Source organism: Mesorhizobium sp. M0659 (assembly GCF_040320605.1).
In the GTDB taxonomy this organism is placed as follows: Bacteria; Pseudomonadota; Alphaproteobacteria; order Rhizobiales; family Rhizobiaceae; genus Mesorhizobium.
In genome coordinates this window covers 1-57,195 of record NZ_JAMYPY010000009.1, presented here as the reverse complement: position 1 = coordinate 57,195, position 57,195 = coordinate 1, and the positions used below count along the sequence as shown (strand labels likewise).

The window sequence follows — 57,195 nt, the reverse complement described above, 5'->3', positions numbered from 1 at the left end:
ATAGGCGGCATGTTGGTCAGCCCGATCAGCACAGCACCACCGGCCCTCAGCCTGGCAATGGTGAAAGCGTCCTCGTTGGCGACGAGATGCTCGAAGGCGGGCGAGCCGGCGGCCACCGTCAGGCCCTTCACCTTATAGCTGTCCTTGGCGGTGTAGGGGATGCCGTCGAGCGGCCCGAGCGCAGCACCATTGCGGCGGCGCAGGTCGGACGCCGCCGCCTCCTCGAACATTGCCGGGTTAAGCACCGGCACGGCATTGAGCGCAATGCCATGGCGGTCGTAGTGCGCGATGCGCCTGAAATACGCGCCGGCCAGCTCGACGCTGGTGACGGTACCGTCTTCCAACGCGCGCCGCAGATCGGCAATCGAGGCTTCGACGATGTGGAGGGGCATGGGATTCTCGAGATGCAGCGGCAAATGAGTCTTCGCATCGTGCGATACGAGTGTCACGCCTCAAACGGAAGGCGTGACGGCGACGCTTATGCACTCGGCTCACAGCATCTTGCTGTCGAGCTGGCCGTTTTCCTTCATCAGGTCGAGATAGGTCTTGGCGCCGGAACTGCCGTGGCCTGCCGCCTTGAAGAACCATTTGGCGGCTTCCTTGTAGTTTGGTTTCCCATCGACGCCGCGGTAGTAGAGCGAGCCCAGACTGAACTCGGCATCGACGCTGCCGGCCTTTGCGGCTTCCAGCCACCAGGACTCGGCAGCCTTGTCGTCTCTGGCAATGCCCACGCCGTTGGCCGAGGCATACGCTAAGGCTAGCTGGGCATCGACATTTCCCTGCCGCGCCGCCTTGAGCCACCAGCCCGCCGCATCCGCACTGCTTTGCGCAACGCCAACACCCTCGGAATAGGCTGTGCCGAGCGCTTTCTGCGCGAATGCATTGCTCTGGTCGGCGGCTTTGCGCCAGAGCCTTGCCGCCTGAACGGGGTCCTTCGTTACTCCTAGACCATCCCAATACAGTCCACCGAGAGCGAACTGCGCAAGGTCATTGTCCTTGTCGGCAGCCTTGCTCAGCCACTCGAATGCCTGCCTTTCATCCTTCCCGACGCCCTGCCCGTCCCGATACACGACCCCGACATTATACTGCGCTACCACATGGCCTTGGACAGCAGCCTTCATCCACCATCGGAAGGCCAGATCATTGTCTTGCGCAACGCCGCGGCCCTGGCTGTAGAGGATACCAAGCATATATTGAGCGTCGGCGTTTCGCCCGTCGGACGCCTTTTGCGCCCAAGTCGCGGCCAACGCATCGTCCCGTCCCACGCCTTCGCCCAGCGAATACGCCCGGGCCAGATTGGCACCGGCTTCGGCATTCCCCGCTTCCGCGGCCTTGCGCCACCAATAGACCGCCTGCCCGGCGCTCTTCTCGACGCCTTGGCCCATCGAATAATATCCGCCCAGATTCGACTGGGCGAACACAAAGCCCTGATTGGCGGCTTTGCTCATCCACGCAAACGCCTGGCCGTCGTCCCTAGGGGTACCTTTTCCCTGGCCATAAGCGGCCGCCACCGCGTATTGCGCTTCTGTCAGACCGGTGGTTGCGGCCTTCATCCACCACCCGAACGCAAGGCGGTCATCCTGCTCAACGCCGTGGCCCCGCGAGTACAAAGTGCCCAGCAAAGCCTGGGCATTCGGCTCACCCAGATCGGCTGCCTTTTTCACCCACACTATGGCGGCCTGATCATCCTTCTTGACGCCTTGGTTAAGATAGTAGGCGTGTCCGAGACAGAAAGCGGCCTCCAGGCTTCCTTGGTCAGCCGCCTTGCGCCACCATGAGGCAGCCTGCTCGAAGCTTTGCGCAACACCCCGACCCTGCGCATACAGGACGCCGAGGGCGTACTGAGCGTTCGCATTGCCCTTGTCGGCTGACTGCCTGGAAAACTTCAACGCCAGTTGATCGTTTCTTTCGACCCCTTGGCCATTTAAATAGACTTGGCCGAGAGAATATTCAGCCTCCCCGCTCCCCTGATCGGCCGCCTTGCGCCACCAATAGAGCGCCTGCTCATAACTTTGCGCGACCCCTTGGCCCTGCCAGTACAACACGCCGAGCTGGTACTGCCCATTCATGTTGTCTTTATCGGCGGCCTTTCGTGAGAAACTCTCGGCAAGCCGACTGTCCTTTTCAACGCCCCTGCCCATAAGGTAGGCCTGACCCAGTGCTGCTATGGCTTCCGCATTGCCGCCATCGGCGGATTTCTTCCACCAATACACCGCCTGGCTGTCGTTCTGAGCCACGCCCTCCCCGCGCCAGTACAGCGCACCAACCTGGCCTTTTGCGTCAACATTGCCAGCGTCCGCCATGATCTTCATTTGACGGAATACCTCGGCATAATCCTTTGCCTGGAGAGCCGCTGCACCCTTTTGTGCCGCTGACCACTGCACATAGTAATTTCGGCCAGGACCGAGCAGCACAAAAGCCGCCAGCAACACCAGAACGACGGTAAGGACCCCTCGGCGACGCGACGTGGGCGGGCTGTAGACAGGTGTATCCACTTTGGGCGCCCAGTCGTTGTTGCTCACCGTCCCCAATCCATTTGCAGCCACCAGTAATCCATAGCGCAAGCCAGGCTGTTCTGGAATATCCAAAGCATTTGATGTCGCTACTGCGGTGCGCCAGCGAACAGGATTTCGCCATCGCCGCCAGCCGCCGGCCAATCCCTGATGGTGCGATCGTCGCCGCCGGTGAGCAGCGTGCCGTCGGTGGCGAAGGCAACGGCGTAGATCGGGCCGGTGCGGCTGTCGAACATGGCGGTCTGGCCGCCGGTGCCGACATCCCACAGCCGCGCCGTGCCGTCGAGCGAGCCGGAGGCCAAGCGCTTGCCGTCGGCCGACAGCGCCAGCGTATAGACGGTGCCTTCGTGACCCTCGAAGCGGCGCAATTCCCTAAACGTGTCGAGGTCCCAGAGCTTGATCGTGTAGTCGCCGCTGCCGGTGACGACATGATGGCCGTCGGCGGTGAAGACGGCGCCGTAAGTGCCCTGCTCGTGGCCGTGCCAGCTGCGCAATTGCTTGGCGCTTTCGACGTCCCAGAATTTCAGCGTGCCGTCGATGGAGCCGCTCAGCGCGCGCGTGCCGTCGGGCGAGATTGCAACCGTGCTGATCGGCCAGTCATGTCCGGTCATCACATGCAGCACCGATTTGTTGACGAGATCCCAGACGATGACGTTGCCGGTGTCGTGGCCACTGACGGCGCGCTTACCGTCCGGGCTGATCGCCAGCTTACGCACGCCGCCATTCGCGCCCGACGAGAAGACATGCAGCACCGCGCCGTCGGCAAGCTTTCGCAGCACGATCTCGCCATCGTCGCCGGCGGTCAGCGCGGTTGCGCCGTCGGGCATGAACAGCGCCGTGCGCGCCATGTCCTTGTGTTCACCAAGGTTGCGGATCAGCCGCTTGCCGGCGATGTCCCAGAGCTTGATCATGTGGTCGGTGCTGGCGCTCATGACGTCGCGGCCATCGGCCGAGACGGCGAGCCAGACGACGGCGTCGCGGTGGCCGTCGGGCTCGGTCGGCAGCGCCGGCGGAGGCGGCGGCAACGGCGCGACGGTTTGCGGTGGCGGTGTCGCCGGAGCGAGTGCGACTTGTGGCGGCCGAGGGGGAGCAACTGGAGGCGTAGGCTGCGCCGGTTCCGGCGGTTTGGCAGCCTGCTCAGGCGGGGTTGGCTCGGGAGGCGTGGCGAGCGGCGGCGAACTCGGTGGAACCGCCGGCGTCGCCAGGTCCGGTGGGACGCCGGCGATATCCTGGCCCTTCGGCTCGGCTTTGGGCTCTCTCGGGGCGACGACCTCAGCGCCCGGGCCGGCGTCACGCGCCCAAGGGAAGTGGTCGGCCAGCAGCGCCAACACGGCGAGCACCGGCAACATGAGGAAGGCGCGCCGCCAGCCCGGGCGACCCTTGGATTCCATCTCGGCGTCGCGGCCAAAAAGCGGCGTTCCAGCAGGCTGGCTTCGCCGACCCGGCAGCAGTCCGGCCCAGAACAACAGGGCGCCAAGCAGGCAAAGCCCGCCGACGGTCAGGAACACCACCGGTCGCAGCGTGGCTGGGCCGTGCAGCATGTGGTCGATCCCGCTCCAGCTGAAATCTCTGTCGCCGAGCAGCAGATACGCCCGCACCAGACAAGCCAAAGCGGCCGCCAGCAGCGGAAGCGCAAACAGCCTTTCGGCCAACCTGTCCATCGGACTCCCCCTCCGGTGCCGCACCTTGCTCATCATGCGGCCGCCGCAGCGAAACAAATAGCGCAAAACTGCGCCCACGAAAGTGGGCGCGATCACGCAGCCAAATTCACTTCAATTCGACCCATACCGGCGCGTGGTCGCTGGCGCCGTCCTCACCTCTGACATCGCGGTCGATGCCGGCAGCAGTGAGGCGGCGCGCCAGTTTCTTCGACAGCAAGATGTGGTCGAGCCGCAGCCCGGCATCGCGCGGCCAGCGGTTGCGGCGGTAGTCCCAGAATGTGTAGAGCGTTTCCTTCGGATGCTGCTTGCGCAGCGCATCGGTCCAGCCCTGCTCGAGCAGACGCTGGAATGACGCCCGGCTTTCCGGCTGCACCAGCGCGTTGTCGTCATAGGAGCGGGTGGCGTAGATGTCGCGCGGCTCGGGCACGATGTTGTAGTCGCCGACCAGCGCCACCGGCAGGCCGGTGTCGAACAGTTCTGCGGCATGCGCCTCCAGCCGCGCGTGCCACGCCAGCTTGTACTGGAATTTCGGCCCCGGCTGCGGGTTACCGTTGGGCGCGTAGAGACAGGCGATGACGACGCCCGACACCGCCGCCTCGATGTAGCGGCTCTGCTTGTCGGCGGTATCGCCGGGCAGTTCGTCACGGGTCAGCACCGGCTCGGCTCCTCGCGCCAGTATGGCTACGCCGTTCCAGGTCGGCTCGCCCTTCCACACCGCGCCATAACCGGCGTCGGCCAGTGCCGTGCGCGGAAACTGCAGGTCGCGCGCCTTCAGCTCCTGCAGGCAGACGACATCGGGCTTGGCTGCCGTCAGCCACGCCAGCAGGTTTTGCAGCCGGCTGTTGACGTTGTTGATATTGAAGGTGGCGATTTTCATTTGGCGATCAGGAAACGATCCGCCCTGTCCACGCCTTCACCGTCCCGGCCAGCGTCTTCAAATGATCGGCGGTCGAAAACCCCGACACGCTCTTGCGCGGCTTCAGGTCGTGGTCGCCATCCTCCAGCCAGATCACCTCGATGGCTTTGGAAAGGCTGTAGGTCGCGACCTCTTCTTTCGTGCCGAACTCGTCGCGGGTGCCCTGGAAGATCAGCGTCGGCGTCTTGAGGTCGGCGAGATGTTTTGTCCTGAGCTGCTCGGGCTTGGCCGGCGGATGAAAGGGATAGCCGAGGCAGATGAGGCCCGAAATCTCGCCCTTGGCGAACATCTCGTCGGCGACCATCGAGGCGACGCGCCCGCCCATCGACTTGCCGCCGATGATGAGCGGACCAGCGACGCCCCTCGCCCTCAGATCGGCGATGGCCTTGATGTATTCCGGGTTGACCGTCTCGGCGCGCGGTGGCGGCTTGCGCTGGCCATAGCGGCGGGCCGCCATATAGTGAAATTCGAAGCGCGCGACCTGGAAGCCGGCGGTGGCGAGCGCCTTGGCGGTGGCGGTCATCGAAGGCGAATCCATCGACGCGCCGGCGCCATGCGCCAGCAGGATGGTGAGGGGGGCTGTGTCATAGCCGTCGAAGAGGAAGGTGGTCATGGGGTGCGCTGCCGGTAAAGGCCGAGTTCCTTCGCGCCCCCCTCTGTCCTGCTGGACATCTCCCCCTCAAGGGTGGAGATTGGCAGTTTCAGCGCCTCACGGAGCTCGCGACGATAGTGATTGGCGAAAGCGATGGCGACACCCAATCTCTCCCCTTGAGGGGGAGATGGCCGGCAGGCCAGAGGGGGGTGCTCGCGCGCCAACATCTCACCCCGCCGTCCGCGCCGTCTGCAGATCCACGAACTGTATCCCCTTTTGCGCCATCCGCGCCCACTCGGACTCAGCATCAAGTTCGAGATAGCGCATCCAGTTCCGCCGCGCCTCCAGTAGATCCCCGGCGTCGAATTCCAGCCGGGCAAGGTTGAACACCGGATCGGCGTAGCTCTTGTCGAGCGCGATGGCCTTGACCAGATGCCGGCGCGCCGAGGCGATCTTGCCTTCGTCGCTCATCAGCCCGGCGAGGTTGAACCAGGCCTCGACGAACGCCGGATCGAGCTTGATCGCTCTTGCATAATCATGCGCCGCGTCGGCCACGCGACCGGCGCCACGCAAGCAATTGGCGCGGTTGAACGCGGCGATGGCGTCGCTCGGATCGATGCTGAGGCAGCGTTGGTAGAGCGCCGCGGCATCGTCGTGCCGGCCCTCCTCTTCCGCGCTTTCAGCCTCGGCGAACAATTCTTCCAGCGTGTCGTCGCCGGCTGCGCTTGCGCTGCCGAGATCGAACAGCAGCTGGCCGTCGAGTTCGCTCTGGCCATCCTCGAGATAGATCTGATCGGGCCGGCCATGCTGCGAGCCGACATTGAGCGATTTGGCGGTGAGCGAAGCGACCGGACCGGAGCGATGCACGGAGCGCGCGATCGCGCCCCAGGATGCACCGCCGGCGACCAGCCCGGCATATTTGCGGGCAAGGATCAGATCGCGGAACGAGTAGGGTTCACAATCGTGCTCGAAGGCGTCGAACAGGCTGAGCAGGTCGAGGTCGGCACCGGACAGTCTGGACTGGTCGACGAGAGACTGCCTGGACAGCGAAGACGCCTCCGGCGCCTTCATCAGACCAAGCAGGCGCAGGAAGCCATTTTCGCTAAGGAGTGTTCGGCCAGCGGAGCCCTCGGCTGCAACCCGGCGCTCGATCTCGGCATCGCCGCCCTTCGCCGTGCCGGCCTTGGCGATCAGCGTTCGGCCGAACACAACATGGCTGGTGCGCCTGGTGACGCCGCGCCGCAACTGGCCGTGCTGACGCTCCACCTCACGGGCCGCGAGCCGCAGCGGAAATGCCGCCAGCGCGCCGATGGCGCCGAAGACGGCGCCCGGGATTATACCGGTCGGCGCCGTCACCCCTTGCTCTTGCCGACGGCCTTGAGCAGATTGGCCTTCAACGGGTTTTCCTTGGCCGCACCCGCCTTACCCTTGGCGGCAGGTTTTTCAGCGTCGTCGGCCTTGCTCTTCGACTTGGCCGGCGGCTTGGCTGATTGCGACAGGCTCGCCTTCAACGCGTCCATGAGGTTGATGACATTGCCACGCTCGGGCGCCGCCGCAATGATCGGCTTATGGCCCTTCAGTTTCTCGCGGATCATCGTCATCAGCGCGATCTCGTAGCGGTCCTCATAATTCTTCGGATCGAAGGTGGTTTCCTTCTGCTTGATTAGCGCTTCGGCCAATTGCAGCATTTCGGGATCCGGCTTGCCAGCCGGGATGTTGCCGAAATATTCAGCCGTGCCGCGCACTTCGTTCGGGTTCCTCAACGTACACACGAACATGCCGTTCTCGCGCGCGCCGATCGTCACCACGCGCTCGCGGCTGGACAGGACAAGGCGGGCAATGGCCAGCTTGCCGGATTTGCGCATGGCTTCGCGCAGCACGGCAAAAGTTTCCTCCGCCATGGCGCCATCCGGCGCCATGTAGTACGGCGCATCCTGATAAATGACGTCGACCTCGTCTTCGTCGACGAAGGCCTCGATGTTCATCGTGTGATTGGATTCGATGCGCACTGCTTCGAGGTCGGCCTCATCGATGATGATGTACTGCTTGTCCTCGTATTCGTAACCCTTGACCAAGTCCGCGCGCTCGACGAGGCCGAGTTCAGGGTCGACCGGCTTCATGTTGATGCGGTTGTGGGTCTTCTTGTGCAATTGGTTGAACGATATGCGCTCGCTGGTCGTCGTTGCCGGATAGAGCCGGACCGGACAGCTGACGAGGCTGAGCTTGAGGTAACCTTTCCAACTTGCCCTGGGCGCCATGATACTCTCCTACGCGGCCACGCACTGACATTTCAGACTGAGCATGATCTTACCGAAAACCGGTTGCCACTTTTCGGGATCATGCTTACTGCAGCGCTTCGTCCAAAGGACGAATGGTGCTGCGGAAATCCTACACCGACCGGGCACGATACAGGCAAATCCCTAGCGAAATCTTCCAGTCGCCCTGAAGGTCCAAGGCCGAGAATAATTCAAATTGTCCGAAGCGTCGATGGACTTGGGTTCCTCGCCCCCATGAAATGGGGAGAAAAACCTTATTTGAAGGCCGGCAAATCCCTCGCGAAATCCTCCATGTCCGCCCAGGGGTCGCCCGAGGTCGCCAACAACCCCGGCAGCGAGGAATAGTTCAGATCCTGCGGCGCATCGATCGTCTCAAGGTCGCTCCAGCTCACCGGCGTCGACGCCGGCAGGTTGGTGCGGGCGCGCAGCGAATAAGGCGCCGCGGAGGTGTGGCCGCGCGCGTTGCGGTGATAGTCGATGAAGATGCGGCGCTTGCGGTTTTCCTTGCCCATTGTGGTGGTGAAAGTGTCGGGCGCGGTGGCCGCCAGGTGCGTGGAGATGGCGCTGGTCGCCTGGTGCAGCTTCTTCCAGTTCTGCTTTTGCGTCACCGGCACGGTTATGTGGATGCCGCTGCCGCCGGATGTCTTGGCGAACGGCACCAGGCCGAACCGTTCCAGTTCGCCCTTGATGTGGACGGCGGCCTCGACCACCTCGCGCCAGGCGATGCCCTCACCCGGATCGAGATCGAAAACGATCTGGTCGGGCTTGTCGAGGCTCAAGCGATGCGTGCCCCAGGTGTGGAACTCGACGACGCCGAACTGCGCCAGCGCCAGATAGCCTTTTGCTCCCTCGACCGACAGATAGGATTTGGTTTCACCTTCGGAGTTGGTGGCGTCAAAAGTGACCACAGAGGGCGGCATGCCGGTGAAGGCGTGGCGCTGGAAGAAACAGTCCTTGGGCAGGCCCGTCGGGCAGCGCACCAGCGACACCGGGCGGCCCATAATGTGCGGCAGCATGAAATCGCCGACCAGCGCGTAATAGACGGCGATGTCGAGTTTGGTCGGTCCGGTCTTGCCAAACAGCCGCCGCTCCGGATTGGTCACCCAGATGGTTGCGAGATCGGCTTCGGCGATCAGCCGCTTGCGCTTCGGCGACACCGGCGTCGACAGGCCGACATCGCGCAAGCCCCGAAACACACCGTGGCGCAGCGAATTGTCCGCCGTTCGGTTGGCGTAGTGGATGCGGGCCGACAGCATCGGCCGCACCCATTTCATCTCGCGCATGATCTCGCGCGGCACACCCTCGGGGGCTGTCGCGCCGTCGCGCAGCGGCTGCAGCCGGGCCAGCAAGTCGCCCGCCGTAGCGGCATCGAAGCCGGTGCCAACCTTGCCGCGATAGTGCAGTTCGCCATCCGCGAATTCAGCCATGCCGAGTGCCGCCAGTCCTTCGGCCGCGCCGGAAACGGTGTAGCCGGCGATGATGAAATCGCCGGTCTCCAGCGCCTTGACCTTGGTCCAGGTCTTGGTGCGGCCGCACTGGTAGATGGCGTTGGCGCGCTTGGAGACGACGCCTTCCAGCCCAAGGATCGAGGCCTGATCGTAAAGCCCCTGCCCGTCGCCTTCGACATGGTCGCTCAGCTGGATGGCGGAGTTGGCGCCCTGCCCGGCTAGCAGTTCGGCGAGCAAGGCCTTGCGTCTTGCGAGCGGCGCCTTGCGGAGGTCCCAGCCGTCGAGATGCAGCAGGTCGAAGGCATAGAAATGGAGCTTGCTGCCCGCACCCGCCGACAGCGCATCCTGCAGCAGCGCGAAACGCGAGATGCCCTTCTCGTCCAGTACCATGATTTCGCCGTCGATGATCGCCTGGCTGAGGGGCAGCCGGGCGAATGCCTGCGGCAGGTCGCCGTAACGCTTCGTCCAGTCGATGCCGCCGCGGGTGATCAGCCTGACCTCGCCATCGGCGATATGCGCCATGGTACGGTAGCCGTCGAATTTTATTTCGTGCAACCAGAGTTCACCTGTGTCTTCCACTGGCCCACCCGGCGGCTTCGGCACCTGCGTGGCGAGCTGCGGCTCGATGCGCGACGGCGGATCGCCCCTGACCGCACCGGGCAACGCACCGGGTTTCAGCGCGCCGGGTTTGGGGGGCAGGCGGGCCGGCTTTTTCGGCGGCGCCACCAGCTCCTCGATGCGCTTGCCGGACTTCACGCTTTCCGGCCGCGCTTCCAGGATGTCGAGGCCGGTATCGGCGGCGAGATCGCGCTCCTTGAACAGCAGCCAGTTTTTCTTCTCGCTGTCTTCGCCGGGCTTGGGCTTCAGACGGGTCAGCATCCAGCCGCCATTCAACTTGTCGCCGGCCAGCCGGAACTTGAAGGCGCCGGTGCGCAGGCTCTTGTCGACATCGTCCATCGGCGCCCACGTGCCGGTGTCCCAGACGATCATCGGCCCGCCGCCATATTCGCCTTCAGGAATGACGCCCTCGAAGTCGATATATTCGAGCGGATGGTCCTCGGTCTCAACTGCGAGCCGCTTGTCGGCCGGGTTGAGCGAGGGCCCGCGCGGCACCGCCCAGCTTTTCAGCACGCCGCCGACCTGCAGGCGCAAATCGTAATGGTCGGCGGTGGCGTGATGCTTGTGGACGACGAAGCGGTTGCCGTCGCCTGAAATAAGCCCGCCCGCCGGTTCCGGCGTCTTCGTAAATTCGCGCTTGGCGCGATAGGCCTTGAGTGTTGGCGGGGTTGGCATGGGTCAGGCGGGAGCGGCGGCGGCGGACGAACCTTCCCGGCGCCGCGTTCCTGCACAGTGCTGTCCCGCCAACATTTCAAATTTCCCAGCGCGGTGCGAAGAATGTGGAGATCACGCTCAATCGTCTGAGGCGGGCGTCAGGTCTAGCTCGGCCGGGGACAGCCCTTGCTGGAGCTGGCTCAGCCGGAACTCGTCGACCCAGTAGGCCTCGCCGTCGACCAGCACGCGGGCCGAGTAGACGCCGCCGGAAAAGCTTTGCGCGGTGACGTAGACCTTGTGGCGGTCGAGCGCCTTGCGCACCGCGGCGCGCTTGGAATTCTGGCTGGTGACGGAACTGGCCATGGCTCACTCATACACAAGACCGCAAGACATGGCGGCGGCATAAGGATGCTGGAGATCGGCCGCTCTGTCAATTTTGACCGCCTGCTTCTGGCAGCGCTACGATCCGACGGCAGCAAAAAACCGCTGCGCCTCGGCAGCGGACTTTGCAATGGCGACGACAATATTCGGTTAGTGGTCCGAAGGAATTATGAGCGCCGTGACGCGCGAGAGCTGCTGACGCCGGTTCAGCGTCGGCTTCTCGTAGATCGTCTTCATTGGTATCCCATGGCCCCCAATGACCGCCGGCAAAGGCGCTTGCGGCTGGGTTTTGTCAAGGGAAGCGCTGTTCTTCCGCCGAACAGCTATGGAAACTGGAGGAGCGGCCGCTATAGTTTTCCTCAGCCCCAAGGAGAACGGCAATGACCCTCAGCACCCGCAAACTTGGCAGCCAGGGGCTGCAGGTCTCGGTGATCGGCCTCGGCTGCATGGGCATGAGCCAGTCCTACGGCCCTGCCGACGAGGCGGAATCGATCGCCACCCTGCACCGAGCCATCGAACTCGGCTGTACCTTCCTCGACACGGCGGAAGTCTACGGCGCCTATGCCAATGAAGAACTGCTCGGGCGGGCGCTGAAGGGCCGGCGCGATGAGGTGACCCTTGCCACCAAATTCGGCTTCCGCATCGAAAACGGCAGACAGGTCGGCACGGAGCGTGACAGCCGGCCCGACCATATCCGCGAGGCGCTGGAGGGCTCGCTGAAGCGGCTCGGCACCGACCATATCGACCTTTACTACCAGCATCGCGTCGATCCGGCGGTGCCGATGGAAGACGTCGCCGGCACGGTCGGCCGGCTGGTTGCCGATGGCAAGGTGCGCTTCTTCGGCCTCTCGGAAGCGGGCGCGGCGAATATCGGCCGTGCTCATGCCGTGCACCCTGTGTCGGCCGTGCAGAGCGAGTATTCGCTTTGGGAGCGCAATCTGGAGCCGGAGATCATCCCGCTGCTCAAAAAGCTCGGCATCGGCCTGGTGCCGTTCGCGCCGCTCGGCCGCGGTTTCCTCGCCGGCGACGTCAAGCGCGCCGAGGATTATCCGGAAGGCGATTTCCGCCGCGGCGACCCCCGCTATCAGGGCGCCAACTACGACGCCAATGTCGCGGCTGCGGCTGCGGTGCAGGAGGTGGCCGCGGCCAAAGGGGCAAAGCCCGCACAGATCGCGCTGGCCTGGGTGCTCGGCAAGGGCGACGGTTTCGGCATTGACATCGTGCCGATCCCGGGGACAAAGCGGCGCAAGTATCTCGAAGAAAATGTTGCTGCGGCCGCGATCACGCTCGACGCGGCCGAGATAGCTGCGCTCGACGCAGCCCTTGCGCCGGGCAAGGTCTCAGGGCCGCGCTACAATGAGCGGGTGATGACAACGATCGACAGGTAGAGGCGTCTAAGCTGCCAATCTCCCCCCTCGTGGGGGAGATGCCTGACAAGGCAGAGGGGGGCGCGAAGGATCGCCCGCATCAAGTATTCTGCGTAGAGGTTAGCTCAAAGATGTAAGTGAAATTGGCCAATGTCGGCGGGACAGCGCCCCCCCTCTGTCCTGCCGGACATCTCCCCCACAAGGGGGGAGATTAGCAGTTTCAGCCCCTCGCCTCACCTTGCGTAATCGATTTTCCTTGGCTAGCATCCTCGGGTCGGCGCCGTGCGGAGGAGAACGTTGCGGCGGACCGGCTGGAGCGCCTCGCGTCCCCTCGGGGCGGTCACAGGACACTCCATTTTTGAATTGACGCAAGGACCGTCCCGAGCCGCTCCCGGTTTCGGGCTCCTGCGTTCATGTGGAGGATATCTGATGAACAGACGCGAATTCCTGTTGTCGACCGTGGCGACCGGCGCCATGGCGCTGGCCGCGCCCATGGCCTTTGCCGCCGACAAATTGACCATATTGGGCTCGGTGCCCAATCTCGGCTTTCCGTTCTTTGTGCACATGCTGAACGAGATCAAGGCGGAGGCGCAGGCGCAAGGCGTCAATCTGACCGAGAGCGACGGCCAGAACTCGGCGCCGAAGCAGACCGCCGACATCGAGGCCGCACTTGTGCAGAAGGTCAACGCCATCGTGATTTCGCCGCTTGACGTCAACGCGCTGGCGCCGGCGATCGAGGAAGCGGTCAAGGCCGGCGTTCCGGTGGTGACGATCGACCGCCGCGTCGACGGCGTCGAGGGCATTCTCGCCCATGTCGGCGCCGACAACGTCAAGGGTGGCGAAGCCGAGGCGCAGGCCATGGTGGCGGCGTTCCCGAACGGCGCCAAGCTGTTCCATTTGCAGGGCCAGCCGGGTGCCGGGCCCGCGATCGACCGCAACAAAGGCGTCCACAATGTGCTCGATCCGCTCAAGGACAAATACCAGATCATCTTCGAGCAGACCGCTAATTTCGCCCGCGCCGAAGCGCTGTCGGTGACCGAGGCCGGGCTTGCCGCCAACGGCAAGCCGGACGCCATCATCTGCGCCAATGACGACATGGCGCTCGGCGCGCTCGAAGCCTGTGCCGCCCGCAACTTCACCGACGTCAAGATCTACGGCTTCGACGCACTGCCGGAAGCGCTGGTCGCCGTGCGCGACGGCAAGCTCGCCGGCACGGTCGAACAGTTCCCCGGCGAACAGTCGCGCACGGCGGTGCAGATCGCGGTCGCCTTCGCCAGGGACAAGACCGAGCCGAAGGAGAAGCTGGTGCTGTTGACGCCGATCGTCATCGGCAAGGACAATCTCGACAAGGCGGAGAGGTTGAACGAGACGAAGTGAGAGTAAGGCCCATGACGGGTGGAGGTCGCGCTCTGTCGCGCCCCCCTCGGTCCTGCCGGACATCTCCCCCACTTGGGGGGAGATTGGCCGTCACGTCTGCTTTCGCCAATCGCCAACGTTGTAGAAAAAGTGCTGCCGGCAAAACTGCTGATCTCCCCCCGTGCGGGGGAGATGTCCGGCAGGACAGAGGGGGGCGCTGTCCCGCTGCCTATCGCAATCCGGGAGCAATGCTTGTCCGCCGTTGAACCCACCGCATCATCGCCCCCGCTCCTTTCCGTCGAAGGCGTGACCAAGCATTTTTCCGGCGTCACCGCGCTCAGCGACGTTTCGCTCGAGGTGCGGCCCAGTGAGATCCTTGGCCTGCTCGGCGAGAACGGCGCCGGCAAGTCGACGCTGTTGAAAATCCTGTCCGGCGTGATGCCGCCGTCGAGCGGCCGCATCGTCTTCGACGGCGCCGACTACGCGCCGTCCAGTCCGCAGGATGCCAAGCGGCATGGGATCGTCACCATCTATCAGGAACTGAGCCTGATCCCGACGCTGACGGTTGCGGAAAACATTTTCATCGGCCGCGCGCCGCTCGGTCCGCTCGGGCTGGTCAGCTGGCGCAGGATGGAGGACGCCTCGCGCGCGATCATCGCCCGCGTCGGTCTCGACATCGATCCGGCAACGCCGGTGTCCTCGCTGTCGGTGGCCGAACAGCAGCTGGTCGAAATCGCCCGCGCTCTGTCGCTGGAAAGCCGCCTGATCATCATGGACGAGCCTACCTCGGCGCTGACCGAGACCGAAGTGCAGAAACTGATGTCGATCATGGACAGGCTACGCAAGGACGGTGTCGCCATCATGTTCGTCACCCACCGGCTGGAAGAAGCGTCCGCCATTTGCGACCGCATGACCGTGCTGCGGGACGGCAGGCTGGCCGGTCATCTCGACCGCGACGGCCGGCCGATCCAGATTCCGAAGATCATCGAGAAGATGGTCGGCCGCGCCGCCTCCGAACTCTACGCGCGGCCGACGCAGCGCGACGTCGCCGGCGAGGTCCGGCTCTCGGTGCGAGGCTTGCGAACGGTGCGCGATCCGCTGGCGCCGCACGCCATCGTGCTCGAAGGTGTCAACCTCGATCTGAAGGCCGGCGAAATCCTCGGCGTCGCCGGCCTCGTCGGCTCCGGCCGCACCGAGCTTGCCCGCGCCATTTTCGGCGCCGACCGGATCGCCGCCGGCACGATTTCACTCGACGGCAAGCCGATCGCCCCGGCCTCCCCCGCCGACGCCATCAAACTCGGCATCGGGCTGGTGCCGGAAGACCGCAAGCACCAGGCGATTTTTGCAGCACTTGGCATTCTCAACAATTTCTCCATCGCCTCGCTCGGCCGCTACAGCAATGGCGCCGGCTTCATGGCCGAACGGCGCGAGCGCGAGGCGCTGGCCGGCTATCGCAAGGCACTGTCGATCCGCATGGCTTCGCCCGAGCAGGCGATCGAGGGGCTGTCCGGCGGCAACCAGCAAAAGGTGATCCTGGCCCGCTGGCTGGCGCGCGACCCGAAAGTACTGATCGTCGACGAGCCGACGCGCGGCGTCGATGTCGGCGCCAAGGCCGAAGTGCACCAGATCCTGGTGCAGCTTGCCGCACGCGGCATCGCCATCATGATGATCTCGTCGGAGCTGCCGGAGGTGCTGGCAGTGTCGGATCGCATCGTTACGATGCGGCGCGGCCGTATCACTGGCGAAATGCCGGGCATCGAAGCGACCGAGGAAAAACTGATGGAACTGATGGCGCTCGACCGCAAGCAGGACGCAACGCAATGACCAGCACCACCGAACAGACCCAGCGCAGCGGCATCAACATCGCGCGGCTTCTGATGAGTTTTGGGCCGCTGATGTTCCTGGCGGTGTTGATCGTCATCTTCACCGTGCTGAAGCCGAGCTTCATCGATCCAATCAACCTGTTCAACATTTTGAGGCAGATCTCGATCACCGGGCTGATCGCGCTCGGCATGACTTTCGTCATCCTCACTGCCGGCATCGACCTGTCGGTCGGCTCACTGCTCGCCTTCTGCGGCATGGTGGCGGCGGTGGTGGCCAAGGGCGGCACCGCCAACACGCTGTCGCTGTCGACCACGGGCACGCAAGGCTATGGCTGGTTCGCCGCCTTGCTTGCCGCCGTCATCGTCGGGGCGCTGGCCGGCGGCGTCCAGGGCTTTGCCATCACCAGGCTGAAAGTGCCGCCCTTCGTCGTCACGCTGGGTGGTCTCACCGTGTTTCGCGGCCTGACGCTGACCATCTCCAATGGTGGACCGATCTCCGGTTTCGACGCCTCGATGCGCTGGTTCGGCACCGGGCTCATCGGACCGGTGCCGGTGCCGGCGATCATCTTCGCGGCGGCGGCCATCCTGTGCCACATCGTGCTGCGCTATACGCGCTACGGCCGCGCCGTCTATGCCGTCGGCGGCAATGCCGAGGCCGCGCGCCTTTCGGGCCTGCGCGTCGACCGCATTCTGATCTCGGTCTATGTCATCGTCGGCTTCTTCGCCGGGCTGGCGGCCTTCGTTTTGTCAGCACGGCTCAACTCCTCCGAAGCCGTAGCCGGCATCGGCTACGAACTTACGGTGATTTCCGCCGTGGTCATCGGCGGTACCTCGCTATTCGGCGGCATCGGCTCGGTCGGCGGCACGGTGGTGGGCGCAGCGCTGATCGGCGTGCTGCAGAACGGGCTGCAGTTCAACAATGTCTCGTCCTACACACAAAGCATCGTCATCGGCCTGATCCTGATCCTGGCCGTGGCCTTCGATCGTTGGCTGAAGTCGCGGGTAAGGCGGTAAGGGATCGGCCATGGTTCAGATCAGGGCGATGGCAGAGAACGATGTAGCGTCGGTATCGCGGCTGCTGGGAGAGTCTTGGCGGCGCACCTATTCGTCGATCCTGGGACCTGAAAATACCGCGCGCCTCTCGGACGACAAGCATGCGCCCGAGCGGCTGGCCGAGGAACTTGCGGACGACAACAAGATGTCTTTCGTGGCCGAACGGCCGGACGGTTCGATCGCCGGCTACGCGATGGCGGCGATGGACGACCGTGGCGATGTCCTGCTCGACCGGCTGCACATCGACAAGACAGAGTTCGGCAGCGGGCTCGCCACCGACCTGCTGCACGCGGTGCTTGTCGCGCATGCCGGCATCCCCAGCATTGCGCTGGAAGTGATCGAGGGCAACGACCGGGCGATCGCCTTCTATCGCAAGCACGGTTTCGAAGTGGTCGAGCGCCACACGGCCGCGCACGGCGTTGGCGGCCACGCCTCGCTGATCATGCGCCGGCTGCTGTCGAGGGCGTAAGGGAAGGGAATAGGCCGTAGGGAATAGGGAATAAGGTGGCGCAGACCGATACCCTACGCCTACGGCCTACTGCGCCGCCGCTTGCCGGCCGTCCTCGTCGTCCGGCATATCGAGAATTTCGATCAGCCGCGCCACCTTCGTTCCCGGCAAGGGGCGACCCTCGTTGACCAGCGCCTCGTCGGCACCGAGCCAAGCGAACGCCTCGCGCAGTTCTTCAAGGGTGGCGCCGGTCAGCGCGATGTCGGCTATGACCGCCTCGTCTACCGGCCCCAACACCGAAATGATGTCGTCGCGTGTCATGGTCACCTCCATGCTAAGTGCCGGCCGGTCGTCGAGTTGACGCCGGGATCCGGCCATCCAGTCAACGGATTGCGAGCGAAAGCCGCCGACAAAGCAGAATCTGGGTCTTCTTTTCGACTAAGCAAGGTGAACGCGCGCCTTTTGCCGTCAAGCAGCCGAGTGCGGATCGATGCTGTAGAGATGCACGGGATAGCCGGGACCGATGGCGTCGCGCACCCGGTCCGTCCAGGCGAGGACCGCCGGATAAGCCGCCAGCGCAAAGCCGCAATCTTCGGCACGGTGGCCGTAGGCATAGACAGCAATGTCGGCGATGGTGAGCGTGTCGCCGACAAGGAACGGCGTGTCGTTCAGGCTGCGCTCCAGCGCTGCCAGCGTGCGGGCGCCGGCTTCGCGCTTGGCCGGAACCATCGCCTGGTTGCGCTCCAGCCTTCCGGCCAGCGTCCAGAAGCGCAGGGAGCCGATGACCGGCTCGACATGGTACTGTTCGAACAACAGCCATTGCATAATTTTCGCGTTGACATAGCGATCCGCCGGCAGCAAGGGCGTGCCTTCGGCGAGATAAATGAGGATCGCATTCGATTCGGCGATCGCACGGCCATCCTCGAGTTCGAGCACAGGAACGGCGCCGGCCGGGTTGAGCTTCAGGAAGGCGTCGGTGTGGCTCTCGCCCTCGAAAATCGACACCAGGCGGCTTTCATAGGGAATGTTGAGCAGGCCGAGCACGACCCTCGCCTTCCAACCGTTTTGCGACGGCAAATAATCATGAAGCGTGAGCATGGCTGTCCTTTCGCTGCGGTCGACGCCTGATTTGCACGGTGCCACGATACCAGCCACCCGAATCCTGCAATGTGTACGCGCGGAAACAGATAAACTATACGCATGTAGAGTTTTATTGACTTCGCTGTATGTGCGATTTACCCGATAAACACTTGCGTCGGATAACTGCGCGGGCAAGCAATCAGTTTGCGTGTGAGAGGAATCGCAAGCATGAGCCTTTCGCGCCGAAGCGAGATCGCCGCCGAGGCCGTGGGGCCAACGATTGTCGCCGGCGAAATCCTGGTCGAGATCATGGCGACGGAACGGGGTTTCGGCTTCCTCGAGCCGCAATCGCTTGTCGGGCCATTCCCCAGCGGTGCGCCGGCGATCTTCATCGATCAGGTCGCCCGGCTGGGAGGCGGCGCCGGCATTATCGGCTGCGTCGGCCGCGACGATTTCGGCACGCTCAACCTGGACAGGCTGGAGCGCGACGGCGTCGACGTCTCAGCCGTCGATATCAGCGACCGCTTCCCGACGGGATGCGCCTTCGTGCGCTACCGGCCCGATGGTATCAGGGACTTCGTCTACAACATCGCCGAATCCGCCGCCGGGCAGATCCACCTGACCACTGCTGCGCGCCTGCTGGCGGACAGGGCCGGCCATCTGCATATCATGGGATCGACGCTGTCGGTGGCAGGGCTGAAGGAGATCGTCAGCTACGCAGTGCAGGCGGTTCGTGCCCGCGGCGGCTCGACCTCATTCGACCCGAATGTGCGCAAGGAGCTGATCGACGGCTCCGACGGCGCACTGTTTTCCGCACTCATCGACGATGCCGACCTGCTGCTGCCGTCCGGCGACGAATTGCTCGCTACGGCGGGCGTCGATGACGAGCACCGGGCGGTGGCGGCGCTGTTTGCCAGGGGCGTCGGCGAGATCGTGCTGAAGCGCGGTGCTGACGGCTCTTCCTGGTTCGGCGCCGACGGCGCCAGGATCGACTGCGCCGGTTTTCAGGTCGAGGAAGTCGACCCCACGGGCGCCGGCGATTGTTTCGGCGCCACCTACCTGACCTGCCGCCGCCAGGGGATGGAGCCCGGCAAGGCGCTGCTTTATGCCAATGCCGCCGGCGCCCGCAACGTCACCCGGCGCGGCCCGATGGAGGGCGTCACCAGCTTCGACGGACTCGATCAATTCATCAAGGGAACAGCGAGACGGACATGAGCGCCAACCCGCTTGCAGGCCTCGCCAGCGCGCGCAAAAACGGCTCGCCCTACGGCATCACCTCGATCTGCTCCGCGCATCCGCTGGTGATCCAGACGGCGATCAGGCGCGCCGTTGCCGACAGGGAGAAAAACCTGCTGATTGAGGCAACCTGCAATCAGGTCAACCAGTCCGGCGGCTATACCGGAATGACCCCGGCGCTGTTCGTCGCCTTCGTGCTGGAGATCGCCTGCCGCGAGGGGCTGGAAGCCTCGCGTATCATCTTCGGCGGCGACCATCTGGGACCGAACCCGTGGCGCGCAGAGCCGGCGGCGCAGGCGATGGACAAGGCCGAGGCCATGGTCGGCGCCTATATCGCGGCCGGCTTCACCAAGATCCATCTCGACGCATCGATGGGCTGCGCCGGCGAGCCGGCGGCGCTTGACGACGAGACCATCGCCACCCGGGCGGCGCGGCTGGCAAAGGCGGCCGAAACGGGCGCGCACGCCGCAGGCAGCACCTTGCCGGTCTACATCATCGGCACCGAAGTTCCCGCCCCCGGCGGCGTCGACCATGCGATCAGCGAGTTGAAGCCGACCGAGGCGGCGGCGGCGCGGCGCACGATCGAGGTTCACCGGGAGATCTTTGCCCGCGAAGGCCTGACCGAGGCGTTCGGCCGCGTCATGGCCGTGGTGGTGCAGCCGGGCGTGGAATTCGGCAGCCAGAATGTCGTCGCCTACGCGCCCGAAAAATCCAAGGGCCTGACCGGCTTGCTCGATGAGCAGCCGTCGCTCGTCTACGAGGCGCATTCGACCGACTACCAGACCCGTGCGGCTTTGACCGCGCTGGTCGCAAACGGCTTTCCTATCCTCAAGGTCGGCCCCGGCCTGACCTTCGCCTTGCGCGAGGCGCTTTACGGGCTCGACCTGATCGCCTCCGAAATGGCCAGGGACTATGGCGACCGGTCGCTCGCCCGCACCATGGAAAGCGCGATGCTGGCAGCACCCGGCCATTGGCACAGCCACTATCATGGCAACGAAGCAGAGCTCTATGTGCAGCGGCATTACAGCTACAGCGATCGCATCCGCTATTATTGGAGCAACCCCACCGCTGTCGCGGCGGTCGAGCGCCTGCGCAAGGCGCTGGACGACGTTGCCATTCCCGAAACGCTGATGCGGCAATTCCTGCCGGCGCTGCCGGCCGAACTCGGGCCGGCGGGCAATCCCGAGGCTATCCTTCTCGAAGCTGTCGATCAGGTGCTGGCCGACTATGACGCGGCCTGCCGTGGGACCTGAGTGCATTGCGCCGGGTTGATCTTTGCCTCAGCCCAGTGTCTCTGACGTTTCCATGAAACCAGCCATGTTCTTTCTCCTGTTCGCGGCCTCCCTGCTGGCGTCGCCGGCACGCGCCGACTGGAAGCCGGTCGAAAAGGTCGAGACCTACGCCATCGCAGGGCGGACCGGCCCGGAACTCTATGCCGCGATCGGCGAAGCCGGCCCCTTGCTCGGCAAGGGTCGGGTCATTGCGCACACCAATTTCAAGCTGACCTGGACCAGGGACTACAGGCCGCAAGGTGACGCCTGCGTGCTCAAATCGGCGCGCCCGAAACTGATCATCACCTACACCTTGCCAAAGCCGGCCGAACCGTTGCCGGCTTCCGTCCAGAAGAACTGGACGGTGTTCATCGCCGGGCTCGCCGCCCACGAGAGAGTGCATGGCGCAGCCATCGCCGAGATGGTGCGCAAGATCGAGGCGGTGAGCGTCGGCCTGACCGTTAATGATGACCCCGGCTGCAGCAAGATCAGAACCGAGCTGACGAGGCAACTCGTCCAGATCTCGCTGGCACAGCGGCAGGCGAGCCGCGACTTCGACCGGGTCGAATTCGGCCCCGGCGGAAACCTGCAAAAGCTGGTGCTGGCTTTTGTGAATGGGGGGTAGTTTGCCGGTGTGCCGGTCATAGCGCCGAGTGTTCCGAACGACAAGAGTACCGGCCGCATGGCCGCTTTACAGGCAGGCTTGGTAGCGCTACCGTCTGATTGTCGCGCGACCTGTTCGGGGAATGGGAGACGGTCGCGAGGCGGGAGAGGAGCGGTTTCCTTCGGGGCGTCGCAAGAAGCATTCGGGAGGAGATCGATGGCGTCTGTCGCGATCGGCGACGTTTACAAATCGTTCGGGACCGTCGAGGTCCTGCATGGCGTCAGTGTGGATATCGATGACGGCGAATTCGTCACGCTGGTCGGCCCGTCGGGTTGCGGAAAATCGACCCTTCTCAGGATGATCGCCGGCCTGGAAAAGATTTCTCGGGGCGAGATCGCCATCGGGGATCGGGTCGTCAACAACGTTGCCCCGAAAGAGCGCGACGTTGCCATGGTGTTCCAGAACTACGCGCTCTACCCGCACATGACGGTCGCCGAGAACATGGCGTTCTCGCTCATGCTCAAAGGTGTTTCGAAGGCCGATTGCGCTACCAGCATTCAGCGCGCCGCCGAAATCCTCGGGCTGGTGCCATTGCTGACGCGATATCCGCGCCAACTTTCCGGCGGCCAGCGCCAGCGCGTCGCCATGGGCCGGGCGATCGTGCGCGATCCACAGGTTTTCCTGTTCGACGAACCGCTCTCCAATCTCGACGCCAAGCTCAGGGTGCAGATGCGCGCCGAGATCAAGGAACTGCACCAGCGGCTCAAGACGACCACAGTCTATGTCACCCACGACCAGATCGAGGCCATGACCATGGCCGACAAGATCGTCGTCATGCATGACGGCATCGTCGAACAGATCGGACCCCCGCTGGAGCTCTACGACAGGCCAAACAATCTCTTCGTCGCCAGTTTCATCGGCTCGCCCGCCATGAACCTGATCAAGGGCGAGATCGTCACCGACGGGTCTCCGTCCTTTCGCGGCGCCGGGGGAATTTCCGTGCCGCTGGCCGGCGCGCCGGCCGTTGGCAACGGTCATCCGGTGGTGCTGGGAATACGGCCCGAGCATTTGCGGCTATCGTCAGACCAAGTCATTCCAGTCACCGTCGCGGTGGTCGAGCCGACCGGGTCGGAAGTGCAGATCATCGGCCGCACCGCCGGCGGCGACGAGATCGTCGCCAATTTCCGCGAACGCCATGCCTTCACACCGGGCGAATCCATACGGCTCTCTGCCGCGCCTGGCCTGATTCATCTCTTTGACGGCAAGACCGGAACACGATTTGAAACGCGTAACGGATGGTAAGGACCGCATAGCAAGGAAGATAAACCGGAGGAGACGACCATGAAATTCACGAGACGCGATGTAATCCGCACGACCGCAGGTGCCGCGGCGGGAGCTCTGGGAAGCCGGTTCGTCGGCTCGCCGGCTTTTGCCCAGGAGGGCTTGAAATACAAGCCCGAGGAAGGCGCAAAGCTGCGGCTGCTGCGCTGGTCGCCCTTCGTCAAGGGCGATGAGGATCAATGGCTGGCCAACACCAAGCGCTTCACCGAGGCGACAGGTGTCGAGGTTCGTGTCGACAAGGAAAGCTGGGAGGACATTCGCCCCAAGGCAGCGGTCGCCGCCAATGTCGGTTCCGGCCCGGACCTCATGTTCGTCTGGTTCGACGACCCGCATCAATATCCAGACAAGCTGCACGACGTGACCGAGCTCGGCGAGTATCTGGGCTCGAAATATGGCGGCTGGCACGACGGACCAAAGCAATATGCGACGCGGGACGGCAAGTTCGTCGGCCTGCCGCTGGCCACGATCGGCAATGCCATCGTCTATCGCGAAAGCTGGGTGAAGGAGGCCGGCTTCTCCGAATTTCCGAAGGACACGGCAGGCTTCCTCGAGCTTTGCAAGGCGTTGCAGGCGAAGGGACATCCGGCTGGCTTCACGCACGGCCACGGCGTCGGCGACGGCAACAATTACGCGCACTGGCTGCTGTGGAGCCATGGCGGCCAGATGGTCGACGAGAGCGGCAAGGTGGCGATCAACAGCCCCGAGACGCTAAAGGCGATCGGATACGCGCAGGAACTCTACAAGACCTTCATTCCCGGGACCGAAAGCTGGCTCGACGTCAATAACAACCGCGCCTTCCTGGCCGGCGAACTCGGCGTCATCGCCAACGGCATTTCCGCCTACAATACGGCCAAGATCAACAAGGACAACGATCCGAAGCTGGCTGAGATCGCCAAGGACATCCGCACCACCAACCTGCCGATCGGTCCCGTCGGGAAATCGGTCGAACTGTTCCAGGTGACCACCGCCGTCATCTTCAACTACACGCCCTACCCCAATGCGGCCAAGGCCTATCTGCAGTTCATGTTCGAGGATCCGCAGATGACCGACTGGATCACCTCCTCGGCGGGCTATTGCTGCCAGACGCTGAAGGCCTTCGACAACAATCCAGTGTGGACGGCCGACCCGAACAATGCCGCCTATGCCAAGGCCTCGGCGACGCTGCGCCCCAACGGCTATGCCGGGCCGCTCGGCTATGCCTCGGCGGCGACCATGGCCGACTATGTCCTGGTCGACATGTTCGCCAAGGCGGTGACCGGCCAGGCGACGCCGCAGGAGGCGATGGAGGAGGCGGAGAAGCGCGCCAACCGCTACTACCGCGTTTGATCACGGCACCGCCGGGCAGCGTCTAGTGCGCTGCCCGGCCCGTCGCACAATCCCATGGCGGCCGTTGACGCCGTGACCTGATTCCCCGATGAGGAGCCCTTCATGGCCGTGCCGTCCGTTGCCGCCCAGCCGCGTCCGTCGATGCTTTCGCGGATCTCCGAAAGCCGCAACGCGCTGGGCTTCGGCTTCATGCTGCCGGCGGCGGCGCTGCTGCTGGTCTTCCTGACCTATCCGCTCGGGCTGGGCGTCTGGCTCGGCTTCACCGATGCCCGTATCGGCCGCCCCGGCATCTTCATTGGCACCGAGAACTATCAGTATCTGTGGAGTGACGCCGTCTTCTGGCTGTCCGTCTTCAACACCTTGCTCTACACGGTCAGCGCCTCGATCCTGAAGTTCGTGCTCGGCCTGTGGCTGGCGCTCATTCTCAATGAAAACCTGCCGTTCAAATCGTTCTTCCGCGCGATAGTCCTGCTGCCTTGGGTGGTGCCCACCGTACTGTCAGCCATCGCCTTCTGGTGGATCTACGATTCGCAGTTCTCCATCCTGTCCTGGGCGCTGCAGCAAATGGGCCTGATCGACCACCGCATCAATTTCCTCGGCGATCCGGAGAATGCGCGCGCTTCGGTTATCGCCGCCAACGTCTGGCGCGGCATTCCTTTCGTCGCCATCACGCTGCTCGCCGGCCTGCAGACCATTCCGCAGTCGCTCTACGAGGCGGCCACGCTCGACGGCGCCAGTCGCTGGCAGTTGTTTCGTTATGTGACTCTGCCGCTGCTGACGCCGATCATCGCCATCACCATGACCTTCTCGGTGCTGTTCACTTTCACCGATTTCCAGCTGATCTACGTGCTGACCCGGGGCGGACCGGTGAATGCCACGCATCTGATGGCGACATTGTCTTTCCAGCGCGGCATTTCCGGCGGCCAGCTTGGCGAGGGCGCGGCCATCGCGGTGGCCATGATCCCGTTCCTGCTGGCGGCGATCCTGTTCAGCTATTTCGGCCTGCAACGCCGCAAATGGCAACAAGGCGGCGGAGACTGACATGGTCAAGACGGCCGCGACAAGGAAGGCGAAACGTGGGGATATCGACGAAGGCGGCATGGGCTACCTGCAGAGCCTGCCGCGCCGCGTGGTGACGGTCTATCTGCCGCTGCTGGTGTTCGTCTTCGTGCTGTTGTTTCCGTTTTACTGGATGACGATCACGGCGGTTAAGCCCAATCTCGAGATGACCGACTATGCGCAGTTCAATCCGTTCTGGGTGGTGCATCCGACATTGGAGCACATCCGCTATCTCCTGTTCGAGACCTCCTATCCGGGCTGGCTGCTCAACACGATCATCATCTCGACCGCCGCCACGTTCCTGTCGCTGCTGGCGTCGGTGTTCGCCGCCTATGCGATCGAGCGGTTGCGCTTCTCCGGGGCGCGGCAGGTCGGCCTCGGCATCTTCCTCGCCTATCTGGTGCCGCCCTCGATCCTGTTCATTCCGCTGTCGGTGATGGTGTTCAACCTCGGGCTCTACGACACGCCCTTCGCGCTCATCCTTACCTATCCGACCTTCCTGGTGCCGTTCTGCACGTGGCTGTTGATGGGTTACTTCCGCTCCATCCCGTTCGAACTGGAAGAATGCGCGCTGATAGACGGAGCGAGCCGGTGGCAGATCCTCACCAAGATCGTGCTGCCGCTGTCGGTGCCCGGCCTGATCTCCGCCGGCATATTCGCCTTCACCCTGTCATGGAACGAGTTCATCTATGCGCTGACATTCATCCAGTCCTCGGAAAACAAGACCGTGCCGGTGGGTGTGCTGACCGAGTTGGTGCGCTCCGACGTCTACGAATGGGGGGCGCTGATGGCGGGAGCGCTGATCGGCTCGCTGCCGGTGGTCGTGCTCTATTCGTTCTTCGTCGAGCACTATGTCTCGTCGATGACCGGCGCGGTGAAGGAGTGACGCGCCGGCTCACGCGAGGCGACCGGCGCGGTCAGATCGCGCCGATGATGCCGCCGTCGACGCGGATGTTCTGGCCGGTGATGTAGCCCGCACCTTCGGAAGCGAGGAAGGCGATGGTCGCGGCAATTTCCTCCGAGGTGCCGTAGCGCTGCATCGGCACGCTGTCGCGGCGCTCCTCGGTGGCCGGCAGGCTGTCGATCCAGCCGGGCAGCACATTGTTCATGCGCACATTGTCGGCGGCGTAGGTGTTGGCGAAGATCTTGGTGTAGGCGGCAAGGCCGGCGCGGAATACGGCCGAGGTCGGGAACATCGGGCTCGGCTCGACCACCCAGGCGGTCGAGATGTTGATGATGGCGCCGGCCCTCTGCTTGACCATCTGCGGCGCCACGATGCGCACCGGCCGGATGACGTTCATCAGATAGACGTCGAGACCGGTGTGCCACTGCTCGTCGGTGATTTCGAGGATCGGCGCGCGTGGCCCGTGGCCACCGCTGTTGACCAGCACGTCGATGCGGCCAAAGCGCTCGAGCGTCAGATCCGCGAGCCGCTGCAGATCGTCATTCGACTGGTTGGAGCCGGTGACGCCGAGGCCGCCAAGCTCCTTGGCCAGAGCCTCGCCCTTGCCGGAGGACGACAGGATCGCGACCTTGAACCCTTCCGCCGCCAGCCGCTTGGCCGCCGCCGCACCCATGCCGCTGCCGCCCGCGACGACGACTGCTACTTTTTCTACACTCATCTCGATTTTCCTTCGTGTGGGTTGGCGGGACTCTAAAATCCATGTTTCCGAGGTTCGACCAGTGCTATAAACGGTTTTGCCATCTGGTTCGAACCAGAAAGCCTGAAATCAAGCTGTAGAAAAACTCCTGCATGCCTGAAGCCTTCCTGAGCCTGCCACCATTGAACGCGCTGCGTGCCTTCGAAGCCGCCGCGCGTCACCTCAACTTCCGTATCGCCGCGCAGGAGCTGAACGTGACGCAAGGGGCGGTGGCGCAGCACATACGCGGGCTGGAGGCGGATCTCGGCGCAAAGCTGTTCGACCGGCTGCCGCGCGGCCTGGCGCTGACCGACGAGGGCCGCGCCTATGTGCCGAACATTCGCCGCGCCTTCGAGCTGATCTCGGAGGCCACCTTGCTGCTGCGGCCCGAACCGGCGCGGCTGACGATCAGCGTCACGCCGAGCTTTGCCACCAAATGGCTGATCCCCAAACTGCCGGAGTTCGTCGCCCACAACCCGCTGGTCGATTTGCGAATCCTGGCCAGCGAAAGCCTGTCGAGTTTTCAGGCCGACGGCGTCGACATTGCGGTCAGGCAAGGCCGCCTGCCCTTCGGCGCCGGCCTGATGGTGGATCTTTTGTTTCCACAGCAGATCGTCGCCATCTGCAGCCCTGCCCTGCTGCCGACCGGCGCGAACGAGATCGCGCCGACCGACATCCAGCACCACGTCCTGCTGCACGACGCGCACAATCTATGGCCGGAATTCATGGAAAAGGCGCTCGGCCTGAGGATGGCCGCCGAGGCCAAACGCATGCGCTTCAACCAGACAGGCCTCGCGATCGACGCCGCCATTGCCGGCCAGGGCATCGCGCTGGCCAGCCGGTTTCTCGTATCCGCCGACATTGCCGCCGGCCGGCTGGTGCAGCCGATCAACGCGGAGATGCGTGGGACGCACGATTTCTATGTCGTGATGCCGCGCAAGCAACGGCACCCAGAACCGACGCAAGCCGTGCGGCGATGGCTGCTGGATGAGGGCGATGCGGCGCGGCTGTGATGGATAGCCGATCTCCCCTTTTACCGCCGCCGCGCAATGTCGGCCGCCACCGCCTTCGCCTCCCTGCCGATTTCTCGTAGCAGACCGGTGACCGGATTGTAGAAGCCGACGAGGTAGAGGCCGAGTTGAGAGGCGCGGGCGTTGACGCCACTGCGCTCCGGCTGCAATTCCACGGGCAGAAACTTTTCGTAGCCCGGGCGATAGCCGGTGGCGAGGATGACGGCGTCGAAATTTTCCTGCCTGCCGTCGGTGAACACAGCGCCGCGCTCGGTGAAGCCCGCTATGTCGGGTGCGATCTTGATGGCGCCTTTGGTGATGGCGTCGACCGTGCCGACGTCGATGACCGGGATGCGGCCGATTTCGTCGATCTGCTGCAGGATGCCCTGCTTCGGCCTGACGATGCCGTATTTCTCGAGCTTGCCCAGCGCGAAATCGAGGATGATCGGGAACATCCAGTCGTTCAGCGCCTGCGGCATCGGCCGGCTGGCGATGCCGACCATCTGGATCGGCACGCCGAACAGCTGGCGCGGCACGATGTGGACGCCCTTGCGCACCGAAATGGTCGGACGCGCGCCACTTTCCGCCAAGTCGAGCGCGATCTCGGCGCCGGTGTTGCCCATGCCGACGATCAGCACCGAGCGGCCGGCAAAGGGCGCCGCTTGCGTATAGTCGGCGCTGTGCAGCACCTCGCCCTTGAAAGCCTCGATAGCAGGGAGCCGGGGGACGATCGGCTCGGCATTGTTACCGCTGGCGATGACGACATGGCGCGCCTTGATGTTGTCCGATCCTGTCTCGACCAGAAAACCGCCGTCCCCGAGGCGAATGGCTTTCACCGTCACGCCGAAGCGCGGGCGCAGATCGAATTTTTCCGCGTAGTCGTCGAGATAGCGGACCACCATTTCGCGCGGCACGTAGCGCGGATAATTTTTGGGAAAGGGCAGGAACGGCAGCGACGAGAACGACTTGACCGTATGCAGATGCAGCCGCCGATAGTGCCGCCGCCAGGCGGGCGCGATCTCCTGCGATTTTTCGAGCAGGATGAAATCCACTCCTGCCCGCTTCAGGCAGGCACCGACCGCAAGGCCGGCGGGCCCGGCGCCGACAATAACGACAGTGGTGTCCAAGCGATTCTCCTCCCGCTAGCTCCTTAGGCTACGCGTAGAAGCGCAGGCGGGACAAGGCGCGCCTCACCTTCTCCCCTTGTTGGAGAAGGTGGATCGGCGCGCTAGCGCCGAGACGCCTTCGCATCGCGGCGCGCACGCTGCGCATCCTGTCCGGTCTCGGCTCACCCCCGGTGACGAATGTCTATCCCGGCAATCGCCCATGCTGTCGGACGGGCTGCCTGTCGCCGGCCGCACCGCGGTCGAAGAGCTCTACGTGCATGGCGGCATGGGCCAATCGGCATGCATGCCGCCCCCGCCATCGCGCGCTGGCTGGAAGAGGCCGTGGTTCGGGCGATGGCAATCCGAAGCAGACATGGCTCCGGCCACAGCGATTTGCGGGATGGGAAGGGTGAGGCTGCGCGACGTCGTGTCGATGTAGCCCGCCATCGGCCCGACGGGAGGGCTGGCGTTGCTCCCTAGCCGATATGCTCGGCGCGCAGCTTCTTCTTTATCTGCTCCAGGCCTGCCTCGCCGCCCGTCGCCAGTTCATCGGCGATCCTTGCCAGCTTGTCATCGGCGTTGCGGTATTTGCTGCCCCAGGCGCCGAGCGTCGCCAGCACCGGCAACAGGTCGATGCCCGCCTCGGTCAGCTTATAGATCGCCTTGAGCTTGTGCGTGGGGTCGTCGCTTCTGGTGACAATGCCCTCATCCTGCAAGGTCTGCAGCCGCTCGGCCAGCGTGCGCGACGAGATGCCTTCGCCTGATAGCAGAAACTCCCGGAAGTGCCTTTTTCCCGCGAAAATCATGTCGCGGATGATCAGCAGCGTCCAGCGGTCACCGAGCAATTCGAGCGACAGGCTGATGGGGCAGCCGGATCTTTCCCTGGTCGACATTCTCAATGCTTCCATTTCTAAATCACTTTACTATTGACATCATTTTTCTCTCGTGTCAATGGTTCCGAAAGTAAAGCAATCACCAACGCCGCCTGACCTGGCGCTGGTGACACCAGAGCTCAATCAGGAGAACAACGATGAGAAAACTGATCCTGCAGATGCAGATGTCGGTCGACGGTTTTGTCGGCGCGGCCGGCGATGAGCACTGGCAGCTCTGGGAATGGGGCGCCAACTGCCCGTGGGACGACGACTTGAAGCAGGATTTCAACGCGGTGTTCGCCGGCATCGATACCATTCTGCTCAGCCGCAAGATGGCCGAAGAAGGCTATCTAACCCATTGGGGCAATGCGGCAAAAAACTATCCGCGCGATCCCTTCTACGCCTTTGCGCAGCGCATCGTCGAGGCGCGCAAGGTGGTGCTGAGCGACAAGCTCGCGGCATCGCGGTGGGAGCGCACGACGCTTGCCAGCGGCGACCTGCCGCGCGAGGTCAAGGCGCTGAAAGCTGAAGGTGAAGGCGACATGGCGGTATTCGGCGGCGCCGGCTTTGCCTCGGCGCTGATTGCAGCGGGACTGGTCGATGAGTTCCAGCTGTTCATCAATCCGGCCGCGCTGGGCGACGGCGAGCGGATTTTCGACTGTGGCGGCTTCCTGAAATTGCGCCTGCTCGGCTCTAAAGCCTATGCCTGCGGAATGGTGGTGAACCGCTACGCGCCGGCAATGTGAAGCAGTTCAGAGATTGAATCCGTGGACCGCTTCAACTCTTTGTTTTTGCGAGAACTCCGGACGGATCACCGCAACCCGCTCCTCGTGAACCTGCGCTAGAAATTGATCTCGACCGAAGCGGCACTTCGCTTTGCCGGCCCGTGAAACACCGCCTCGATGTTGTTGCCGTCGGGGTCGAGCAGGAAGGCGGCGTAGTAGCCGGGGTGGTAGGGCCGCTCACCCGGCGCGCCATTGTCGGCCCCGCCGGCATCGAGGCCAGCCTTGTAGAACGCATCGACCATGGCCTTGTCCCTGGCCTGGAAGGCCAGATGATGGCGCCCGGTCAGCTGTCCCCTCGCCGCCCGGCTGTCGAGGCTTGAGATGAACAGCTCGTCGGCCCAGAAATAGTCCTCGGCCTCGCCGCCGATCGGAATGCCGAGCACCTTGAAGACGGCTTCATAGAAGCGCCGGCTCGCCTTGAGGTCCCTGACCACCAGCTGGACGTGGTCGATGAGGCGGCCGCGATGCAGTTCCATGAGCGATATCTCCCGTCGCGAGACCACAAAGCTAGTGCCGCGGAGCGGCTCGTCAATTCGGCAGTCTATCTTGTCGGCGCGCTTGGCAGCCTTACGCCCCTGCTTTTGTCATATCCGGATGGACTTCCACGCAGACCGGATAAAAAATGCAATCGGATCGTCGGATTCGAAATCCCGCCAACGTCCTTCGGACGCAAGCGGCGCAACGGAGCTGGAGCGAGTGGCGCCGCATCGAAACCGATCTCGGGAGAAGAGCATGAACAGTTCCTACCGTTGGGTGATCGTCGCGTGCGGCGCGCTGATGACCTGTGTGGCGCTCGGCGCGATGTTTTCGCTGGCGATCTTTCTCGAGCCGATGGCGCTCGACACCAACTGGTCGCGAACCGGCATTTCCAGCGCCATGACGCTGAATTTCTTGGTGATGGGCGCAGGCGGTTTCGCCTGGGGCGCCATCTATGACCGTGTCGGCGCCCGCCCGGTGGTTTTTGCCGGCGCGGTGCTGCTCGGCCTGTCGCTGGTGGTGGCGAGCCGAGCCCAATCGCTGCTGGTCTTCCAGCTGAGCTATGGCGTCATCGTCGGGCTGGCGGCCAGCGCCTTCTTCGCGCCGATGATCGCGCTGACCACCGCCTGGTTCGAGACCCATCGCAGCCTGGCCGTGTCGCTGGTCTCGGCCGGCATGGGCGTGGCGCCGATGACCATCTCGCCCTTCGCGCGCTGGCTGATCACGGCCTATGACTGGCGGACCGCCATGTTCGACATCGGCATCATGGCCTGGGTGCTGTTGCTGCCGGCCGTCTTCCTGGTGCGCCAGCCGTCGACGGCGGTCGCGGCAGCGGATGGCAGCGCGCCCGCGCCTGCCGCGGCCCCCGGCATGTCAGTCGGCCAGGCGCTGCGCTCGCCGCAATTCCTGGTGCTGGGCATGACCTTCTTCGCCTGCTGCGCGGCGCATTCGGGGCCGATCTTCCACATGGTGAGCTATGCCATGTCGTGCGGCGTGGCGCCGATGGCAGCCGTGTCGATCTACAGCGTCGAGGGCCTTGCCGGCCTTGGCGGGCGCGTGCTCTACGGCGTGCTCGGCGACAGGCTGGGCGCCAAGCCGGTGCTGATCGTGGGCCTCGCCATCCAGGCGGTGGTGATCGCCGCCTATCTCGCCGTCGGCAATCTCGAGCAGTTCTATCTCCTGGCGATCATCTTCGGCGCCACCTATGGCGGCGTCATGCCGCTCTATGCGGTTCTGGCGCGCGACTATTTCGGGCCGCGCATCATCGGCACGATACTTGGCGCCGCGACCCTGTTGTCCAGCCTCGGCATGTCGTTCGGCCCGCTCGCCGGCGGCATGATCTTCGACGCCTATGCCAGCTATTCCTGGCTGTTCATCGGCTCGGCGCTGATCGGACTCGGTGCTGCCGGCATCGCCATCGGCTTCCCGCCGCAGCCCGGCCGAGAGAGGCTGCAGGCGGCATGAGCGAAATTTCCCCTCGAGGGGAAATACTCATCACCCTGTCCCCGTTCCCGAGCGCAGCTCTTCCCTGCCCTCGTCGTCGCGGCTGAGCCTGGCGTCCGAGATCAGCACCACCGGGCATTGGCAGCGCTGCAGCACGCCGGTGGTCGTCTCGCCAAAGAAGAGTTCCTCGCCAGGGCGCCGCGCCACGCCCATGACGATCAGCGCCGCCGCCCTGCCGGCCTGGCGGGCAATGGCATCGGCGGCGGCGGCCCGGCTGCGGATGGCCGTCTCGATCTCGACGCCATAGCGGTCGGCTAGCGCGACGGTATCCTTCAGCACCGCCTCCCTGTGGCGATGCGAGACAGTGTCGCGCGGTTCGTCGCGGCCGACGCGCGCGACATAAAGTATCTTGACCCGCGCACCCGTGACCGCTGCAATCGCCAGTGCCATTTCGGCACCCCGGCGGGCGATCGCGGTGCCGTTGACCGGAACCAGAATCTTCCCGCCTTCAGGTCCTAGCCTTGGCATTTGGCGGCCGGCGCCGGTCGCCTTCAGCACCAGGCATAGCGGACCCTCGAAGGCGCCGGCGATCTCGTTGATGCGGCGGGTAAACCCACCTTTCGAGGTGACCGCGCGGCCGAGCCCGATCAGCAGCAGCCCATAGCCTTTGCGCGCCTCCTTGGCAACCGTTTCGGCCGAAAGCTCGGCCTCGTGGCGCCGCGTGACAGGCGCCGCGCGGGCCAGCTCCTCGTCCGAACTCCTGGCGGCCTCGCGGCTGTCCTCGGCACCCTTTTCGATCGGCTCGAGCTTCGCATCCGTGCCGGGCTCGGCCTCCTCCCGCTCGCCTCGGGCATGCAGCACCGTCGTCGGCCTGCCGGCGCCCACGACTCCGGCGAGGTAAGCAGCAAAGCGGCCGACAACGCCCTCATCGGTCACCACCAGCAGTCGTTCCAGGTTGGCGATGAAGCCGCGTTGGTCGATCTCCTCGCGCTCCAGACGCTTCTTCTCGTTCTCGCCCATCGGCAAGCGGCCGAGTGCCCAACGCAAGGTCGGCGGCATGGCGAGCGTGGTGATGACGGCCATGGTCACGATCATGGTGAAAAGATCGTGCGACAGAACGCCGATCGACAGGCCAATCGAGGCGACGATGACTTCGGTCGAGCCGCGCGCGTTCATGCCGCAACCGACGGCGATGCCTTCCTTGCGGCTCATGCCGGCAAGCTCGGCGCCGATGAAGGCGCCGGCGAATTTGCCGAAGCTGGCGATCAGCACCAAAGCGGCCGTGAGTAGCGCAAGCTCGTGGTCGACAAGCACGGTGAGATCCGCCGAAAGGCCGGCGACGCCGAAGAAAACCGGCATGAACAGCGCCATGATGACGCCGCGCAATTGCCCTTCGATATGACGCGACAGGATCGGCGATTCCCCAACCAGTATGCCGGCGACGAAGGCGCCGAGCACGGTGTGGACGCCGATCAGATCGGTGATCAGCGCCATTGCGCCCATGATGGCGAGAATGACGGTGACGACGGCGTATTCGCTGCGGAACGTATCGTTGGTCCAGCGGATGGCGTCGAAGACGATGCGGCGGCCAATCGTGAAGGAAAACCCCATGAAGGCGGCAACGCCGACAATGGTGAAGGCAAGGCTGCCGAGCTCGAAGCGCCCCTTGGTGGCGATGCCGATGGTGATGGCGATGATCACCCAGCCGATCGTGTCCTCGATGATGGCCGACGAGACGATGGTCTGACCGAGATCGCGGCGCATGAAGTTCATCTCGCGCACCACCATGGCGACGATCTTGACCGAGGAGATCGACAGCGCCGTGCCGAGGAAGAGACCGGCGACAATGCGCTCGGTTCCGTCGGCCAGCAGCGAGGCCGGCATGAGCTGTGCGGCGGTGAAGCCGAGCGCGAAAGGCACGGCGACGCCCGCGGCGGAGATGGAAAAGCACGCACGGCCGACCCTGCGCACCAGCCGCAGATCCGTCTCCATCCCGGTGAGCAACAGAAGCATCAACACGCCGAGCTGTGCGATGGCGCTGATCATGCTCTTTTGGGTGGCGTCGCCTGAAAAGATCACGCGTTCTGCTTCCGGCAATAGCCAGCCGAGCAGCGATGGCCCGAGCAGGATGCCGCCGATGAGCTGACCCATCACCGCCGGCTGGCCGAGACGCTCCAGCAATTCGCCGATGCCGCGGCCGACGAGAAGCAGAAGGAGGATTTCGAGAACGAAAATGCCCTCGCTGGACATGCCGGTCTTTTCGGCTGCCAACGATGCGGCCGGCATGAATGCGAAGGCTGCCGCGGCAAGCGCGACCGACCGGCGCCGGTTGACCACGAAGGACATGCACCCCCTCATCGTGCCCGGTATAACGTTTGCGGGCGAGATCGGTTGCACGCCACGCTCCCTTGGCGCGCCGCAGGTTCCTCCTTACCTGAATCGCATAACGGGCCTATCTGACTGCGGATAAACCGCCGAGACCCGGGCCGGCGACGGAACATTTTCAACCGATTGCGCGTTGCGCGGATGGGGATGACCGGCGTCGTTTCGGCCGGCCATGGCGTTGGGAGGCGCGTGGCAAGGGATGTCCCAGGTCAAGACCGTGAAAACCGACGAAGCGGCTGCAGCGCCGCGGGCCTCTGATGCGTTCGCGCTGAAGCTCACCTCATCGGAATTCGTGGCCACCATGTCGCATTTCCACCGCGCCGAAATCGCCCGCATGGCCGGCTGGCGCGACCGGCTGGACCGTACCAGCAACTGGGCGATTACTGTCGTCGCCGCCATGCTCTCAGTCTCACTCTCGACGCCCAGCGCCCATCACGGGGTGCTGCTCTTTGCCATGCTGCTGACCACGCTGCTGCTATGGATCGAGGCGCGGCGCTATCGTTTCTTCGATGTCTACCGGGCCAGGGTGCGCCAGTTCGAGCGCTATTATTTCGCGCAGATCTTCTCGCCGCAGCCCGACTACGCCTCCAACTGGCTGGCCATCGTCGGCGAAGGCCTGCGTTCGCCGCGCTTCCTGATCTCGCAACGCGCGGCGTTGGTGCGCCGGCTGCGCCGCAACTACATTTTCATGTACACGATCCTGATGCTGGCGTGGGTGCTGAAGATCACGACGCCCAGTCTGCAGCGCGAAGGGTCGCCGATAGGCTTGGGCGCGTCATTTCTCGACGCCGCGCGCGTGGCGCAGCTCGGCCCGGTTCCAGGCATCTATGTCGTGTGCATGGTCGGGCTGTTCTATGTCGGCCTGCTCGCAGCCGCTTTCCTCATCTCAAGCGACGAGGGCGAGCTTTCGCATGGCACCGTGCATGTCTGAGAGCGGCCTCGAAAAGCGCAATCTGCCGCGGTGATCTTCAGCAGACATTGTCGACCAACAGAGCGGTCGCTTCCGACCGGCTTGCGGCTTCCTCAACCGGAAGCCGTGCGCGATGGCGCTTGTAGGCGGTGAGCGCGATGACCAGCACGCAGCATACGGCGTTCAGCCAGTTAATCGCCGCCAGAGCGGGATCGTTCAGATTGATGTGGGCGTAGAGTCCCGTCGTGGCGTTGGCGCCTGTCCACAACAGCCAGGTCGCGTAGGAAATCGCCGACGCCCCGTGCCTGTCCCGGGCCACCCGCACGATCTGCGGCAGGTAGGACACCACGCGCAAGCCATTGAAAATAGTGAAGAGATAAAAAGACAGATCTGCAAGTGTCATCCGAAACCCCTGTCATGGCCGGACGTCCCATAGCGTTCCTTGCAGTGGCGGCATGTGAGCCCGTTCACATGCCGGCTTTGATTTTCCTGTTGCGGCCCGGCACCCGGATTCTTTCGCCATGTGGGCGTTCGCCGTGAGCCAGCCCGACGAGGTCGACATGAACCAGATCCTGTTTCGGCCGACGGCGCGGGAGTACTAAACAGATCTCGTGCTTGGGCAAAGTTCGGGTTGACCGCTGCCAAGAGCGCGGCGACTATCCCTGCAACGTGCAGGAGGACATGAGAATGGACGAACCCGATCGCTGGCGGCACATGGCGAGCGCGCCCAAGGACGGCAGCCGCATCCTGGTCACGGTCAGGCCATCGGAACAGGGGCCGGCCGAGGTCGACCTCGCTTACTGGTCGCGCGCCGACCAGTTCGGCACGGAGGGCTGGCGCTCTTCCGATTCGTCGCCAGGACGGGTGATCGAATACCCCGAACCGGAGTTAAAATGCTGGATGCCGCTGCCGACGGCCAATCTGAGCCGGGCTTCAATGCCAAGTCCGTGGCAAGGCGAAGACGTCCCGCTGCTCGACGGCTCCGGGATATGATCTCGGCGGGATGACCGTAAGAAATATGCTGCCGGCCCAATACTTGACGGCCTTACTTCGGCCGACGCACTGATCGCACCATGCCGCCGGGGCCGCTGCCGCAGAAGAAGCGGTCGCCGCCGTCGGATTCGAGCCCGGAAACGCCCACCCCTGCCGGCATGTCGAGCCGTTCCAGCACCTTTCCGCTTTGCGGATCGACGCGCCGGACATCGCTCTGGTCGCCTTCCCAGGTGCCGTGCCAGAGCTCGCCATCGACCCAGGTCACTCCGGTGACGAAGCGGTTTGAGTCGATGGTCCGCAGGATTTTCCCGGTCTCGGGATCGATCTGGTGGATCTTGCGCTCCCGGTTTTGCCCCACCCAGAGCGTGCCCTCGGCCCAGGTCATGCCGGAATCGCGGCCGCCGCCGGGCGCCGGGATGGTGGAGAGCACCTTGCCGGTATCCGGGTCGATCTTCTGGATGCGGTCCCCGGCGAGCTGAAACAGATGCCGGCCGTTATAGGCGGTGCCGGCATGGGCGGCGACATCGATCGAGCGCAGCGTCTCACCGCTTGCCGGATCGAAGGCGGTCAGCCGCTCGCCCGTCGCAAACCAGACATTCTGTCCGTCGAAGCTCACGCCGTGCACGGTGTCGACATCAGGAAAGGGCCCGTATTCGCGCAGGATTTCCGCTGCTGAATGTTTCATGTCCTGGTCCTCGATCATGGTCACCTTTCCTAGCCGTTCGGCAGCGGCGACGGGAGTAACAAGGTGGTCGTGAAACCAGCGACCGGTGGCGTCATCCAGCGCCGCGCCCGGCCCTGGCCGAAGGACTGCACTTTGCCGGTCTCGGCCAACTGCTCGAGCGCCCGCTGTACGCTGCGCTGTCCAGCGCCCAGCGCCAGCGCCAACGCCGAGCTGGCCCAGGATTCACCATCGGCCAGGAAGGCCAGCAGCGCGGCGTGCCGCTCCTCGATCGGCCGCGCCAGCACCGCCACGGAGCCTGCTTCGCGCGGCGCCAGCGCAAAGCCCTGGCTGGTCGCGCCGATGCCGGCCAGCGGGCGCAATTCGGCGCGCAGGCGGCCGATCTCGACCCGCAGCCTGGCGCGATGCGATTCATCGGCATGCCGGCCGCCAAAGGCGCGGGCAATCAGCGTCGCCCTCGGCACATCCGCCGGCCAGGCTTCGGCAAGCGCGCGCGCCAGCGCAAACAGCACCGGGCGCGTTGCCAGGGATATCGTTGTTTCCTGCTTGTGCACGATATAGCGGAACGTATCGACGACCAAGGCCGGCGACGCCTGCAGTGCCTCGACCTCCTTGAGCAGCAGCGGGCGCTCCTCGCCGCCTGCGATCAGCCGCGCCGCCGGCGTCTCCAGTGCCAGGAAGGCGCTGTCGACCTCCGCCATAAGACCCGGAATGCCGGCCCGGCGGGCGGCATGGCGCGCCCACTCAAGGGCTGCGCGCGCGGCCTTCGTCTTCAGACGCCGCATGGCGATGCCGGCAACCGCGAGTTCATGCGCGGCGCGTGAGGCCGGCGGAAGCGGCGACGGTTCGAGCCCAGCCAGCACGTCTTCAGCCTCGTCGAGGCGGCCGATCAGAAGCAGGCGGCGCACTTTGAGATGCCCGGCATGCGCCGCGTTCAGCCGGTCGCCATGCTTTTCCAATGTCGACCGCGCCGCGTCGAGCGCCTTGGACGGCCAGCCGAGATCACGCGAAACAAGCGCGATCTCGGCTTCGGCGACAACGCACCTGGCGCGCGCCACCGCCTCCTTTGGACCGAAGGCACGGCCGGCCCTACGCAACAGTACTTTGGCGCGATGGAAATCGCCGAGCTGCGCCATGGCAATGCCGCGCAACGCCAGCGCCGGGGCATCCTCGCGCAAGGCGACGCGGTCGAGTGCCGCCAGCGGGTTGCCCGCCGCCAGCGCCAGCCCTGCCGCGGTGATCAGCGAGTCCATGCAAATCCCGTCACATTTGTAACTCCCACCGCTCCCCTTACCGGCCCTAACTTAAGTCACCACCGCCAAGCAGCAAGCCGCGGACGGCGACCTAGCCATCTGGACTGGTTGAAGACGCCCAGGCCTGCGTTGACGCCAATATTCGCATTCGCTAGCCTGAGCATCTCAGACAGTCTAGTTAAGCTTCTCAATAAGGAAAAACCGACCATGCCTGCTTCCGAGGACCTCGAGCCCACCGTGCGGCCTCGCCACCCCTGCTGCGGTGGCCCGCCTGCAAATGCCGTCACATTTGTAACTCCGCCCTCGCCGCCTCGCGGCCCTAGCCTGCCTCACGATCAACAGGCAACGACAAGCCACAACGGCTCAACAACTGGCAAAGGAAACAAGCAATGACCAAGCACGTGGCAATGAAGACCCCACCGGTGGTTTCAAGGCAGGAATGGGAAGCCGAGCGCGAAAAGATGCTGGTGAAGGAAAAGGCAACGATGCGCGCCAGGGACGCGCTGTCGGCCGAGCGCCGGCGCATGCCATGGATGGAAGTAGACAAGGCCTATGTGTTTGAGGGTCCCAACGGCAAAGCGAGCCTGCTCGATTTGTTCGAGGGCCGGCGGCAGTTGATCGTCTACCGCGCCTTCTACGAACCCGGCGTCCACGGCTGGCCCGAACATGCCTGCCGCGGCTGTTCGCTCGGCGCCGACCAGGTCGGCCATCTCGCCCATCTGAACGCCCGCAACACCACGCTTGCCTATGCCGCCCGCGCGCCGCAGGCCGACATTGCCAGCTTGAAGCAGCGGATGGGTTGGGAGATGCCCTGGTACACAATCACCGACAGTTTCGACAAGGATTTCGGCGTCGACGAATGGCACGGCCACAACGTGTTCATCCAGGACGGCAAGAAAGTCTATCGCACCTACTTCATCAACAACCGCGGCGACGAGCAGATGGGCACGGTCTGGAGCTACCTCGACGCAACGCCGCTCGGCCGCCAGGAAATCTGGGAGGATTCGCCCGAAGGCTATCCGCAGACCGAGCTCTACAGCTGGTGGAACTGGCACGACAATTACGACGCCGCACCCGACAAGACGTGGGAGGAAGTGTCGGCGGCCGGCGAAGCCGCGTTCCGCAACAAGGACGGCAAGTAAGGACCTGGAGCGGCCCATCCAGCTTGGTTTCCTGTCCCTCACGGGACAGGAAAGCCGGGCATTGATCATCAAGGGATTATGACCATGAGCGATATCGGCACAGGCACCGGCAGTGAGGTCCCTCAACGCTCCGATGCAGTTTCTCTCCGCACCGCCGACTGGCTGTGCCTCGCCGCGGCCCCTGTTTTCGCCGTGATGGCGCTGCTTACCTGCATTCACGCTGGCGACGGCGTTATGTCGTGCCTGGGGGCCGATGCCTCCCCGCTCACCGGCATGCCGCTGATGTATCTCTTGATGAGCGCCGTCCATCTGGCGCCTTGGCTGCGCGTGATTTCCGGCCGGCCGATCCGGCGATAGGCTGGACCGCCGCCGCCATGCTAACGCTCTTTACGTCGGAGAGAGACTATGAAGCTGGTCAGGCTGAGAGCGCCGGGCGGGTTGGACAAGCTCGACCTGGTCGAGGAGGATCAGCCCCGGCCTGGGCCGGGAGAAATGCTGGTCAGGATTCGCGCCTGCGCGCTGAACATGCGCGACGATTTCGCCGTACAAGGCAAGGTGCCGCTCGCCGACGGCCGCGTGCCGCTGTCGGATGGCGCCGGCGAGGTGATCGCGATCGGTGACGGCGTCGACACGTTCAAGCCGGGCGACAGCGTCGTCAGTGTTTTCTACCCCTGGTGGCTGGCCGGCGACATGAGATCCGATACAAGCCGCGACATTCCCGGAGACAGTTTCGACGGCTTCGCCAGCGAGTATGTGTGCATGCCGGCGCAGGCCTTCACCAAGGCGCCGGCGGGCTATACGCATCTCGAGGCGGCAACGCTGACCTGCACGGGCGTCACCGCCTGGCGCGGCCTGGTGACATGCGGCAAGGTAAAGCCCGGCGACACGGTGCTGATCCTTGGCACCGGCAGCGTGTCATTGTTTGCGCTGCAATTTGCCAAGGCCGCCGGCGCAAGGGTCATCGCCACGTCGTCCGATGAAGAGAAGCTGGAGAAGCTCAGACGACTCGGGGCCGACAGCGTCATCAACTACAAGGCGGTGCCGGAGTGGGGCGGCAGGGCCAGGGAACTGACGGACGGACGCGGCGTCGATCATGTGATCGAGGTCGGCGGACCGGCGACGCTGGCGCAGTCGATAACGGCCTGCCGGACAGGCGGGCATATCGCACTCATCGGCGTCCTGACCGGCTTTGCAGCAGAAGTTTCGATCCCGGCGCTGTTTTCGAACCAGATCCGCATCACCGGAATTTCCATCGGCAGCAAAGCCGACCAGCAGGACATGATCCGTGCCATAGAGGTCAACCGCCTGAAGCCCGTCATCGACAGCAGCTTTCCACTGCAGGACATCGCCGCCGCCTTCAGGCATTACGAAGCGCAAAAGCATTTCGGCAAGATCTGCCTCGAGCTTTAGACCCTGCGATCGGCATTCCTACCCAGCGGCCGGCGCGAGCGTCCCGCTTGCCATCAGGCCCCACAGCTGATCGGCCGTCAGCTGTCTGGCCGAGCCGTCGTAGGCCACCCGGCCGAGGCTGAGCACGACGATCCTGTCGGCCAGCGCCCGCACTGTGGACAGGTCGTGCGTGACCAGGATGACGCCGGTGCCGCTGACGGCGATCGAACGGATCAGCTTGACGACCTGCGCGGTCTGCTTGACGCCGAGCGCGGCGGTGGGCTCGTCGAGGCAGATCAGCTTGACGTGATCGGCAAGCGCGCGGGCAATGGCGATGGACTGCCGCTGGCCGCCCGACAGCGAGCGCACCAGAACGTTTTCGTCGCGAAGCGTGACGCCCAGCGCGGCAAGCCGGGCACGACACTGCTCGGCGGCCTTTCGGTCGTCGCGAACCGGGAAGACACCGAGCCAACGCCGCGTTTCCTCACGCCCGAGGATCATGTTGTGGGCGACGCTGAGGTTTGGGCAGAGCGCCAAATCCTGATAGACCGTCTCCAGGCCGGCGCCGCGTGCATCCTGCGGGCTCCTGAAGGAAATCGGCTGGCCCTCGAGGGTCATCGCGCCGGCATCGGGCTGGATGGCGCCCGAAATAATCTTCACCAGCGTCGACTTGCCGGCGCCATTGTCGCCGAGCAGACAGACGATCTCGCCTTTGCCGACCGTGAAACTCGCCTCTTCCAATGCCGTCAGCGCGCCGTAGGACTTGCGGGCGCCGGCAATCGAGAATGCCGGACCTTGCGGGGCTTCTGCATTGCCCGCCGTCACGGCAAGGCCGGCCGAGGCGACGGCACCATTGTCCGCCACCGTGAAGTTGGTCGCGGCGGCCCGAGCGCGCCGGCCGCGAAAACCGATCGCAGCCTGGTCGGCCACCAACGCCAGCAACAGCATGCTTCCCACCGAAATGGATTGCCACCATGATTGCAGGCCGACGAAGATCAATCCTGCATTTAGGATGCCGATGGTGGCAACACCGATGGCGATGCCGAGCGGCCTGCCGGAGCCGCCGGAAAACGCAACGCCGCCGAGAATTGCAGCGGTGAGCACGTCGAGCTCGAAGCGAACGCCGATGGTCGGCGTGATGCTGCCGAGACGACCGGCGATCAGAACCGAGACCAGGCCGATCAGCAAGCCATTGGCGGCGTAGAGGCCAACCACCGTGCGTCCCACAGGAATGCCGCAGAGTTCGGCCGCGCGTGGGTCGCCGCCGATGGCATAGATTCTTAGTCCCGTGACCGTGCTGGTCAGGACAAAGGCTCCGGCGACAAAGACCAGCGCGGCGATGACCACGGTGTACTGGATGCCGAAGATCTTGCCCCGCCCCAATTCGAGCAGAGCCTCGGGAAAACCATAGACCGCGGTGCTGGAGACGACGAAGGCAAGGCCGCCATAGAGCGCCAGCATCGCCAGCGTGACGATCAACGGCGAGATGCTCAGCCTGCGCACCAGCAGACCGTTGAGCAGACCGAGCAAAAGGCCCAGACCCAGGCCGACGCAGATCGCCAGCAGCGCGCTCTGCGTCGCCACTGCAACCTTGGCAGTGATGATGCCGATCAAGGCGACCATGCTGCCGATGGAGAGGTCGACATAGCCGGCGATCAGCAGCGCGGAGGTGCCGAGCACGGCAATCAGGATCGAGGTCGAGTTGACGCCGATGACGACGAAATTGTCGAGGCTGAAGAACGATTTGTTCAACAGCGAGAAGGCGACGATCAACCCCAGCGCAACCAGGGCAAGGCCGACGCGGCCCGAGGCTTCGCCGGGCGGCTTGGTGCCGGGCAGCAGGGATGAGGCTGCTTGCATGGGCAGCCGCTCGGATCGAACATTGTCTGTCATCATGCCCAACCGGACTCAAGGATAGCAACCGGCCGGCCAGCCACGGCTGGATCCGGCCGGCGCAACACATTGGGCGCTACTTTGCCTCGGATGACCAGGGGAAATTCACATACTGGTCGCGCGTATCGTAGCAGATGTTGCCGTACATCCTGAGATAGATATCGCGGCGCTTCGGGTCCTTGTAGACCGCGGCCGGGTCGGCGACATCGGCCTCGTACTGGGCCATGTAGTCGCTGGTCAGCGCCACGGGCAGGATATCCATCGCCTGCGGGATGCTCTTGCCCTCCAGCCAGTCGGCCGCGTGCTGGCCCATGGCATAAGCGAAGACCGGCGACGCCAGGCTGATGCTTGCCTTGTAGGGACCGCCGCCTTTCTTGATCGCGGCGACTGCCTCCGGTTCGCCGTCGATGCCGCCAAGGAACTGGTCCGGCCGCGCCTTGCCCGCCGCTTCCAGGGCAGCCAGCGCGCCGAGCACGACGGTGTCGGCGCCGAGCACGACATCGACGTCGGGATGGGCCTGGAGAATGGTGCTCATCGTGGCAAAGCCGCCTTCCTTGTTGACGGGATTGGGCGAGATGTCGGCGACGATGGTGACGCCTGGCATGGCCTTGAAGATGTCGCGCATGGCGGCAAAGCGCGGCGCCAGGAATTCCATGCTGTCATGCGACAGGATGACGACATTGGCCTTGCCGCCGAGCTTGTCCTTTATGTAGGCCGCGGCCGCTTCGGCCAGCACCTTGCCAGTCTCATATTGCGGCGCATTGAGCAGCGACGTGGCCGGCGGCGGCACGATGGTGCCGACATAGGCGCCCGACCAGATAAGCTCCTGCAGGCTGCGGCTCATGGAGGCCGGGTCCACGGGGGCTGCGACCAGACCGCCGATCTTGGAGGCGAGAAACAATTGCACCTGCTCGACGCCCTTGGCGGCGTCATTGTTGGCAAGCGCGCGGCGATATTCCAGGCCGCGATCCTTGGCGGCGGCGGCCAGGCCGCGGTCGACACCCTGCATAAATTCACGCTCGTTATCCTGCGCGAAGGCCAGCACCTTGTTCAGGCCGGGCGGTGGGCTGCAGGCCGGCGCCTTCGGATCGAACGGCGCAAATACCGCCGGCTTGGTGAGCCCGGCCGGGCCGTCCTGCGCGCTTGCCAGAATGGTACCGCCCGCGAGCACACCGGCAACGCCGAGCAGCGTCGCCAGCATCATGTTCCTGTCAGATCGCATTTTACTTCCTCCCTGTCGTTGATTGTTGCCGCGCATCGCAAGCCTCGCGGTCGCTACTCTTCCCAGTCTCCCCAGGTACCCACCTTCCCGCTCGCAAGTCAAAACTTTTTCCAGTGGAATTAATTAATCAGAGATAGTCGGGTGACTCGCCCACGCGATCACGCCTTGCCGATCAGCGACTGGACGACTTTGGCCAATTCCGTGCCGAGCACGCGATGCGCGTCGCTGTCGAGGTGAATGCCGTCTACCGCGCTCGATTCGACGACGTCGCCGGCGTTGAAGAAGGCGGCGCCGGCGCGCCGGGCCGCATCGCGGAACAGGCCGGCAAAGTGCATCGACTTTGAAGCGCCGCCCAGGAACATCTGGCCGAACCAGTCGACCTCCAGCATCGGCGGCGGCGCAACAATCAGGACCGCGGGCGCCACGCCTGCGGGGCCAGCTTCGCTGCGCAGCACAATTCTGGCCAAGATCTCAATAGAATCAGCGACATCATTCGGCGTTACCGAGAACCTATGCTTGAGATCGTTGGTGCCGAGCATCAGGATGACGAGGTCGAGCGGCATATGCGTTTCCAGGCACACCGGGAGCGATTTGAGCCCGTTCTTGTGGAGACCTTCGATCGGATCGTCGTGCACGGTGGTGCGCCCGCCCTGCCCTTCTTCGATCACATCCCATCCGCTGCCGAGCTGGCGGCGCATGATGCCCGGCCAGCGCCGGTCGGGCGTGAAGCGGCGCCGTCCGACGCGGGCCAGGGTGGGAATGGCGCCATAGGTATTGGAATCGCCAAAGCACATGATTGTCCGGGTCTGCGTCACGGCATTGCTCCTCCAGGCTTGCATTCTTTGAACGACAGCAGGCCGGCCGGCGTCAACTACATTTTTCCATCGGGTGGATTTAAGTGTTGCCTTGCCGTGCCCGCATTGCTACGTCAGCGCTTTGATCGGCTCGCCTTGCGGCCAACCTCCTTGCGCAGGGGAAAGCGTGACCGGCACCAGCTTCTTCAGTCTCGAAAAGATCGCCGAGGGCCGCAGCGGCGGAACCACGCAGGCCGAGAGCCGCATCTACAACGAACGCCTGATCGTCTCGCTGATCCGCCGGCACGGCCAGCTGGCCAAGACCGATTTGACGCGGCTGACGGGGCTGGCCGCGCAAACCATCACCACCATCGTCAACCGCGCCGCCGACAACAAGCTGCTGCTGCGCCTGGAGCCTTTGCGCGGACGGCTGGGGCAACCCTCGGTTCCCTATGCGTTGAACCCGAAAGCCGCCTATGCCTTCGGCCTCAAGGTCGACCATCGCAGCGCCGATGTCGCCCTGGTCAATTTCGTCGGCGACGTGATCGCGTTCGAACGCACGCTGTTCGACTATCCGACGCCCGTCGAGGTGATGAAATTCGCCAAGGGCGCCATCGCGCGCATGTGCCGCAAGCACAAATCGATAGAAAAAGACCGCATCGCCGGTCTTGGCATCGCCTCGCCATTCCATCAGTGGAACCTGAGCGAAGAGAGCGCGGTGCCGGCGGGCAGGCTGGATGCCTGGAAGGAAATCGACATTCGCGCCGAACTGGACCGGGCGTTCGACTGGCCGGTGTTCCTCTACAACGACGCCACGGTGTCGGCCGCGGCCGAACTGATGTTTGGCGCCGGCGGATCCCGCGCCGACTTTCTCTATGCCTATGTCGGGCACTTCATCGGCGGCGGCCTGGTGCTCGATCATCACTTGTTCCCCGGCCGCAACAAGCTGGCCGGGGCGCTGGGCGACATGCCGGTGCCCGCGCCGGGGCGCAAGGGCGACCGGATGACCCCGCTGCTGCGCGTCGCTTCGCTGCATTCGCTCGCCGGCAAGCTCAACGACCAGGACAATGGGGAGAAGGACGCCGGCCGCATCTGGTCGTCGCCCGACGATTGGGGCGACCTTGGAGAGCCGGTCACCGCGTGGATCGATGAGGTTTCGGACGGGCTTGCCTATGCCGCCCGCAGTGCCGTTGCCTTGCTCGACATCGACAATGTGGTGATCGATGGCGCCATACCCAATGGCGTGCGCAAGGAGATCGCCAAGGCCATGCGCAGAAAGCTGGCACGGATCCTTGTCGATCGCCCCGAGCCGTTCTCCGTCATCGAGGGGACGTTTGGCCATCTCGGCCCCGTCATCGGCGGCGCCAGCATTCCGCTGCTGGTGAAGTATTCGAACGACAAGGAATTGCTCTTCAAGGAATAGGCGCGCAGCCGCCGGCACCAGGCATTCCCCCAAAACAGCGAACTGTGAGACTTGTCACATACCTGCTCGTGAAGCGCGTGCTACTTGCACCCTGCGGTCGGTCGACGCCGAAAGAAATCGCCTGCCATGGTCTGGCGGTGACGGGCCTTTCACTTTATGCTGTGGCAGGTTGCATACTCTCAACGGACCTTGATGCCGCAAGCGGTGTTCTCGTCGGCGTCAGGCCGCGACCAGGAGTTTTGTCATGCTCCGACTTTGCGGATTCATCGCGGCCTTCATCCTTGCCGGCTTCACAAGCTTCGAGGCCTGCGCCGATCGAAGGGTCGCGCTCGTCATCGGCAATTCCGATTATCGCGACATCCCGGCGCTGAAGAACCCGGCCAAGGATGCCCAGGACGTATCGGCCACGTTCCGGCTGGCCGGCTTCGAGGTTTTCGTCGCCGAGAACCTCACCAAGCAGCAGTTCGAAGGCCAGTTCCGGGACTATCTGGCCGCCGCCGACGGCGCCGATCTCGCCGTCGTCTACTATTCCGGGCACGGCTTTCAGATCGGCGGCGAGAATTTCCTGATACCCGTCGACGCCTCGTTGAAGAAGGCGGCCGACATCGAGGTCCAGGCCATCAAGCTCAACGACGTGCTGGAGCAGCTGCGCTCGAAGTCGAAGATCCAGGTGATCATCCTCGATGCCTGCCGCAACAACCCCTTCCCGCGCAACAATTACTGGCTGCGCGACCAGCTTGTCACCGCCGGCAATACCGGGCTGGCGCAGGTGCGAAGCTCGCTCAACACGCTGATTGCCTTCGCCACCGAACCAGGCGCGGTCGCCTATGACGGCAGCGGCGACCTCAGCCCGTTTTCATCGGCCTTTTCGCGGCGCGCGCTGGCGCCGAACCAGGAGATCCGCACGGTCATGTCGGCGGTGCGCCGCGATGTCGTGCAGGCCACCAACGGCATGCAGGTGCCCTGGGAAAATTCCTCGCTGATCGATGACGTGGTGCTGGTGCGCCGCAACAACCGGCCTTCGCTGCCGCCAGTGCTGGAGAAGGTAGTGCTCTCGGGGGTCGGTCCTGTCGCTCTCGGCCTGCCGGAGCCGGTCGATGTCGATGGCGGCGCTATCAGCGTCAGCATCGAACGTCCGCCGGCAATGGGCCGTCTGGTGCTGGACGGCAAAGACGTCGCGGTGGGCGAACCGATCGCCGGCAAGGACCTGCCGCGCCTGCAAATGGATGTCCCCAAAGGCGCCGCCACGCAGGACGAGGTGGATATGCTGGCCTATGCCACGCATGACAATTGGGGCGGCGGGAGCCAGGGCATACTCGTGTTCCGCGTCAAGAGCGGCGAAGGTGCGGCGGGTCAGCAGATCATGGCTTCGCTCGAGGCCGAGCAGAAGCAGCAGGTGCTGGATCGCGGCATCCACATCACCGGCGCTGCCGAAGCGATCGAGAACCGCAAGCTTGATATTCCCGTCGGCGTCGGCCCGGTCGCGCTCAATCTGGATTTCCCCACCGACGATCCGGCGGTCAGCCTGAAGGTCACGGGGTATCCGGCAACGGGAACGCTGTCATTGCCTGATCGAACCTTGTCGCCGCAATCCAGCCTTCTGGCCGGTGAAGTCGACCATCTCCGTTACGAGCCGCAGATCGGCGCCGGCGCGCCGGTCGAGGTCGGCTTCGAAATCCGGGCCGACAGCAGCTCGGCTAAGCCCGCGACAATGAAGCTGTCGCCGACGGTCGATGCCTGCGATACCGCCGCCGGCGAGCCTCTCGACCTGCAAGGGGTGGTGCCCGGCCTGCTGCCGAACGAGATCGGCGCCGGTGCGGTGGCAGCCTGCGAGGCGGCCGTGAAAACCTATCCAGACGTCGCCCGCTTCCACTACGAGCTCGGCCGCGCCCTGCTTGCGGCAGGCAGGGTCGGCGAGGCCAGGTCAGCCATCGAGGACGCCGCCAAGAAAGGCCATGTGCGCGCCGTCTTCGAACTCGGCTATCTCAACGCAACCGGAACCGGAACGACCATAGACCGCACCCAGGCCAACGCTCTCTACAAGGCTGCCGCCGACAAGGGTGATCCTTACGGTATGACCTCGTGGGGACGCGCGCTGTTCAATGGCTATGGCGTCAACCGCGATACGGCCAAGGGCCTCGACCTGCTGCTCAAGGCGGCGGCCATGGGGCACACCTATGCCATGAACGATCTTGCCGCCATCTTCACCGAGGGCCGCAATGGCGTGCCTGCCGATCCGGCCCGCGCCGTCGCCTTCCTGCAAGCGGGGGTGCAGCGCCAAGACATGTATTCGATGAACCTGCTCGGCCGCAATTACCTCGCCGGCCAGGGCATCGACAAGGATCCGAAGACGGCGCAGGCCCTGTTCCAGCAGGCCACCGATCTTGGCCAGCCCTACGCGCCCGGCAGCCTCGCCCGCATGTACAGGGATGGCGCCGGTGTGCGCCAGGACCCGGCGGAAGCGCAAAGGCTGTTCGAACTGGCGACCACGCGCGGCGATCCGTCGAGCGCCTATGATCGCGCGGCGCTTGAAATGGCGAAAGGCGACAAGGCCGATCAGGCTGTCGCGGTGCGCTTCCTGGCATTCGCCGTCGCGCTCGATCTGCGCAAGGAGCTGCCGGACGCCAAAAAGGGCCTGGCGCAGTTCGGCACCAAGCCGAAAACGGCAGCTTTGGACGCCCTGCGTCGAGAGCTCAAGTCGAAGATTCCCGCGTCCGGTTCGCTGGACACGCAACTGGTCAATGCGGCCCGGGGGGTCTGGGAAGAAGCCAATCCGCGTCGGGATTTGTTCTGAACAATAAGGAGGCCATGGTGGGCAAGGCATTCAAGCAGACATTCGGGCAGGCATTCATCGGGATAATTCTATCCGGCGTTCTGGCCGGGCTCATGGGCTGCACCTCGGTGTCGCCGATGTTTGAGCCGGCGCCGCCGGTGAACCATCGCAAAGTGGTTCGCGTAGCACCTCAGCCAAAGGTGGTCAGATACAAGAAGGCGGCCACCGGCAAAGTGGTCAAGCCGGCCGAGGAGATCCCGCAAAAGCCGCCCGTGATTCCTTCTCTCGGCGGCAGCGGAGGCGGCGGTGGGGCTGGCGGCGGCGGCGGCGGTTGGGGATGAGATCGTCGACCAAGGGCGCTGCACTCAGCGGCCCCAAAGGGTCTTGCTAAATTCCGCATGAGCCTTGGACAACGTCAAGCCGAAATCGTCCATCCCTGTCGCGGCATCGGTTGGCCAGCGGACAATTCGGCGCAGCGCTGCACGGAAAAGGCAGCGGACGAACGCTGCCAGTGCAGAGGCCACGACCGCCGCCGGATCGAGTCTGCGAGCCGCCAATGCCCGATGGGCCTGTTGTGTTTCGAGATAGCGGGCCAGCGCAATATCGTGACGCGATGGTGCGCCAAGCTCCTGCCGGTCGCGCCCGGGGTCGTCATGCCAGATGGGCCACTCGGTCGGGCCAGGGTGATGCACGGTATCCTCCTGCGAAAAGAGATCCAGTGCGAACAATCTCCTCAAGCGCCGTGAGCAACGCGTGGGAACCTGCGTGATGGAATCGTGAAAAGCGCCTCGGCGGCGGAATAAGTGTTGAAATGGACCGAGCTTGAGCGGATCGTCGTCGCGCTGTGACCGTGGCGGATCCGATGACCGGACCTTATCTTCACCTGCTGGGTGGTTTCGACTTTGCTGGCGTCGGGGCCACGGTTCCAGCCATCAGCCGCAAGGCGCGTGCGATGGTCGCCTATCTCGCGCTGCAGTCGGGGCATTCGCAGTCGCGCGAGAAGCTGGCGACCCTGCTCTGGGGCATCAACAGCGAGGCGCAGGCGCGAATGAGCCTGCGGCAAGCGGTATCGTCTGTCAGGAAGGCCATGCAGACGTGCGGCGGCGGCCGCTTCCTCACCGATGGCAACAGCGTCGCTCTGCATCTCGACGGCCTTGATTTCGACGTCGCGCGGTTCGAGGCGCTGGTCGCCAGCCCGGCACCCGAAGACCTCGAACTGGCGCTCAATGTCTACCGCGGCGACCTGCTCGACGGCTTCGGCCTGAAGGAGGAGCCATTCGAGGACTGGCTGAGGATCGAACGCGAGCGGCTGCGGGCACTGGCCGTCGCGGCGCTCGACAGGCTCGTCGCGCATTATGCCGCGACGAACGATCCTGCCGCATGCGTGCGCGCGGCGGCGCGCCTGCTGGCCATGGACCCGTTGAGGGAGGATGTCCACCGTGCCCTGATGCGCGCCTATGCGGCGCAAGGCAGGACCAATCTCGCGCTGAAGCAATATGAGCACTGCCGCACCGCGCTTCTACGCGATCTCAAGCTGCAGCCGGAGCCGGAGACGCGGCAATTGTTCGAGACGCTGCGCACACGCCGCACAATGGCGCCGGCACGGCCACCCACGACTGATGCGGATGACGCTACCGGCTTCAGCCACGAACTCGCAGCCCCCCCGACCCACTATGTCAAATCGGCCGGGATCAACATCGCGTATCAGGTGACCGGCGACGGTCCGGTCGACCTGATCCATGTGCCGGGATGGGTCTCCAACCTCGACCACGCCTGGGGCTCGCCGCGGCTTTCGCATGTGCACCGGCGGCTCGGCACTTTCTCGCGCCTAATCCGCATGGACAAGCGCGGCACCGGGCTCTCGGACCGCAATGTCGGTCTGCCGACCCTGGAAGAGCGGATGGAAGATGTGCGGGCAGTGCTGGATGCGGTTGGCTCGAAGCGCACGGTGCTTTTCGGCAGCTCCGAGGGCGGCCCGATGTGCATGCTGTTCGCGGCGACCTATCCCGAGCGCACAGCGGCACTCGTGCTCAATGGGGCCTACGCCCGCGGCAGGTGGTCACAAGACTATCCGTGGGCGAAGACAAGCGAGCAGGTGGAAGAGGATCTGGCGATCGTCGAGAAAGAATGGGGAGCGGCGGCGGATATGAGCAACGCGGCGCCCAGTCTGATGAGCGACACGTTCGAGACAGAATGGTTCGCCGCCTATCTCAGGAATTCTGCCTCGCCCGCCGACGCGATCGCCCTGTGGCGCTGGGGAGCCGAAATCGATGTTCGCGACATTCTGCCTGCTGTCCATGTTCCGACACTGATCATGCAGACGACTGGCGACGGCTGGGTGAAGCGGGAAGAAGGACGTTACCTGGCGACGCACATCGAGGGCGCCCGATACATTGAGTTCGCCGGCCGCGACCACGTCATCTGGGGCGAGAATTCCGATCGGATCGTCGACGAGATCCAGGCTTTCGTCACCGGCGCCTTGCCGGCGGCCCCAGGCGAACGGCTGCTTGTGTCGGTGCTGTCCCTCGATATGACGGGCTCGCCTTTCGGCATCGACCCGGCCGAGCGGCACGCCGAAGCGCTCCGTGGCGAACTCCTCGCGGCCGAAGGCAGAGAGATCAGCCGATCGGACGGCAAGGTGCTCGCGGTGTTCCAGCGGCCAACGCGGTCGATCCAGTGCGCGATCGCCATCCGCGATCGCTTGCGGCAATCCGGTGTCGAGGTCCGCTCGGCGGTGCATATCGGCGAGTGCGAGCAGCGGGGCCATCAATTTTCAGGCGCGGCGATCGAACTGTCATCGCGTCTGCTTGACCATGCGCGGCCGGGCGAAATCATCGCATCAAGGACGGTGCGCGATCTCGTGGTCGGCTCCGGCCTGCGGTTCGAGGAGCGTGGCGAAATGGCGGCAAGCGGGCTGCCCGGCGCGTTTCGGTTCTATGCGGTCGATGGTTCGGCTTGAGCCGCTAGGTCACCTCTTCCCTGCCCCGAACCGCAGCCCGTCCATCAGCAGCTTGACCAGCCGGCGCGAGCGGTCGCGCCAGTCCTTGGTGTCGGGGGCCGAGTAGATGCCGCCGAGTGCGTGCAGCACATCGGAGGCGTCGACGTCGCTGCGGATCGAGCCTTCGGCCACCGCCGCCTCGACCAGTTGCCGCAAGGCCAGCGACACCCGGCCCGACATGTCGGAGAACACGGCGGAATTGGTGTTGAACAGGATGCGCAGGCTGGCCGCCAGGCCGCGCTTGGTGGCGATGTAGTCGACGAAGCGCTGCATCCACTGTTCCAGCGCCATGTCGGCCGAATGGTGGCTGGCGAGGTCATCGGCCGCCGCACAGAGCGCCTCGACTTCACGCCGGTAGACCACTTCGACCAGATGCTCGCGGGTTGGGAAATGCCGGTAGAGCGTGCCGATGCCGACGCCGGCCTGGCGCGCGATCTCCTCCAGCGAGGCATCGACACCGTGCTCGGCAAAGGCCGCTGCCGCAACCTCGACCAGCCGGTCGCGGTTGCGCTGCGCATCGGCGCGCAGCGGCCTTGGCGCTGCGGCTTCGCGCTTCTCGTCGGCAATTGCTTGCGACTGCTCGGTCAATTTTTTCTCCACTGTCGATATATGGGGGCTTGAACCCAAAGGGGTAAGTCCCCAACTAGATAAACGGAGGCGCCTCCGTTTTAGTGGAGCAGTCTTATCATATAATCAGGGGAGCCGGTATGTCACGTGTTGAGATTGTGAAGACTGAAGCATCCCTGCCCGCTGGAGAGTTGGGGCGGCAGAGCTGCCAATCTCCCCACTCGTGGGGGAGATGTCCGGCAGGACAGAGGGAGCGCTGTCCCGCCGACCAACACCCGCTTGGAAAGGTCTATTTCGACGCATGTAAATCGGGAACGTCGCATTCCTTCGCGCCCCCCTCTGCCCTGCCGGACATCTCCCCCACAAGGGGGGAGATTAGGCGCACCGTCGCCTCTTCCCTTGTCCTCTCCCACTCGAGCCCATTTCAATCCCCTAGCGTCAAGCAACTGGAGCCAGACGCCTCATGACCGACCAAACCAAATCCACCACTATCCCAATCCGTCTCACCATCAACGGACACAGTCACGAACTGCAGGTCGAGCCGCGCGTCACGCTGCTTGACGCCTTGCGTGATCGCCTCGACCTGACCGGCACCAAGAAGGGTTGCGACCAGGGCCAGTGCGGCGCCTGCACGGTGCATGTCGAGGGACAGCGCGTGCTGTCCTGCCTGACGCTTGCAGCACAGGTCGAAGGCCGCGAGATCACCACCATCGAAGGATTGGCCGGCGATGACGGCACGCTCAACGCGGTTCAGGCTGCTTTCCTCGACCAGGATGCTTTCCAGTGCGGCTACTGCACGCCGGGACAGATCATGTCGGCGGTCGCCTGCATCCGCGAGGGCCATGCCGGCTCGGATGACGAGATCCGCGAATACATGGCCGGCAATCTGTGCCGCTGCGGCGCCTATCCGCACATCGTTGCCGCCGTGCGCCAGGCGGCACTGGAGGTCGCGTCATGAGGGATTTTTCCTACGTTCGCGCCGATAGCATCGATGCGGCACGACAGGCAGCCGCCCTGCCTGGGGCCATGCTGCTTGCCGGTGGCACGACGCTGGTCGATCTCGCCAAATGCGGCGTGGCCGAACCCGACAGCCTGGTCGACATCACCCATCTCAAAGGGCTCGACGCCATCAAGGTCGACGCTGACAGTGCCATGATCGGCGCGCTGGCCAAGATGAGCCACGTCGCCGACCATGCCGAGATCAAGACCCGCTTTCCCGCGGTCTCCGAAGCGCTGTGGCAGGCGGCTTCCGCGCAACTGCGCAACATGGCGACCATCGGCGGCAATCTGATGCAGCGCACGCGCTGCCCCTATTTCCGCGATCCCGCGAATTTTTCCGCCTGCAACAAGCGCTCGCCCGGCACCGGCTGCTCGGCGATCGGCGGCGTCACCCGCGGCCATGCCGTGCTCGGCACCAGCGGCGCCTGCATCGCCATGTATCCCGGTGACCTCGCCACCGCGCTGGTCGCCTTCGATGCCGTGGTTCATCTTGGCGAACGCCAGGTTGCCGTCGACGACTTCTTTCTCCTGCCCGGCGCCACGCCCGACAGGGAACATGCCATCCAACCGGGCGAGATGATCACCGCCATCAGCATACCGGCTTCCGGCACGGCCCGGCGTTCGACCTATCTCAAGATCCGCGACCGGCAGTCGTATGAGTTCGCGGCTGCAAGTGCCGCAGTCGGCATCGACTTCGAAGCCGATGGCCGCACCATTCGCGACCTGCGCGTCGCGCTGGGCGGCGTCGCGACGAAGCCGTGGCGGGCGCACGCCGTGGAAGCGGCGTTGAAGGGCAAGGTGCTCAGCGAAGACAGGGTGCGGGCAGCCAGCTTGCTCGCCGTGGAAGGGGCCATCGGCCACGGCGCCAACCACTACAAGATCGAACTGGCGCCGCGCGTCGTCGCCCGCGCCATCCTCAAGACGGGAGCCATGGCATGACCATTCACGACCCCAGGACACGGCACGGCGACGCTTCGGACGGCACTGCCGATCAGGTTGGCGGGCGGCTGTCGCGCGTCGACGGCCCGGCCAAGATTACCGGTGCGGCAAAATATGCCGTCGAGCAGCAGCTCGACGGGCTAACCTACGGCGTCCTGGTCGAAAGCACGATCGCATCAGGCAAGGTGCGCTCGATCGACACGTCAGCCGCCGAGGCGGCACCTGGTGTGCTCAAGGTGCTGACGCCGGACACCATCATGCCGCTGAAGACTGCATCGGACTGGTTCGGCACGCCGCCGCCGGACAAGCCCTACTGCCCGCTGGCGCGCGATATCACCTTTTCGGGCCAGCATGTCGCCGCGGTCATCGCGGAGACCTTCGAGCAGGCCGTTGCGGCCGCAGCCCTGGTCAAGGTCAGCTATGACGAGACGCCGGCCATCGTCGACCTCAGCGACGCCAAGGCGGGCGACGGCATTCCGATCGCCGCCATGACCAAGGAATGGGGCGATGCGCAGGCCGCTTTCGCCGCTGCCCCGGTGCGCGTCTGCGGCGCCTACAACACGCCGCGCGAATATCAGGCGCCGATGGAGCCGCATGGCCTCATCGCCCGCTGGGAGGGCGACAAGCTGACCGTGTGGGAACCAAGCCAGTGGCTCGACGGTATGGCCCGCACCTATGCCGAATGGTTCGGCCTGCCTTTCGAGAATGTGCGGCTGGTCTCGCCCTATATCGGTGGCGGCTTCGGCTCCAAGGCGCTGGCGCTCGGCCACGGCGCGGTAGCGGCTGCCGCAGCCAAGATGCTGGGACGGCCCGTGAGGGTGGTCATGACTCGGCCGCAGACTTTTACCGGCTATGGCGGCCGCGCCGCGACCCGCCAGACGGTGACGATCGGCGCCGACCGTGACGGAAAAATCCAGTCGATCGTGCATCGCGGCGTCAATGAAACGTCGATCGACGGCATGTGGGTCGAGCCGTTGGGCGTGGTCACCTCGATCATGTATGCGACGCCCAACTTCTCCTCGAAGCAGAATGTCGTGCGGGTGAATTCGGTGGTGCCTGGCGCCATGCGCGCGCCGGGCGAAAACCCTAGCGCCTTCGGCATCGAAAGCGCCATTGACGAGCTCGCCTACGAGGTCGGCATCGATCCGCTGGAGATCCGGCTGAGGAATTACGCCGAGCAGGATCCGCACGCAAAAAAGGCTTGGTCGACGCGGCAGTTGCGCGAGGCTTTCGCGGCTGGCGCCGAACGCTTCGGCTGGCCCCAGCGCACGCCCAAACCGCGTTCTATGCGCGATGGCAACCAGCTGATCGGCTGGGGCGTCGCCGCCGGCACCTATCCGGTACGGCGCGCTTACGGCGAGGCCATCGTGCGTATCCTTGCCAACGGCTCGGTCGAGGTCGAAAGCTCCTCGATCGACATGGGCCAGGGCACCTACACGATCCTGGCGCAGACGGCGGCCGAAACGGTCGGCGTGGCGGCCGACCATGTCGTCGTGAAGCTCGGCGATTCCCGGTATCCCCGCGCCGGCGTGGCCGGCGGGTCGCGGCTGGCCGGCGTGATGACGGGCGCGGTCTACAAAGCGGCGACATCGGCGCTCGATCAGCTTGTCGGACTGGCGATCAGCGATCCGCGCTCGCCCTTCCACGCGCTCCAGGCCAACACGCTGGTCGTCGCCAATGGCCGCATGAGGTCGCCGCGCGGCGATGGTCCCGATGTCTCGATCGCCGACCTGCTGGCCAGCGTCGGCCGCGACCGCATCGAGGCCACCGGCGACACCATGCCGGCGAACTCGACCGCCGAGGATCGCTACAAGAACTACACCACCATCGCGGCGGCACTGCCGCACACCGAGGGCGACTATTCGCGCCACTCCTGGTGCGCGCATTTCATCGAGGTGCGCGTCGACGAGGATTTCGGCACCGTGCGCGTGTCGCGCGTGGTGTCGGCGCTGGATTCGGGCCGGCTCTACAACCCCAAGCTGGCCGAAAGCCAGTGGAAGGGCGGCATCATCATGGGCATCGGCCAGGCGCTGCTGGAAGAAGGCATTGTCGACCGCAGGCATGGCCGCATCGTCAACAACAATCTCGGCGACTATCTGGTGCCGACCAATGCCGACATCCCCGATATCGAGGTCATCTCGGTCGGCATTCCCGACCTGCACTCTTCGGTGCTCGGCGGCAAGGGTGTCGGCGAACTGGCCATCGTCGGCGTAGCGCCGGCGATCGCCAATGCGGTGTTCCATGCGACGGGAAAAAGAGTGCGGGACTTGCCGATCACGCTGGAGAAGTTGATCTAGGAAGCGGCGTGCGTAATCTCCCCCTCGAGGGCATAGGCGCTAAGATAGCTTTGGCATGGACTGGAATTTGCGCTTTCGCGGTGGCTCGCGCCAGCGATATCGCAAGGCATGGAGATTTTGGCGCAGGGCCGCCAAGGAAGGTTGAGTAAAGATGGTCGCGATCAGAGAGGCGACGATCTG

At 64.5% G+C, this 57,195-nt stretch carries 52 protein-coding genes (1 of these 52 only partly in view); 28 read left to right on the top strand and 24 right to left on the bottom strand.

Features of this window, described 5'->3' with window-relative positions; all coding sequences use genetic code 11:
- The 9 genes from NKI31_RS16315 to NKI31_RS16275 all read right to left on the bottom strand — a co-directional run.
- On the bottom strand, positions 1-392 hold the start of the coding sequence (locus tag NKI31_RS16315) for an amidase (protein ID WP_352652084.1). Its footprint begins 1,615 nt before the window's first position; the window shows 392 of its 2,007 coding nt (coding positions 1-392); it begins with the start codon at positions 390-392; its stop codon lies off the left edge, out of view.
- A 99-nt stretch (positions 393-491) separates the two neighbouring features.
- Complete coding sequence (locus NKI31_RS16310; protein WP_352652083.1) at positions 492-2,522, bottom strand: SEL1-like repeat protein; 2,031 nt, start codon at positions 2,520-2,522, stop codon at positions 492-494.
- 80 nt (positions 2,523-2,602) lie between these two features.
- Positions 2,603-4,174, bottom strand: coding sequence for a WD40 repeat domain-containing protein (locus NKI31_RS16305; protein WP_352652082.1), 1,572 nt, complete (start codon positions 4,172-4,174; stop codon positions 2,603-2,605).
- Positions 4,175-4,280: 106 nt separating this feature from the next.
- A complete protein-coding gene (locus NKI31_RS16300; protein ID WP_352652080.1) occupies positions 4,281-5,051 on the bottom strand; it encodes an exodeoxyribonuclease III in 771 nt (256 codons plus the stop codon).
- A 7-nt stretch (positions 5,052-5,058) separates the two neighbouring features.
- Positions 5,059-5,703 carry an alpha/beta hydrolase family protein gene (locus NKI31_RS16295; RefSeq protein ID WP_352652078.1) on the bottom strand — a complete coding sequence of 215 codons (645 nt, stop codon included), beginning with the start codon at positions 5,701-5,703 and terminating at the stop codon, positions 5,059-5,061.
- Positions 5,704-5,910: 207 nt separating this feature from the next.
- Complete coding sequence (locus NKI31_RS16290) at positions 5,911-7,038, bottom strand: tetratricopeptide repeat protein (RefSeq protein WP_352652077.1); 1,128 nt, start codon at positions 7,036-7,038, stop codon at positions 5,911-5,913.
- Complete coding sequence (gene ku, locus NKI31_RS16285; RefSeq protein ID WP_023685883.1) at positions 7,035-7,940, bottom strand: non-homologous end joining protein Ku; 906 nt, start codon at positions 7,938-7,940, stop codon at positions 7,035-7,037. Before ku ends, NKI31_RS16290 begins: the two co-directional genes overlap by 4 nt.
- A gap of 272 nt (positions 7,941-8,212) precedes the next feature.
- Positions 8,213-10,699 (bottom strand): DNA ligase D, encoded by a 2,487-nt coding sequence (gene ligD, locus NKI31_RS16280; protein WP_352652075.1) that lies wholly within the window; start codon positions 10,697-10,699, stop codon positions 8,213-8,215.
- A 117-nt stretch (positions 10,700-10,816) separates the two neighbouring features.
- A complete protein-coding gene (locus tag NKI31_RS16275) occupies positions 10,817-11,041 on the bottom strand; it encodes a hypothetical protein (protein ID WP_023673483.1) in 225 nt (74 codons plus the stop codon).
- 45 nt (positions 11,042-11,086) lie between these two features.
- Between NKI31_RS16275 and NKI31_RS16270 the strand changes: the two genes are divergently transcribed.
- The 6 genes from NKI31_RS16270 to NKI31_RS16245 all read left to right on the top strand — a co-directional run bounded on the left by NKI31_RS16270 (position 11,087) and on the right by NKI31_RS16245 (position 17,127).
- On the top strand, positions 11,087-11,443 hold the full coding sequence (locus tag NKI31_RS16270; RefSeq protein WP_352652074.1) for a hypothetical protein: 357 nt from the start codon (positions 11,087-11,089) through the stop codon (positions 11,441-11,443).
- A complete protein-coding gene (locus tag NKI31_RS16265) occupies positions 11,440-12,447 on the top strand; it encodes an aldo/keto reductase (RefSeq protein WP_352652072.1) in 1,008 nt (335 codons plus the stop codon). Before NKI31_RS16270 ends, NKI31_RS16265 begins: the two co-directional genes overlap by 4 nt.
- Before the next feature lie 408 nt (positions 12,448-12,855).
- Complete coding sequence (locus NKI31_RS16260; protein WP_023730393.1) at positions 12,856-13,803, top strand: substrate-binding domain-containing protein; 948 nt, start codon at positions 12,856-12,858, stop codon at positions 13,801-13,803.
- A gap of 171 nt (positions 13,804-13,974) precedes the next feature.
- Complete coding sequence (locus NKI31_RS16255; protein ID WP_502899144.1) at positions 13,975-15,606, top strand: sugar ABC transporter ATP-binding protein; 1,632 nt, start codon at positions 13,975-13,977, stop codon at positions 15,604-15,606.
- Positions 15,603-16,619, top strand: coding sequence for an ABC transporter permease (locus NKI31_RS16250; protein WP_023685887.1), 1,017 nt, complete (start codon positions 15,603-15,605; stop codon positions 16,617-16,619). The genes NKI31_RS16255 and NKI31_RS16250 overlap by 4 nt, the downstream gene beginning before the upstream one ends.
- Before the next feature lie 10 nt (positions 16,620-16,629).
- The gene (locus tag NKI31_RS16245; RefSeq protein WP_023699150.1) at positions 16,630-17,127 is read left to right on the top strand and encodes a GNAT family N-acetyltransferase; all 498 of its coding nucleotides are present in this window, start codon (positions 16,630-16,632) and stop codon (positions 17,125-17,127) included.
- Between the two features lie 66 nt (positions 17,128-17,193).
- On the opposite strand, the gene NKI31_RS16240 is transcribed toward NKI31_RS16245, so the two are convergent.
- Both NKI31_RS16240 and NKI31_RS16235 read right to left on the bottom strand, forming a co-directional pair.
- Positions 17,194-17,427 carry a hypothetical protein gene (locus NKI31_RS16240; protein ID WP_084624981.1) on the bottom strand — a complete coding sequence of 78 codons (234 nt, stop codon included), beginning with the start codon at positions 17,425-17,427 and terminating at the stop codon, positions 17,194-17,196.
- 147 nt (positions 17,428-17,574) lie between these two features.
- Positions 17,575-18,204, bottom strand: a complete 630-nt coding sequence (locus NKI31_RS16235) for a glutathione S-transferase family protein (RefSeq protein WP_031355794.1) — start codon at positions 18,202-18,204, stop codon at positions 17,575-17,577.
- Positions 18,205-18,414: 210 nt separating this feature from the next.
- Here NKI31_RS16235 and NKI31_RS16230 point away from each other — a divergent pair, with 210 nt between their 5' ends.
- The 7 genes from NKI31_RS16230 (at position 18,415) to NKI31_RS16200 (ending at position 25,909) form a co-directional block, all read left to right on the top strand.
- Positions 18,415-19,401: a tagatose kinase gene (locus NKI31_RS16230; RefSeq protein WP_023699147.1), complete on the top strand. Its 987-nt coding sequence runs from the start codon at positions 18,415-18,417 to the stop codon at positions 19,399-19,401.
- Entirely contained in the window at positions 19,398-20,675 is a 1,278-nt protein-coding gene (locus NKI31_RS16225; RefSeq protein WP_352652070.1) for a D-tagatose-bisphosphate aldolase, class II, non-catalytic subunit, read from the top strand. Before NKI31_RS16230 ends, NKI31_RS16225 begins: the two co-directional genes overlap by 4 nt.
- A gap of 52 nt (positions 20,676-20,727) precedes the next feature.
- Positions 20,728-21,318 carry a DUF922 domain-containing Zn-dependent protease gene (locus NKI31_RS16220; RefSeq protein ID WP_023699145.1) on the top strand — a complete coding sequence of 197 codons (591 nt, stop codon included), beginning with the start codon at positions 20,728-20,730 and terminating at the stop codon, positions 21,316-21,318.
- Between the two features lie 195 nt (positions 21,319-21,513).
- On the top strand, positions 21,514-22,599 hold the full coding sequence (locus NKI31_RS16215; protein WP_352652069.1) for an ABC transporter ATP-binding protein: 1,086 nt from the start codon (positions 21,514-21,516) through the stop codon (positions 22,597-22,599).
- Positions 22,600-22,638: 39 nt separating this feature from the next.
- Complete coding sequence (locus NKI31_RS16210) at positions 22,639-23,964, top strand: ABC transporter substrate-binding protein (protein ID WP_023693796.1); 1,326 nt, start codon at positions 22,639-22,641, stop codon at positions 23,962-23,964.
- A gap of 141 nt (positions 23,965-24,105) precedes the next feature.
- Complete coding sequence (locus NKI31_RS16205; RefSeq protein WP_444849008.1) at positions 24,106-25,005, top strand: carbohydrate ABC transporter permease; 900 nt, start codon at positions 24,106-24,108, stop codon at positions 25,003-25,005.
- Between the two features lies 1 nt (position 25,006).
- A complete protein-coding gene (locus NKI31_RS16200) occupies positions 25,007-25,909 on the top strand; it encodes a carbohydrate ABC transporter permease (protein ID WP_023673469.1) in 903 nt (300 codons plus the stop codon).
- 31 nt (positions 25,910-25,940) lie between these two features.
- Here the strand turns inward: NKI31_RS16200 and NKI31_RS16195 are convergent, their stop codons facing one another.
- Positions 25,941-26,645, bottom strand: a complete 705-nt coding sequence (locus NKI31_RS16195) for an SDR family oxidoreductase (protein ID WP_352652068.1) — start codon at positions 26,643-26,645, stop codon at positions 25,941-25,943.
- Between the two features lie 131 nt (positions 26,646-26,776).
- On the opposite strand from NKI31_RS16195, the gene gcvA reads away from it, so the two are divergent.
- Entirely contained in the window at positions 26,777-27,676 is a 900-nt protein-coding gene (gene gcvA, locus NKI31_RS16190) for a transcriptional regulator GcvA (protein ID WP_352652067.1), read from the top strand.
- A 20-nt stretch (positions 27,677-27,696) separates the two neighbouring features.
- On the opposite strand, the gene NKI31_RS16185 is transcribed toward gcvA, so the two are convergent.
- Complete coding sequence (locus NKI31_RS16185; RefSeq protein ID WP_023735436.1) at positions 27,697-28,800, bottom strand: flavin-containing monooxygenase; 1,104 nt, start codon at positions 28,798-28,800, stop codon at positions 27,697-27,699.
- Between the two features lie 455 nt (positions 28,801-29,255).
- Positions 29,256-29,672 (bottom strand): winged helix-turn-helix transcriptional regulator, encoded by a 417-nt coding sequence (locus NKI31_RS16180; RefSeq protein WP_023673465.1) that lies wholly within the window; start codon positions 29,670-29,672, stop codon positions 29,256-29,258.
- Between the two features lie 137 nt (positions 29,673-29,809).
- Here NKI31_RS16180 and NKI31_RS16175 point away from each other — a divergent pair, with 137 nt between their 5' ends.
- Positions 29,810-30,397, top strand: a complete 588-nt coding sequence (locus NKI31_RS16175) for a dihydrofolate reductase family protein (protein ID WP_023673464.1) — start codon at positions 29,810-29,812, stop codon at positions 30,395-30,397.
- A gap of 95 nt (positions 30,398-30,492) precedes the next feature.
- Here NKI31_RS16175 and NKI31_RS16170 read toward each other — a convergent pair whose 3' ends face one another.
- A complete protein-coding gene (locus tag NKI31_RS16170; RefSeq protein ID WP_155922514.1) occupies positions 30,493-30,921 on the bottom strand; it encodes a VOC family protein in 429 nt (142 codons plus the stop codon).
- Between the two features lie 247 nt (positions 30,922-31,168).
- Between NKI31_RS16170 and NKI31_RS16165 the strand changes: the two genes are divergently transcribed.
- A complete protein-coding gene (locus NKI31_RS16165; RefSeq protein WP_352652066.1) occupies positions 31,169-32,377 on the top strand; it encodes an MFS transporter in 1,209 nt (402 codons plus the stop codon).
- A gap of 30 nt (positions 32,378-32,407) precedes the next feature.
- On the opposite strand, the gene NKI31_RS16160 is transcribed toward NKI31_RS16165, so the two are convergent.
- On the bottom strand, positions 32,408-34,702 hold the full coding sequence (locus NKI31_RS16160) for a cation:proton antiporter domain-containing protein (RefSeq protein ID WP_352652064.1): 2,295 nt from the start codon (positions 34,700-34,702) through the stop codon (positions 32,408-32,410).
- Positions 34,703-34,940: 238 nt separating this feature from the next.
- Between NKI31_RS16160 and NKI31_RS16155 the strand changes: the two genes are divergently transcribed.
- Positions 34,941-35,672 (top strand): DUF2270 domain-containing protein, encoded by a 732-nt coding sequence (locus tag NKI31_RS16155; protein WP_023673885.1) that lies wholly within the window; start codon positions 34,941-34,943, stop codon positions 35,670-35,672.
- 37 nt (positions 35,673-35,709) lie between these two features.
- Here the strand turns inward: NKI31_RS16155 and NKI31_RS16150 are convergent, their stop codons facing one another.
- The gene (locus NKI31_RS16150; RefSeq protein ID WP_023685493.1) at positions 35,710-36,054 is read right to left on the bottom strand and encodes a PQ-loop domain-containing transporter; all 345 of its coding nucleotides are present in this window, start codon (positions 36,052-36,054) and stop codon (positions 35,710-35,712) included.
- Between the two features lie 284 nt (positions 36,055-36,338).
- Here NKI31_RS16150 and NKI31_RS16140 point away from each other — a divergent pair, with 284 nt between their 5' ends.
- The gene (locus NKI31_RS16140; RefSeq protein WP_023689804.1) at positions 36,339-36,644 is read left to right on the top strand and encodes a hypothetical protein; all 306 of its coding nucleotides are present in this window, start codon (positions 36,339-36,341) and stop codon (positions 36,642-36,644) included.
- Between the two features lie 52 nt (positions 36,645-36,696).
- Here NKI31_RS16140 and NKI31_RS16135 read toward each other — a convergent pair whose 3' ends face one another.
- Complete coding sequence (locus NKI31_RS16135; protein WP_023747825.1) at positions 36,697-37,329, bottom strand: Vgb family protein; 633 nt, start codon at positions 37,327-37,329, stop codon at positions 36,697-36,699.
- Between the two features lie 29 nt (positions 37,330-37,358).
- Positions 37,359-38,579 (bottom strand): helix-turn-helix domain-containing protein, encoded by a 1,221-nt coding sequence (locus NKI31_RS16130; protein ID WP_352652062.1) that lies wholly within the window; start codon positions 38,577-38,579, stop codon positions 37,359-37,361.
- 389 nt (positions 38,580-38,968) lie between these two features.
- Between NKI31_RS16130 and NKI31_RS16125 the strand changes: the two genes are divergently transcribed.
- The 3 genes from NKI31_RS16125 (at position 38,969) to NKI31_RS16115 (ending at position 41,131) form a co-directional block, all read left to right on the top strand.
- Positions 38,969-39,721, top strand: a complete 753-nt coding sequence (locus NKI31_RS16125) for a DUF899 domain-containing protein (protein ID WP_023705130.1) — start codon at positions 38,969-38,971, stop codon at positions 39,719-39,721.
- 84 nt (positions 39,722-39,805) lie between these two features.
- Entirely contained in the window at positions 39,806-40,078 is a 273-nt protein-coding gene (locus tag NKI31_RS16120; RefSeq protein ID WP_023747827.1) for a hypothetical protein, read from the top strand.
- Positions 40,079-40,126: 48 nt separating this feature from the next.
- Positions 40,127-41,131, top strand: coding sequence for a zinc-dependent alcohol dehydrogenase family protein (locus NKI31_RS16115; RefSeq protein WP_352652060.1), 1,005 nt, complete (start codon positions 40,127-40,129; stop codon positions 41,129-41,131).
- Positions 41,132-41,149: 18 nt separating this feature from the next.
- Here the strand turns inward: NKI31_RS16115 and NKI31_RS16110 are convergent, their stop codons facing one another.
- From NKI31_RS16110 to NKI31_RS16100, 3 genes are all read right to left on the bottom strand, one after another.
- On the bottom strand, positions 41,150-42,970 hold the full coding sequence (locus tag NKI31_RS16110) for an ATP-binding cassette domain-containing protein (protein ID WP_352652059.1): 1,821 nt from the start codon (positions 42,968-42,970) through the stop codon (positions 41,150-41,152).
- Between the two features lie 109 nt (positions 42,971-43,079).
- Entirely contained in the window at positions 43,080-44,225 is a 1,146-nt protein-coding gene (locus NKI31_RS16105) for a sugar ABC transporter substrate-binding protein (RefSeq protein WP_032923983.1), read from the bottom strand.
- A 158-nt stretch (positions 44,226-44,383) separates the two neighbouring features.
- On the bottom strand, positions 44,384-45,040 hold the full coding sequence (locus NKI31_RS16100; protein WP_023705133.1) for an SGNH/GDSL hydrolase family protein: 657 nt from the start codon (positions 45,038-45,040) through the stop codon (positions 44,384-44,386).
- 166 nt (positions 45,041-45,206) lie between these two features.
- Here NKI31_RS16100 and NKI31_RS16095 point away from each other — a divergent pair, with 166 nt between their 5' ends.
- The 3 genes from NKI31_RS16095 to NKI31_RS16085 all read left to right on the top strand — a co-directional run bounded on the left by NKI31_RS16095 (position 45,207) and on the right by NKI31_RS16085 (position 49,556).
- On the top strand, positions 45,207-46,442 hold the full coding sequence (locus NKI31_RS16095; protein ID WP_352652058.1) for an ROK family protein: 1,236 nt from the start codon (positions 45,207-45,209) through the stop codon (positions 46,440-46,442).
- A gap of 244 nt (positions 46,443-46,686) precedes the next feature.
- Positions 46,687-49,236 (top strand): caspase family protein, encoded by a 2,550-nt coding sequence (locus NKI31_RS16090; RefSeq protein ID WP_023705135.1) that lies wholly within the window; start codon positions 46,687-46,689, stop codon positions 49,234-49,236.
- 14 nt (positions 49,237-49,250) lie between these two features.
- Positions 49,251-49,556 (top strand): hypothetical protein, encoded by a 306-nt coding sequence (locus NKI31_RS16085; RefSeq protein WP_023705136.1) that lies wholly within the window; start codon positions 49,251-49,253, stop codon positions 49,554-49,556.
- A gap of 24 nt (positions 49,557-49,580) precedes the next feature.
- Here NKI31_RS16085 and NKI31_RS16080 read toward each other — a convergent pair whose 3' ends face one another.
- Complete coding sequence (locus tag NKI31_RS16080) at positions 49,581-49,943, bottom strand: hypothetical protein (RefSeq protein ID WP_023672522.1); 363 nt, start codon at positions 49,941-49,943, stop codon at positions 49,581-49,583.
- A gap of 134 nt (positions 49,944-50,077) precedes the next feature.
- Between NKI31_RS16080 and NKI31_RS16075 the strand changes: the two genes are divergently transcribed.
- Positions 50,078-52,174 carry an alpha/beta fold hydrolase gene (locus tag NKI31_RS16075; RefSeq protein ID WP_031195131.1) on the top strand — a complete coding sequence of 699 codons (2,097 nt, stop codon included), beginning with the start codon at positions 50,078-50,080 and terminating at the stop codon, positions 52,172-52,174.
- Between the two features lie 9 nt (positions 52,175-52,183).
- On the opposite strand, the gene NKI31_RS16070 is transcribed toward NKI31_RS16075, so the two are convergent.
- Entirely contained in the window at positions 52,184-52,801 is a 618-nt protein-coding gene (locus NKI31_RS16070; RefSeq protein ID WP_023709407.1) for a TetR/AcrR family transcriptional regulator, read from the bottom strand.
- A 442-nt stretch (positions 52,802-53,243) separates the two neighbouring features.
- Between NKI31_RS16070 and NKI31_RS16065 the strand changes: the two genes are divergently transcribed.
- From NKI31_RS16065 to NKI31_RS16055, 3 genes are read left to right on the top strand one after another with little or no spacing between them, the layout of a single operon-like run.
- On the top strand, positions 53,244-53,738 hold the full coding sequence (locus NKI31_RS16065) for a (2Fe-2S)-binding protein (protein WP_023672519.1): 495 nt from the start codon (positions 53,244-53,246) through the stop codon (positions 53,736-53,738).
- Entirely contained in the window at positions 53,735-54,718 is a 984-nt protein-coding gene (locus NKI31_RS16060) for an FAD binding domain-containing protein (RefSeq protein ID WP_352652057.1), read from the top strand. The genes NKI31_RS16065 and NKI31_RS16060 overlap by 4 nt, the downstream gene beginning before the upstream one ends.
- Positions 54,715-57,015: a xanthine dehydrogenase family protein molybdopterin-binding subunit gene (locus tag NKI31_RS16055; protein ID WP_352595832.1), complete on the top strand. Its 2,301-nt coding sequence runs from the start codon at positions 54,715-54,717 to the stop codon at positions 57,013-57,015. Before NKI31_RS16060 ends, NKI31_RS16055 begins: the two co-directional genes overlap by 4 nt.
- Positions 57,016-57,195: the final 180 nt, after the last annotated feature.

Coding starts and splice junctions, on each gene's coding strand:
- NKI31_RS16305 (WP_352652082.1), bottom strand. CDS start 4,174: ATGGACAGGTTGGCCGAAAGGCTGTTTGCGCTTCCGCTGCTGGCGGCC.
- NKI31_RS16300 (WP_352652080.1), bottom strand. CDS start 5,051: ATGAAAATCGCCACCTTCAATATCAACAACGTCAACAGCCGGCTGCAA.
- NKI31_RS16295 (WP_352652078.1), bottom strand. CDS start 5,703: ATGACCACCTTCCTCTTCGACGGCTATGACACAGCCCCCCTCACCATC.
- ku (WP_023685883.1), bottom strand. CDS start 7,940: ATGGCGCCCAGGGCAAGTTGGAAAGGTTACCTCAAGCTCAGCCTCGTC.
- ligD (WP_352652075.1), bottom strand. CDS start 10,699: ATGCCAACCCCGCCAACACTCAAGGCCTATCGCGCCAAGCGCGAATTT.
- NKI31_RS16275 (WP_023673483.1), bottom strand. CDS start 11,041: ATGGCCAGTTCCGTCACCAGCCAGAATTCCAAGCGCGCCGCGGTGCGC.
- NKI31_RS16270 (WP_352652074.1), top strand. CDS start 11,087: ATGCTGGAGATCGGCCGCTCTGTCAATTTTGACCGCCTGCTTCTGGCA.
- NKI31_RS16265 (WP_352652072.1), top strand. CDS start 11,440: ATGACCCTCAGCACCCGCAAACTTGGCAGCCAGGGGCTGCAGGTCTCG.
- NKI31_RS16260 (WP_023730393.1), top strand. CDS start 12,856: ATGAACAGACGCGAATTCCTGTTGTCGACCGTGGCGACCGGCGCCATG.
- NKI31_RS16255 (WP_502899144.1), top strand. CDS start 13,975: ATGTCCGGCAGGACAGAGGGGGGCGCTGTCCCGCTGCCTATCGCAATC.
- NKI31_RS16250 (WP_023685887.1), top strand. CDS start 15,603: ATGACCAGCACCACCGAACAGACCCAGCGCAGCGGCATCAACATCGCG.
- NKI31_RS16245 (WP_023699150.1), top strand. CDS start 16,630: ATGGTTCAGATCAGGGCGATGGCAGAGAACGATGTAGCGTCGGTATCG.
- NKI31_RS16240 (WP_084624981.1), bottom strand. CDS start 17,427: ATGACACGCGACGACATCATTTCGGTGTTGGGGCCGGTAGACGAGGCG.
- NKI31_RS16235 (WP_031355794.1), bottom strand. CDS start 18,204: ATGCTCACGCTTCATGATTATTTGCCGTCGCAAAACGGTTGGAAGGCG.
- NKI31_RS16230 (WP_023699147.1), top strand. CDS start 18,415: ATGAGCCTTTCGCGCCGAAGCGAGATCGCCGCCGAGGCCGTGGGGCCA.
- NKI31_RS16225 (WP_352652070.1), top strand. CDS start 19,398: ATGAGCGCCAACCCGCTTGCAGGCCTCGCCAGCGCGCGCAAAAACGGC.
- NKI31_RS16220 (WP_023699145.1), top strand. CDS start 20,728: ATGAAACCAGCCATGTTCTTTCTCCTGTTCGCGGCCTCCCTGCTGGCG.
- NKI31_RS16215 (WP_352652069.1), top strand. CDS start 21,514: ATGGCGTCTGTCGCGATCGGCGACGTTTACAAATCGTTCGGGACCGTC.
- NKI31_RS16210 (WP_023693796.1), top strand. CDS start 22,639: ATGAAATTCACGAGACGCGATGTAATCCGCACGACCGCAGGTGCCGCG.
- NKI31_RS16205 (WP_444849008.1), top strand. CDS start 24,106: ATGCTTTCGCGGATCTCCGAAAGCCGCAACGCGCTGGGCTTCGGCTTC.
- NKI31_RS16200 (WP_023673469.1), top strand. CDS start 25,007: ATGGTCAAGACGGCCGCGACAAGGAAGGCGAAACGTGGGGATATCGAC.
- NKI31_RS16195 (WP_352652068.1), bottom strand. CDS start 26,645: ATGAGTGTAGAAAAAGTAGCAGTCGTCGTCGCGGGCGGCAGCGGCATG.
- gcvA (WP_352652067.1), top strand. CDS start 26,777: ATGCCTGAAGCCTTCCTGAGCCTGCCACCATTGAACGCGCTGCGTGCC.
- NKI31_RS16180 (WP_023673465.1), bottom strand. CDS start 29,672: ATGTCGACCAGGGAAAGATCCGGCTGCCCCATCAGCCTGTCGCTCGAA.
- NKI31_RS16175 (WP_023673464.1), top strand. CDS start 29,810: ATGAGAAAACTGATCCTGCAGATGCAGATGTCGGTCGACGGTTTTGTC.
- NKI31_RS16165 (WP_352652066.1), top strand. CDS start 31,169: ATGAACAGTTCCTACCGTTGGGTGATCGTCGCGTGCGGCGCGCTGATG.
- NKI31_RS16160 (WP_352652064.1), bottom strand. CDS start 34,702: ATGTCCTTCGTGGTCAACCGGCGCCGGTCGGTCGCGCTTGCCGCGGCA.
- NKI31_RS16155 (WP_023673885.1), top strand. CDS start 34,941: ATGTCCCAGGTCAAGACCGTGAAAACCGACGAAGCGGCTGCAGCGCCG.
- NKI31_RS16150 (WP_023685493.1), bottom strand. CDS start 36,054: ATGACACTTGCAGATCTGTCTTTTTATCTCTTCACTATTTTCAATGGC.
- NKI31_RS16140 (WP_023689804.1), top strand. CDS start 36,339: ATGGACGAACCCGATCGCTGGCGGCACATGGCGAGCGCGCCCAAGGAC.
- NKI31_RS16135 (WP_023747825.1), bottom strand. CDS start 37,329: ATGAAACATTCAGCAGCGGAAATCCTGCGCGAATACGGGCCCTTTCCT.
- NKI31_RS16130 (WP_352652062.1), bottom strand. CDS start 38,579: ATGGACTCGCTGATCACCGCGGCAGGGCTGGCGCTGGCGGCGGGCAAC.
- NKI31_RS16125 (WP_023705130.1), top strand. CDS start 38,969: ATGACCAAGCACGTGGCAATGAAGACCCCACCGGTGGTTTCAAGGCAG.
- NKI31_RS16120 (WP_023747827.1), top strand. CDS start 39,806: ATGAGCGATATCGGCACAGGCACCGGCAGTGAGGTCCCTCAACGCTCC.
- NKI31_RS16115 (WP_352652060.1), top strand. CDS start 40,127: ATGAAGCTGGTCAGGCTGAGAGCGCCGGGCGGGTTGGACAAGCTCGAC.
- NKI31_RS16110 (WP_352652059.1), bottom strand. CDS start 42,970: ATGCAAGCAGCCTCATCCCTGCTGCCCGGCACCAAGCCGCCCGGCGAA.
- NKI31_RS16105 (WP_032923983.1), bottom strand. CDS start 44,225: ATGCGATCTGACAGGAACATGATGCTGGCGACGCTGCTCGGCGTTGCC.
- NKI31_RS16090 (WP_023705135.1), top strand. CDS start 46,687: ATGCTCCGACTTTGCGGATTCATCGCGGCCTTCATCCTTGCCGGCTTC.
- NKI31_RS16085 (WP_023705136.1), top strand. CDS start 49,251: ATGGTGGGCAAGGCATTCAAGCAGACATTCGGGCAGGCATTCATCGGG.
- NKI31_RS16075 (WP_031195131.1), top strand. CDS start 50,078: ATGACCGGACCTTATCTTCACCTGCTGGGTGGTTTCGACTTTGCTGGC.
- NKI31_RS16065 (WP_023672519.1), top strand. CDS start 53,244: ATGACCGACCAAACCAAATCCACCACTATCCCAATCCGTCTCACCATC.
- NKI31_RS16060 (WP_352652057.1), top strand. CDS start 53,735: ATGAGGGATTTTTCCTACGTTCGCGCCGATAGCATCGATGCGGCACGA.
- NKI31_RS16055 (WP_352595832.1), top strand. CDS start 54,715: ATGACCATTCACGACCCCAGGACACGGCACGGCGACGCTTCGGACGGC.